At 41.2% G+C, this 57,671-nt stretch carries 57 protein-coding genes (2 of these 57 cut by a window edge); 24 read left to right on the top strand and 33 right to left on the bottom strand.

Features of this window, described 5'->3' with window-relative positions:
* A protein-coding gene (locus MJO53_RS02330; protein ID WP_252080323.1) for a phosphatase PAP2 family protein crosses the window boundary here: on the top strand, positions 1-188 show its 3' portion. Its footprint begins 385 nt before the window's first position; only the last 188 of its 573 coding nucleotides appear in the window; the start codon falls outside the window, past its left edge; its stop codon occupies positions 186-188.
* On the opposite strand, the gene MJO53_RS02325 is transcribed toward MJO53_RS02330, so the two are convergent.
* Positions 154-795: an O-methyltransferase gene (locus MJO53_RS02325; RefSeq protein WP_224837612.1), complete on the bottom strand. Its 642-nt coding sequence runs from the start codon at positions 793-795 to the stop codon at positions 154-156. The two genes, MJO53_RS02330 and MJO53_RS02325, sit on opposite strands and share 35 nt — an antisense overlap.
* Before the next feature lie 65 nt (positions 796-860).
* Between MJO53_RS02325 and MJO53_RS02320 the strand changes: the two genes are divergently transcribed.
* Genes MJO53_RS02320 through MJO53_RS02310 form a run of 3 tightly spaced genes read left to right on the top strand, consistent with a single transcriptional unit; the run spans position 861 to position 3,837 of the window.
* Positions 861-1,325, top strand: coding sequence for a GNAT family N-acetyltransferase (locus tag MJO53_RS02320; protein ID WP_252080322.1), 465 nt, complete (start codon positions 861-863; stop codon positions 1,323-1,325).
* 57 nt (positions 1,326-1,382) lie between these two features.
* The gene (gene kynU / locus MJO53_RS02315; protein ID WP_252080321.1) at positions 1,383-2,651 is read left to right on the top strand and encodes a kynureninase; all 1,269 of its coding nucleotides are present in this window, start codon (positions 1,383-1,385) and stop codon (positions 2,649-2,651) included.
* 34 nt (positions 2,652-2,685) lie between these two features.
* A complete protein-coding gene (locus MJO53_RS02310; protein WP_252080320.1) occupies positions 2,686-3,837 on the top strand; it encodes an MFS transporter in 1,152 nt (383 codons plus the stop codon).
* Positions 3,838-3,873: 36 nt separating this feature from the next.
* Here MJO53_RS02310 and MJO53_RS02305 read toward each other — a convergent pair whose 3' ends face one another.
* The 3 genes from MJO53_RS02305 to MJO53_RS02295 form a co-directional block, all read right to left on the bottom strand.
* Positions 3,874-4,290 carry a response regulator gene (locus MJO53_RS02305; protein ID WP_252080319.1) on the bottom strand — a complete coding sequence of 139 codons (417 nt, stop codon included), beginning with the start codon at positions 4,288-4,290 and terminating at the stop codon, positions 3,874-3,876.
* Positions 4,291-4,292: 2 nt separating this feature from the next.
* Positions 4,293-6,104: a sensor histidine kinase gene (locus MJO53_RS02300; RefSeq protein ID WP_252080318.1), complete on the bottom strand. Its 1,812-nt coding sequence runs from the start codon at positions 6,102-6,104 to the stop codon at positions 4,293-4,295.
* A 311-nt stretch (positions 6,105-6,415) separates the two neighbouring features.
* Complete coding sequence (locus MJO53_RS02295; RefSeq protein WP_252080317.1) at positions 6,416-7,105, bottom strand: hypothetical protein; 690 nt, start codon at positions 7,103-7,105, stop codon at positions 6,416-6,418.
* A 139-nt stretch (positions 7,106-7,244) separates the two neighbouring features.
* Here MJO53_RS02295 and MJO53_RS02290 point away from each other — a divergent pair, with 139 nt between their 5' ends.
* From MJO53_RS02290 to MJO53_RS02275, 4 genes are all read left to right on the top strand, one after another.
* Positions 7,245-7,817, top strand: a complete 573-nt coding sequence (locus MJO53_RS02290) for an RNA polymerase sigma factor (protein ID WP_420485537.1) — start codon at positions 7,245-7,247, stop codon at positions 7,815-7,817.
* Positions 7,818-8,009, top strand: a complete 192-nt coding sequence (locus MJO53_RS02285; RefSeq protein ID WP_224837620.1) for a hypothetical protein — start codon at positions 7,818-7,820, stop codon at positions 8,007-8,009.
* A 28-nt stretch (positions 8,010-8,037) separates the two neighbouring features.
* Positions 8,038-8,865 carry a mechanosensitive ion channel family protein gene (locus MJO53_RS02280; protein WP_252080315.1) on the top strand — a complete coding sequence of 276 codons (828 nt, stop codon included), beginning with the start codon at positions 8,038-8,040 and terminating at the stop codon, positions 8,863-8,865.
* Positions 8,866-8,942: 77 nt separating this feature from the next.
* Positions 8,943-9,491 (top strand): ClpP family protease, encoded by a 549-nt coding sequence (locus tag MJO53_RS02275; protein WP_252080314.1) that lies wholly within the window; start codon positions 8,943-8,945, stop codon positions 9,489-9,491.
* A gap of 134 nt (positions 9,492-9,625) precedes the next feature.
* On the opposite strand, the gene MJO53_RS02270 is transcribed toward MJO53_RS02275, so the two are convergent.
* Genes MJO53_RS02270 through MJO53_RS02260 form a run of 3 tightly spaced genes read right to left on the bottom strand, consistent with a single transcriptional unit; the run spans position 9,626 to position 12,599 of the window.
* On the bottom strand, positions 9,626-11,158 hold the full coding sequence (locus MJO53_RS02270; RefSeq protein WP_252080313.1) for a cryptochrome/photolyase family protein: 1,533 nt from the start codon (positions 11,156-11,158) through the stop codon (positions 9,626-9,628).
* Between the two features lie 3 nt (positions 11,159-11,161).
* Positions 11,162-12,460 (bottom strand): DASH family cryptochrome, encoded by a 1,299-nt coding sequence (locus tag MJO53_RS02265; RefSeq protein ID WP_224837624.1) that lies wholly within the window; start codon positions 12,458-12,460, stop codon positions 11,162-11,164.
* Entirely contained in the window at positions 12,450-12,599 is a 150-nt protein-coding gene (locus tag MJO53_RS02260) for a DUF2256 domain-containing protein (protein ID WP_224837625.1), read from the bottom strand. The genes MJO53_RS02265 and MJO53_RS02260 overlap by 11 nt, the downstream gene beginning before the upstream one ends.
* Before the next feature lie 141 nt (positions 12,600-12,740).
* On the opposite strand from MJO53_RS02260, the gene MJO53_RS02255 reads away from it, so the two are divergent.
* The gene (locus tag MJO53_RS02255; RefSeq protein WP_224837626.1) at positions 12,741-14,081 is read left to right on the top strand and encodes an FAD-dependent oxidoreductase; all 1,341 of its coding nucleotides are present in this window, start codon (positions 12,741-12,743) and stop codon (positions 14,079-14,081) included.
* Between the two features lie 238 nt (positions 14,082-14,319).
* On the opposite strand, the gene MJO53_RS02250 is transcribed toward MJO53_RS02255, so the two are convergent.
* Positions 14,320-15,099, bottom strand: a complete 780-nt coding sequence (locus MJO53_RS02250; protein ID WP_224837627.1) for a zinc ribbon domain-containing protein — start codon at positions 15,097-15,099, stop codon at positions 14,320-14,322.
* Between the two features lie 5 nt (positions 15,100-15,104).
* A complete protein-coding gene (locus MJO53_RS02245; protein WP_252080312.1) occupies positions 15,105-16,199 on the bottom strand; it encodes a Nif3-like dinuclear metal center hexameric protein in 1,095 nt (364 codons plus the stop codon).
* 48 nt (positions 16,200-16,247) lie between these two features.
* Here MJO53_RS02245 and lpxK point away from each other — a divergent pair, with 48 nt between their 5' ends.
* Positions 16,248-17,246, top strand: a complete 999-nt coding sequence (gene lpxK / locus MJO53_RS02240) for a tetraacyldisaccharide 4'-kinase (protein ID WP_252080311.1) — start codon at positions 16,248-16,250, stop codon at positions 17,244-17,246.
* On the opposite strand, the gene MJO53_RS02235 is transcribed toward lpxK, so the two are convergent.
* The 9 genes from MJO53_RS02235 to MJO53_RS02195 form a co-directional block, all read right to left on the bottom strand.
* Entirely contained in the window at positions 17,243-19,468 is a 2,226-nt protein-coding gene (locus MJO53_RS02235; protein ID WP_252080310.1) for an ATP-binding protein, read from the bottom strand. The two genes, lpxK and MJO53_RS02235, sit on opposite strands and share 4 nt — an antisense overlap.
* Positions 19,465-20,475, bottom strand: coding sequence for a type I glyceraldehyde-3-phosphate dehydrogenase (gene gap, locus MJO53_RS02230; protein WP_252080309.1), 1,011 nt, complete (start codon positions 20,473-20,475; stop codon positions 19,465-19,467). The genes MJO53_RS02235 and gap overlap by 4 nt, the downstream gene beginning before the upstream one ends.
* An 18-nt stretch (positions 20,476-20,493) precedes the next feature.
* Positions 20,494-21,369: a lipoyl synthase gene (gene lipA / locus MJO53_RS02225; protein WP_224837632.1), complete on the bottom strand. Its 876-nt coding sequence runs from the start codon at positions 21,367-21,369 to the stop codon at positions 20,494-20,496.
* A 62-nt stretch (positions 21,370-21,431) separates the two neighbouring features.
* Entirely contained in the window at positions 21,432-21,992 is a 561-nt protein-coding gene (locus MJO53_RS02220; RefSeq protein WP_224837633.1) for an RNA polymerase sigma factor, read from the bottom strand.
* A 35-nt stretch (positions 21,993-22,027) separates the two neighbouring features.
* Positions 22,028-22,237: a membrane or secreted protein gene (locus MJO53_RS02215; protein WP_224837634.1), complete on the bottom strand. Its 210-nt coding sequence runs from the start codon at positions 22,235-22,237 to the stop codon at positions 22,028-22,030.
* Between the two features lie 72 nt (positions 22,238-22,309).
* Positions 22,310-23,068 (bottom strand): anti-sigma factor, encoded by a 759-nt coding sequence (locus MJO53_RS02210; RefSeq protein ID WP_252080308.1) that lies wholly within the window; start codon positions 23,066-23,068, stop codon positions 22,310-22,312.
* Complete coding sequence (locus tag MJO53_RS02205) at positions 23,065-23,631, bottom strand: RNA polymerase sigma factor (protein WP_224837636.1); 567 nt, start codon at positions 23,629-23,631, stop codon at positions 23,065-23,067. The genes MJO53_RS02210 and MJO53_RS02205 overlap by 4 nt, the downstream gene beginning before the upstream one ends.
* A gap of 199 nt (positions 23,632-23,830) precedes the next feature.
* The gene (murB, locus tag MJO53_RS02200) at positions 23,831-24,847 is read right to left on the bottom strand and encodes a UDP-N-acetylmuramate dehydrogenase (protein ID WP_252080307.1); all 1,017 of its coding nucleotides are present in this window, start codon (positions 24,845-24,847) and stop codon (positions 23,831-23,833) included.
* Entirely contained in the window at positions 24,847-26,037 is a 1,191-nt protein-coding gene (locus tag MJO53_RS02195) for a pyridoxal phosphate-dependent aminotransferase (RefSeq protein WP_252080306.1), read from the bottom strand. The genes murB and MJO53_RS02195 overlap by 1 nt, the downstream gene beginning before the upstream one ends.
* Positions 26,038-26,184: 147 nt before the next feature.
* Here MJO53_RS02195 and MJO53_RS02190 point away from each other — a divergent pair, with 147 nt between their 5' ends.
* On the top strand, positions 26,185-27,528 hold the full coding sequence (locus tag MJO53_RS02190; protein ID WP_252080305.1) for an aspartyl protease family protein: 1,344 nt from the start codon (positions 26,185-26,187) through the stop codon (positions 27,526-27,528).
* 57 nt (positions 27,529-27,585) lie between these two features.
* Here the strand turns inward: MJO53_RS02190 and MJO53_RS02185 are convergent, their stop codons facing one another.
* Positions 27,586-27,972, bottom strand: a complete 387-nt coding sequence (locus MJO53_RS02185; protein ID WP_252080304.1) for a DUF1573 domain-containing protein — start codon at positions 27,970-27,972, stop codon at positions 27,586-27,588.
* A 198-nt stretch (positions 27,973-28,170) separates the two neighbouring features.
* Here MJO53_RS02185 and MJO53_RS02180 point away from each other — a divergent pair, with 198 nt between their 5' ends.
* The 5 genes from MJO53_RS02180 (at position 28,171) to MJO53_RS02160 (ending at position 35,506) form a co-directional block, all read left to right on the top strand.
* On the top strand, positions 28,171-30,795 hold the full coding sequence (locus MJO53_RS02180; protein WP_252080303.1) for a valine--tRNA ligase: 2,625 nt from the start codon (positions 28,171-28,173) through the stop codon (positions 30,793-30,795).
* Between the two features lie 98 nt (positions 30,796-30,893).
* Positions 30,894-32,282 carry a Gfo/Idh/MocA family protein gene (locus MJO53_RS02175; protein ID WP_252080302.1) on the top strand — a complete coding sequence of 463 codons (1,389 nt, stop codon included), beginning with the start codon at positions 30,894-30,896 and terminating at the stop codon, positions 32,280-32,282.
* Between the two features lie 14 nt (positions 32,283-32,296).
* Positions 32,297-33,349: a GHMP kinase gene (locus MJO53_RS02170; protein ID WP_252080301.1), complete on the top strand. Its 1,053-nt coding sequence runs from the start codon at positions 32,297-32,299 to the stop codon at positions 33,347-33,349.
* A gap of 5 nt (positions 33,350-33,354) precedes the next feature.
* On the top strand, positions 33,355-34,185 hold the full coding sequence (locus MJO53_RS02165; RefSeq protein ID WP_252080300.1) for a sugar phosphate nucleotidyltransferase: 831 nt from the start codon (positions 33,355-33,357) through the stop codon (positions 34,183-34,185).
* A 52-nt stretch (positions 34,186-34,237) separates the two neighbouring features.
* The gene (locus tag MJO53_RS02160) at positions 34,238-35,506 is read left to right on the top strand and encodes a sterol desaturase family protein (RefSeq protein WP_252080299.1); all 1,269 of its coding nucleotides are present in this window, start codon (positions 34,238-34,240) and stop codon (positions 35,504-35,506) included.
* Here MJO53_RS02160 and MJO53_RS02155 read toward each other — a convergent pair.
* The 6 genes from MJO53_RS02155 to rsfS all read right to left on the bottom strand — a co-directional run bounded on the left by MJO53_RS02155 (position 35,503) and on the right by rsfS (position 40,233).
* The gene (locus MJO53_RS02155) at positions 35,503-35,766 is read right to left on the bottom strand and encodes an acyl-CoA-binding protein (protein WP_224837646.1); all 264 of its coding nucleotides are present in this window, start codon (positions 35,764-35,766) and stop codon (positions 35,503-35,505) included. The genes MJO53_RS02160 and MJO53_RS02155 overlap by 4 nt on opposite strands.
* Positions 35,759-36,424 carry a phosphatidylserine decarboxylase family protein gene (locus tag MJO53_RS02150; protein WP_224837647.1) on the bottom strand — a complete coding sequence of 222 codons (666 nt, stop codon included), beginning with the start codon at positions 36,422-36,424 and terminating at the stop codon, positions 35,759-35,761. The genes MJO53_RS02155 and MJO53_RS02150 overlap by 8 nt, the downstream gene beginning before the upstream one ends.
* The gene (locus MJO53_RS02145; protein WP_252080298.1) at positions 36,414-37,217 is read right to left on the bottom strand and encodes a phosphatidate cytidylyltransferase; all 804 of its coding nucleotides are present in this window, start codon (positions 37,215-37,217) and stop codon (positions 36,414-36,416) included. Before MJO53_RS02145 ends, MJO53_RS02150 begins: the two co-directional genes overlap by 11 nt.
* A gap of 4 nt (positions 37,218-37,221) precedes the next feature.
* Positions 37,222-37,830 (bottom strand): LUD domain-containing protein, encoded by a 609-nt coding sequence (locus MJO53_RS02140; RefSeq protein ID WP_252080297.1) that lies wholly within the window; start codon positions 37,828-37,830, stop codon positions 37,222-37,224.
* Positions 37,831-37,898: 68 nt separating this feature from the next.
* Positions 37,899-39,848 (bottom strand): ATP-dependent zinc metalloprotease FtsH, encoded by a 1,950-nt coding sequence (ftsH, locus tag MJO53_RS02135; RefSeq protein ID WP_224837650.1) that lies wholly within the window; start codon positions 39,846-39,848, stop codon positions 37,899-37,901.
* Positions 39,849-39,855: 7 nt separating this feature from the next.
* Positions 39,856-40,233 (bottom strand): ribosome silencing factor, encoded by a 378-nt coding sequence (gene rsfS / locus MJO53_RS02130; RefSeq protein ID WP_224837651.1) that lies wholly within the window; start codon positions 40,231-40,233, stop codon positions 39,856-39,858.
* A gap of 82 nt (positions 40,234-40,315) precedes the next feature.
* Between rsfS and MJO53_RS02125 the strand changes: the two genes are divergently transcribed.
* Positions 40,316-41,059, top strand: coding sequence for a biotin--[acetyl-CoA-carboxylase] ligase (locus tag MJO53_RS02125; RefSeq protein WP_252080296.1), 744 nt, complete (start codon positions 40,316-40,318; stop codon positions 41,057-41,059).
* Here the strand turns inward: MJO53_RS02125 and MJO53_RS02120 are convergent.
* Positions 41,053-41,451 (bottom strand): SRPBCC family protein, encoded by a 399-nt coding sequence (locus tag MJO53_RS02120; protein ID WP_252080295.1) that lies wholly within the window; start codon positions 41,449-41,451, stop codon positions 41,053-41,055. The genes MJO53_RS02125 and MJO53_RS02120 overlap by 7 nt on opposite strands.
* Before the next feature lie 9 nt (positions 41,452-41,460).
* A complete protein-coding gene (gene pyrE / locus MJO53_RS02115) occupies positions 41,461-42,099 on the bottom strand; it encodes an orotate phosphoribosyltransferase (protein ID WP_224837654.1) in 639 nt (212 codons plus the stop codon).
* A 7-nt stretch (positions 42,100-42,106) separates the two neighbouring features.
* On the opposite strand from pyrE, the gene MJO53_RS02110 reads away from it, so the two are divergent.
* Positions 42,107-42,706: an NUDIX hydrolase gene (locus MJO53_RS02110; protein WP_224837655.1), complete on the top strand. Its 600-nt coding sequence runs from the start codon at positions 42,107-42,109 to the stop codon at positions 42,704-42,706.
* Here MJO53_RS02110 and MJO53_RS02105 read toward each other — a convergent pair.
* From MJO53_RS02105 to MJO53_RS02085, 5 genes are all read right to left on the bottom strand, one after another.
* The gene (locus MJO53_RS02105) at positions 42,699-44,471 is read right to left on the bottom strand and encodes a M14 family metallopeptidase (RefSeq protein WP_252080294.1); all 1,773 of its coding nucleotides are present in this window, start codon (positions 44,469-44,471) and stop codon (positions 42,699-42,701) included. The genes MJO53_RS02110 and MJO53_RS02105 overlap by 8 nt on opposite strands.
* A gap of 66 nt (positions 44,472-44,537) precedes the next feature.
* Positions 44,538-44,951, bottom strand: coding sequence for a response regulator transcription factor (locus MJO53_RS02100; protein WP_252080293.1), 414 nt, complete (start codon positions 44,949-44,951; stop codon positions 44,538-44,540).
* Positions 44,938-46,764 carry a PAS domain-containing protein gene (locus MJO53_RS02095; RefSeq protein ID WP_224837658.1) on the bottom strand — a complete coding sequence of 609 codons (1,827 nt, stop codon included), beginning with the start codon at positions 46,762-46,764 and terminating at the stop codon, positions 44,938-44,940. The genes MJO53_RS02100 and MJO53_RS02095 overlap by 14 nt, the downstream gene beginning before the upstream one ends.
* A gap of 191 nt (positions 46,765-46,955) precedes the next feature.
* Positions 46,956-47,414 (bottom strand): pantetheine-phosphate adenylyltransferase, encoded by a 459-nt coding sequence (coaD, locus tag MJO53_RS02090; protein WP_224837659.1) that lies wholly within the window; start codon positions 47,412-47,414, stop codon positions 46,956-46,958.
* A 32-nt stretch (positions 47,415-47,446) separates the two neighbouring features.
* Positions 47,447-48,421 (bottom strand): D-alanine--D-alanine ligase, encoded by a 975-nt coding sequence (locus MJO53_RS02085; protein WP_252080292.1) that lies wholly within the window; start codon positions 48,419-48,421, stop codon positions 47,447-47,449.
* Positions 48,422-48,500: 79 nt separating this feature from the next.
* On the opposite strand from MJO53_RS02085, the gene MJO53_RS02080 reads away from it, so the two are divergent.
* From MJO53_RS02080 to MJO53_RS02055, 6 genes are all read left to right on the top strand, one after another.
* Positions 48,501-49,088: a PASTA domain-containing protein gene (locus tag MJO53_RS02080; protein ID WP_224837661.1), complete on the top strand. Its 588-nt coding sequence runs from the start codon at positions 48,501-48,503 to the stop codon at positions 49,086-49,088.
* 2 nt (positions 49,089-49,090) lie between these two features.
* Positions 49,091-50,122: an RluA family pseudouridine synthase gene (locus MJO53_RS02075; protein ID WP_252080291.1), complete on the top strand. Its 1,032-nt coding sequence runs from the start codon at positions 49,091-49,093 to the stop codon at positions 50,120-50,122.
* Between the two features lie 88 nt (positions 50,123-50,210).
* Positions 50,211-50,972: a peroxide stress protein YaaA gene (yaaA, locus tag MJO53_RS02070; protein WP_252080290.1), complete on the top strand. Its 762-nt coding sequence runs from the start codon at positions 50,211-50,213 to the stop codon at positions 50,970-50,972.
* 168 nt (positions 50,973-51,140) lie between these two features.
* Positions 51,141-53,687, top strand: coding sequence for a phosphoenolpyruvate carboxylase (locus tag MJO53_RS02065; RefSeq protein WP_252080289.1), 2,547 nt, complete (start codon positions 51,141-51,143; stop codon positions 53,685-53,687).
* 117 nt (positions 53,688-53,804) lie between these two features.
* Complete coding sequence (locus MJO53_RS02060) at positions 53,805-55,505, top strand: RagB/SusD family nutrient uptake outer membrane protein (protein WP_252080287.1); 1,701 nt, start codon at positions 53,805-53,807, stop codon at positions 55,503-55,505.
* Positions 55,506-55,514: 9 nt separating this feature from the next.
* The gene (locus MJO53_RS02055; protein ID WP_252080286.1) at positions 55,515-56,213 is read left to right on the top strand and encodes a uracil-DNA glycosylase family protein; all 699 of its coding nucleotides are present in this window, start codon (positions 55,515-55,517) and stop codon (positions 56,211-56,213) included.
* Here the strand turns inward: MJO53_RS02055 and MJO53_RS02050 are convergent.
* On the bottom strand, positions 56,210-57,671 hold the 3' portion of the coding sequence (locus MJO53_RS02050) for a M20/M25/M40 family metallo-hydrolase (RefSeq protein WP_252080284.1). Its footprint extends 35 nt past the window's final position; the window shows 1,462 of its 1,497 coding nt (coding positions 36-1,497); its start codon lies beyond the right edge, outside the window — the gene reads right to left on this strand; the stop codon is at positions 56,210-56,212. The genes MJO53_RS02055 and MJO53_RS02050 overlap by 4 nt on opposite strands.

Raw genomic sequence — 57,671 nt, 5'->3', positions numbered from 1 at the left:
AAAAAATGAAATGGGCGATGTTCTTTTTTGTTTGGCCCATACTTTTTACGATGAGCCGTATTTATGTTGGGGTGCACTATCCTTTTGATATTTTGGTGGGTACCATAGTAGGCGTGTTGAGCGGAACACTCTTCTTTTGGATTTATCAACGATTTATCGCACCCGGCTCAAAGTCAGTCCATCCCTGATCGGCAATAAAACAGTTTCTACCCTTGGGTCTTCCTTGAGTTTTTGGTTGTATTGTAAAAGAGCCGCAGTGGCCTTGTCCGATTTTTCTAAGGGTTCTACCACTTTGCCCGACCATAGAACATTGTCTGATAGGATAATACTGCCCGGCTTTGTTTTCGGGAGTACAGCTTCAAAATAGCTATCATAGTTCACCTTTTGGGCATCAATAAAAACTAAATCAAAAGTTTGTTCCAAGTTGGGAACAATATCCAGGGCATCTCCCGTATGCTGCTTTATTTGGGGGCCATATCCACTTTTATCAAAGTACTTGCTCTGCATGCGATGGAGTTCCTCGTTTACCTCAATGGTATGCAGTTCTCCTTCTCTTTGAAGCCCTTCGGCCAAACACAATGCGGAATATCCGGTATATGTGCCTATCTCAAGAATGTATTTTGGATTGATGATTTTAGAAAGCATGCTCAACACTCTGCCTTGAAAATGTCCAGTGATCATTCTGGGCTGTATCACCTTTAGGTGTGTTTCGCGGGTAAGTTCTTGCAACAGGATAGGTTCGTCTTCGGTATTGTTGGCAATATAATTCTCCAAGACCGGTGATAGGAAATGCATGATAAATTTTTCGCAAAAATATGGAAAAGAACTACATTGGAACAGCTCTTTAAATAAAACAGACTATGCCGTTACATAAGGTAAATATTAGACCTGCTACAATGCACGACCTCCCGTTGTTGCTAAAATTTGAACAAGAAATAATCAATGCGGAACGCCCTTTTGATGTTACCATAAGGAAAGGTGCGGTAAGTTACTACGATATCGAGGCGATGATCCAAGATCCGCAAGCATGCATTGTGGTGGCCGAAATAGAGAAGAAGGTGGTGGCATCGGGGTATGCCATTCCAAAAAAGGCGAGGCACTATCTGGACCACGAATATTATGCCTACCTCGGTTTTATGTACACCGATCAACAGTATCGAGGTAAGGGGATCAATGCAATGATCGTGGACGAACTTAAAAAATGGTCGGAGAGTGCAGGTTTTAAGGAAATCAGGTTAACAGTATACAACGACAACCTTTCGGCCATAAAAGCGTATGAAAAAGTGGGTTTTAAAAAGCACATTATAGAAATGCGCTTGGCGTAAATTCCATTAGTGTACATTACCTCCACAAATCGTATTTTTGATGCAAACCATTACAGCATGACGTTCCAAAACACGCTCGATTTTGCCAAACAGCTTGATGCTTCCGATACATTGGCCCACTACAGAAATGAATTCCACTATCCTCAGGTAAACGGAAAGGATGTAATCTATTTTACAGGGAATTCCCTTGGGCTGCAACCCAAACGCACCCAAACGTTTGTGGACGAGGTAATGAAAGACTGGAAGGAGTTGGCCGTAGAAGGACATTTTTATGCCGATAAACCTTGGTGGGATTACCATGAACGACTGGCCAATGGCCTGGGCAACGTTGTGGGAGCAAGGCCTCAAGAGGTTTCTGTAATGAATACGTTGACGGTAAACCTTCATTTGTTGATGGTATCCTTTTATCGACCTACCACATCACGCTTTAAGATCATTTGTGAGGAAAAGGCTTTTCCATCCGATCAATATATGCTGCAAAGTCAAGTACGTTTTCATGGTTTGGACCCAAAAGAGGCCATTGTAGAGGTAAAAAAACGGGAAGGCGAACATGCTTGGCGTACCGAGGATATAATCCAAAAGATCAACGAGGTAGGGGATGAGTTGGCCTTGGTACTAATGGGAGGAGTAAATTATTACAATGGCCAAGTCTTGGATATGGAGGCCATTACCAAGGCGGGTAAGGATGTCGGTGCCTTTGTTGGATGGGATTTGGCACATGCCGTGGGCAATATTAAATTGAACCTACATGATTGGGAAGCCGATTTCGCGGCATGGTGCAGCTATAAATACATGAACAGTGGACCGGGCAACGCATCTGGAATTTTTGTACATGAAAAACACTTGGGCAAAAAGGATATTCCTCGTTTTGAAGGGTGGTGGGGAACCAAAAAAGAGACACGCTTTTTAATGCAGCCCGAATTCGACCCCATTCAGAGTGCCGACGCCTGGCAATTGAGCAACCCGCCCATACTTTCGGTGGCACCATATTTGGCTTCGTTGGAGATGTTTGAGGAAGTGGGTATGGATGCCCTAATAGAAAAACAGCGCACCATAGTGGCCTTTCTGGAGTTTGTGTTGCACGAAATAGATAAGGAAGTGGACAGCACATTCGAAATTATAACCCCAAAGGACAGAGGATGCCAACTTTCTGTTTTTTTACATGGAGAGGGTAGGGCCATTTTTGATTATTTGATGAAGAACGGTGTAATAACCGATTGGAGAGAACCAAACGTGATTCGTTTGGCTCCTGCACCTTTATATTGCTCGTTCGAAGATATGTACCGATTTGGACAGATCTTAAAAAAAGGCATACAGGACAAATAAACATCCTTGATAACTTTTTCAATTTGACCCCTATATGAAATCCCTATGGCTCATTCTTACAAACTCCAGGTACTTTGGAGCTGCATGGGTATTCACCAGTTTAAATGTCTGGTTTGGTACCTGGGCCATATATATTCCGACCGTAAAAGAAAAATTGGATATAAATAAGGCGGACCTTGGGATTGCCCTATTCTGTTTGTCCCTCGGGGTATTTACCATTTTTCCAATGGCCTCCAAAATAATTAATAAACTAGGTGTTGGCAAAGCTACTTGGTATGGGGTCATATTTGTTTCCATAATGGCCATGTTGCCCCTTATGGCACCCAATTATTATTTGTTGATGGCAGCCTTGTACTTATTTGGGGCCAGTAATGGATTTATCGATATTGCCGTGAACACCTTGGTGACCGAGATTGAAAAGGAAGATAAACAAAATATAATGTCGGCAGCCCACGGATTTTTTAGTTTGGGAGGTATTCTAGTGGGTCTGGGCAGTTTTTTGATCCCAGTGATCGGAAGCCCAGTTTGGCACATGGCCATTACCGTAGCGCTGGTGCTTATGGTTAATCTGGTGTTTAGAAAACACTATATTAAAATCGTAGCTGCCCCGGTGGAAAAAGAGCCTTTTAGTTTAACACTTTTTAAGCCCTTGTTGCTTCTGGGAATAATTGGTTTTGTGTGTTTTGGGGCTGAAGGTGCCATTGTGGATTGGAGCGCACTTTATCTTAAGGAAATGACCATGGCACCGGAAGTATTGTTTGGGGCCGGTTTTTTGGCATTTTCCACCACGATGACCCTTGGTCGATTTTTGGGCGATGGGATCAGTGAGAGAATAGGTCCCATAAAAATTGTTGGCCTAGGCGCCATGATTGCGGCCATAGGTTTTGTTCTGGTTTTAACACAGCACACCACGTGGTCCATTATCGGCTTTGCCTTAAACGGACTTGGGTTTTCGGTTATTGTGCCGGAACTGTTCCGAATCGGGGGGAATGTAAAAGGTGTAGATTCCTCTCAAGGAGTGGCCTTTATTGCAGGGGCAGGCTACATGGGGTTTTTGTTGGGTCCCGTAGTTCTTGGGTTTATTGCGGAAAGTGCATCGTTGAACTATAGTTTTTTATTGCTGCTCTGTCTCGCTTTATTGGTGTTGGTAATCACACTCTTTCTTCATCGAAGGCGAAAACCATAAATATCGGAATTGGCAAATAGAGTCTGTTGGAATTTTTTACACTTTGTCGATCAAACCCAAATCATCGAGAACATTGGTCAATTGATCTTTATTGATGGGTTTAACGATATAATTGCTCACCACAGCATATTTCTTTGCTTTTTCTTGATCGGATGGGTTAATGGAAGAACTCACCACATAGATCACTATTTTTTCTCTGTTTTGATGAGGGATCTCAACAAAATCATCTAAAAACCCCCAACCGTCTTTTATAGGCATGTTGAGGTCCAAAAAAATAATGGAGGGTAATTTTAAGCCCTTTTCCATTCGTTGTGTTAAAGCATCTATGGCCTCCTGCCCATTTTGGTAGATAAGTACTTCATTGGAAAATTTAATTCTCTGCAATAACACCTTCATTCCAAATTGGTGAATAGGGTCATCATCGACAATAAATGCTACGTCCAATAAATTCATGCTCATTGTTTTAGTAAGGTAACTTTAAAGATGGTTCCAATGGTCGGTTGGCTTTCCACCACAATTTTACCGCCCATGGATTCTATTTGATTTTTTGTTATAAACAGACCGATTCCCCTTGCATCTTCGTTGCCATGGAATGTTTTGTACATGCCAAAGAGTTTTTCCCCGTATTTGTCCAGATCTATTCCTAGGCCATTGTCCTCTATTTGTAGAACCGCTGTTTCGTTGTTATCTGTTGCCGTAATGGCCACTTTGGTGGTGTTTTTGCTTTGGTCTTTGTATTTAATGGCATTGGTGACCAAGTTGAGAACAATACTCTCCATGTAGGCTAAAACACCTTTTACTTGTATGCTGTCGGGAATATCGATGAATATATCCGCATTGTTTTCATCTATTACCGCTCGAATATCGTTCAATACTTTTTCAACCAGAGGTTTGAGGGGTATGGATTTTAATTTTTTATCAGTTTCCAGTTTTACCTGAACCACTTCATTTAGGTGGGAAATGGTCTCATTCAACCCTTGAGATGCTTGGGTCAATAGTTTTAAACTGTCTTTGCGAATATCATCGGCCAAGGATTCATCGGTGACAAAATCACTTATCATCGTTAGGTTTGCCGCATGCGACCTTAGGTTGTGGGAAACAATATGGGCAAAGTTCATAAGGCTGTTGTTCTGGTTCGTGGTCAGTTCAAGTAGCCCCTTCAATTTTTTTTCTGCCTTTATTCTGGTGGAGATATCAACGATTTGAGAAATAAAATGAGAGATTTCACCATCGATATTACGTTCTGCGGTAACTGTGAGAATTACATAAACCAGCTGTCTATTGTTATTAAAATATCTTTTCTCGATTTGGTACGAATTCCTTTTGCCCTTTACAAGTTCGTTGAGCAATTTAAGATCTATCTCTAGATCGTCTGGATGTGTTATATCTTGAAAATTGAGGTTTAGCAGGTTTTCCTTTGTATACCCAAGGCTCTCGCACAAACTGGAGTTGACGTCTATAAATTTGCCATTTTTGGCCACCAGAGCCATTCCAATGGACGAATTATCGAAAGTACCTTTTAAAGATGCCCTACTGTTTTCCAATAGGAGTTGAGCCCTTTTTCTGCCGTCTATATCCTGAAAAGTACCAACAATTCGCACACATTTATCGTTGAGCATTTCCGGTTCGCCAATGGCACGTACCCACACAACATTTCCTTTGGAGGTGACAATCTGTAGTTCAACATCCCATTTTTTACCTTGCTCTATTCCCTCCTTTACCAATTTGGATATGGTATCCCTGCTGTACCCCTCTTTGTAAAAGGAGATTCCTTTGGCCAAATCTGGAAGATAATCTTCGGGTACCTCATGGATTTCTTTGGTAATTTTGGACCAATACAAGGTGTTTTTTACCAGATCAACCTCCCATCCTCCAATTCTTGCCACTTGTTGCGACTTGATCAAAAGCTCCTCTTCAAGCCTTTTATGTGTTATGTTTTCTAGGATAACCAAGATTTTTGGGCCATCGTTTCCATCCTGATCGCTCAGCAAGCTAACTTTCCAATCGTACCAAATGGAGTCCCCGTTTTTTTGTACGATCCTTTTGGAATCGGAACGGGTTTTAATGCCTTCCAAACAATAGTTGATATCGATCTTTAGTTCTTCGGGCAATTGGGGCATGGCTTCGAAAAAATTCTTGCCCATGATGTCCGAATCCAAATTGAACGAGTTTAGCCACTGTGTGGAATAATCTATAATGGACTGTTCTTGGTTTATTATGGTAAAGGGAATAGAAGCGTCCTGAAATACGGATTCAACGGGGGTCATTGTAGTGTTTTAGCACTTAAATTTATCAAAACAAGCTTAATACTACAATGAATCACTTAAATTCATACACGTAAATTTTACCGAATGTGTGTAACATTCTTAATGTAAGGAGGTTATTTTAAACAAATATTTTATTTAACCGTTCAGTTGGCTGAGAAAAATTCACGTGCTGACCCGTTTTGCACCTAGGCTGAAATTTGGGGTTCGAGTAATGTTACCAATAAAAACTTTAAAAGAAAAGACAACGGTATATGGTAAACAGTTGCCATCTAAATAATTCGAGTTGCTGCCATGTGTTTATAAACTAAGCATTAGTCTTTTTTAACAGAAATGCCCGTAAAATATAAACTTGTGCCACCTTCTGGACGATTGTGCTGTTTGGCCAATCTAAGCCCCTCCATCTCCACATAATCCTCCCATGTGGAAACTAAGTTAGGTTCTTCCTGGTTGGATTTTCGATAGGCCCATTCACGTAAAATGTAATCGTCCTTAAAGTAAAAATCATATGCATCACCAGGGGTGTAACCACCTTCGTTCGCGTATACAATGGTAAGTTTTTGCATGGGCTCTTCGCTAATGGGAGCAACAGCATCTGTGGTGTGCTCGTAGGTGTAATTATTGGAATCCCACATTAAATTAAAAGGGGCCAATAACCAGTACCGATCGTTAATAAAACCACTATTGGTTTTTATGGCGATACTATCCATGGCATTACGGTTGTAGGTAAGCGTGTCCGGTCCAGAAATGGCGGATACGACATTGCTCTTGGGTTTCCAATCCCAACTGCGCTCAAAATGCATGGAATCCCTATCCACATTAAAGGTAAAGGTGATGCCTTTTACCATGTCCCATTGTTCAAAACCATGGGCCTCTGCAATGCGTTCGGGCACGGTTTTTTCAACTTCGGTCTCTTTTTCGGCGGCCTCGGTCTTTTTTGGTTCGGTTTTGCAGGCAGCGAACATTAAAAAGGCAAATAGAGCTAAGAGGGAATTGGTCTTCATATCTGGTTTTTAGCCAAATATACTAGGAAAATCTCTTATTTTTGACCATTGTCCGAACATCAACCAAAAAACTGTTTCCAGAGTGACTTTTTTAAAAAAGCTGTTTCTAATTCTTATAAATAACCACGATAAAGCTTTTTTGGATTCAAAAGACCCTTATTCTCGTTATTCCGATGAGAAATTAGTGAAACAGATCGTAGCGGACAACGATACCATGCTTTTTGGTAAGTTGTACGACCGCTATGCGCAAATGGTGTACAATAAATGTTACGGTTTTGCAAAATCTGAGGACGAGGCGGAGGATTTAACGCAAGATGTGTTCCTCCAGCTTTTTATCAAACTTCGAACGTTTAAAGGAAAATCGAAGTTTTCTACTTGGCTCTATTCCTTTACCTATAACTTTTGTGTGAACTATGTTAACCGTAATAAGCAACGAAAAATACAGGATAATTCCGTACAGGTCGAAAACTCCGAATATAAGCTGACCCAAGAAGTTTCCGATGAGAGTTTGTTCGAAATGAAAACGGACAAGCTCAAGAAAGCCATGGAACTCATTGCAGTGGAAGATAAGTCCATTTTGTTGCTGAAATACCAGGACGGGGCGAGCATAAAAGAACTTGTAGATTTAATGGAGATTGGGGAAAGTGCAGTAAAAATGCGGTTAAAACGGGCAAAGGAAAGATTGTTGGAAATATATAAAACTTTGGAATAGATGGCAAAGCACCATAAAAATCCATTCAAAGAACTGGAGGCAACTTTAAAGGAGACCCCTCCGGAAATGAAGAAAAAAGTAATGAACGATATAGCTGCGGCAAAATTGATTATGGACTTGGCCTCATTGTTTTCAATAAACTTGGGAAATGCTTTGCGCAAACTATTTAGAACCTTGGGAGATAATCGATAAATAAACAGACACAATAAAAATTATAAATATGGAAACAATAAACAATTGGAAGGCAATAGCATCGGAGTCTCTTTCTACGATAGGAAGGGAAATAGCGACTGCTTTTCCCAAAATATTTGGGGCGATCATAATTTTGATTATTGGATGGTTGACTATTAAAATTGTGACATTTCTATTAAAAAAGGTACTCAAGATTACCAAAATAGATGCACTCAACGAGAAAATAAACGACATGGAGATAACTGGTAAGAGCGATTTTAAGATTGATCTTTCCAAAATTGTACTGGGCTTTGCCAAATGGTTTCTGATCTTGGTCTTCCTAATATTGGCCGCCGATATTTTAAATTTTCAGATCATATCCCAGGAAATCGGCAACCTCCTCAATTATCTGCCCAGGTTTTTTAGTGCATTGGTACTTTTAATGGTAGGGTTCTATATAGGCAGTTTGGTAAAAAAAACGGTAAAAAAACTATTCGAATCCTTTGAGTTGGGAGGTTCCAACTTGGTAAGTAACCTGCTGTTTTACATTATCGTCATTTTTATGTCCATCACGGCGTTGAACCAAGCAGGGGTCGATACCACCATCATAACCAATAATATAACCATGATATTGGGGGCGTTTCTGTTGGCATTTGCATTGGGCGTAGGTCTGGGAACACGAGAAATTATTGCAGATATCATGAGGTCCTTCTATACAAGAAAGACCTATGCCGTTGGAGACAGAATTGTGATCGGGGACGACGAAGGGACCATCAAGGCCATCGAAAACAATAGCCTTATTTTAGAGACCCGAGCCGGAGAATTTGTGATTCCGATCAAGGATGTGGTATCACAAAAAGTACAGATAAAATCTTAATCCGTCCATTGTATAAAACAAGTGCGGTAACTTCCTTGGAATTTGATTATTTTTGAAGTCTTACAACACGTAAAAAAATGAGTTCAAAAAAAGGAAAAGTTCAGGAATTGATCCAAGAAAAGTTATTAAACGACCGCAAAGTGTTTTTGTGGGGACAAGTAGATGATGATTCTGCCAAACATGTAATCGATAGGCTACTGTATTTGGATATGTTGAACAATGATGAGATTCAATTGATTATCAATAGCCCCGGAGGCTACGTAACTTCCGGGTTTGCCATTTACGATACCATTAAACAGATCAAAAGCCCTGTATCTACCGTTTGTTCCGGATTGGCGGCCTCAATGGGCTCCATTCTATTATCCGTAGGCGAAAAGGGCAGAAGATTTATTCAGCCCCATGCCCGCGTAATGATCCATCAGCCTAGCGGTGGTGCAAGAGGGCAGGCATCGAATATCGAGATTCAGGCCAGAGAGATTATAAAGACCAAGGAGTTGGGTGCCAAAATATTGGCGGAAAACTGTGGGCAGTCTTTTGACAAGGTAATGAAGGATTTTGATCGTGATTATTGGATGGGTGCAGAAGAATCTGTGGCGTATGGCATCGTAGATGATATATTGAAATAAACCCAAGATTTCTATAAAGTGAAAAGTCCTTCGCAACGTATTGTGAAGGACTTTTTATATATAGGCGCCGAAGCGGAATATTTTAAATATATACGGCAACAAGAATGCCAATAGATCATAAAGACTTGTTAAAATCAGAATAGCTCCGGATTTGCAATAATTTTCCTGGCCCTATCCTGTAAATCCTTGAGTTCTTCCTTATTCTTCTTTTTCAATAAGCTCAACATCATGTTCATACGTTGATTGTCCTTAAAAAACGCTTTTTTATCTTCTAAAAAATTCCAGTAAAGCGAATTGAAGGGACAGGATTTTTCTCCCGACTTTTTAGTATGGCTATAACTACATTCCTTACAATAGTTGCCCATTTTATTAATATAATTGGCACTGCTTACATAAGGCTTGGTCGCCACAATGCCACCATCGGCATATTGGCTCATGCCCCGGGTATTGGTAATTTCCACCCACTCGATCGCATCTATATATACGCCAAGGTACCAAGCATCCACTTTATCGGGGTCAATTTGAGTGAGAAGGGCGTAGTTTCCAATGATCATGAGCCGTTGAATATGATGGGCATACGCATCGTCTAAACTTTGGGTAATGGCCTTGTGCAAACAGTTCATTTTGGTTTTGCCCGTCCAAAAGAAATCCGGGAGCGGGTTGCGGTTCTCCAATTTGTTCACTTTGGCATATCCCGGCATTTCCTTCCAATATACCCCCCGCATGTATTCCCGCCAACCTAGTATCTGACGGATAAAACCTTCCACTTGCGAGATATGGATGTCATCTTTATGCGCATGGTAATGGTCCAATACGGTATGGATTACTTCTTGGGGTGACAGCATTTTGCTGTTCATGCCAAAGGAAAGGCGCGAATGGAACAGGTATTTTTCCTGAGTATGCAATGCATCTTGATAATCACCAAAATATTTCAACAGATTGGAACAGAAAAACGTCAATAACTTTTTACATTCCTCGTGCGATGTTGGCCAGTGAAAATTTTTGGCGTCAATGTTTCCGAAGGTTTTTATATCCGCATTTTTAATTTCTTCCAACAGTTCGGTAACGTCGGTATCAAAAGATAGTTCTTTGGGAATTTTTGGCGATCCGTCCCATTTTTTACGGTTACTTTGGTCAAAGTTCCATTTACCGCCTTCGGGCTGATCATTGATCATCAAAATGTTATGTTTCCTTCGCATCATGCGGTAGAAACTCTCCATCAACAATTGTTTTTTTCCTTTAAAGTGATTTTCCAGATCATTTCTTTTGGTGTAAAAATGTTCGGTGTCAAAAACCTCCGAACTAATGGTAATGGATTTTACGATTTCCTTGAGCTGCTGGTCCAATCGGTATTCATCGGGCAATTGGTATTCGAACTTTTCAATTTGGTGTTCCGAAATGGCTTTTTTGATGAGCTCGGGCAAGTTTTGAGGATTTTTCTCATCACCTATCCTATAATAGATGACATGGTGCCCCTCCTCTTTTAAAGTGTTTGAAAAATTCCTCATGGAACGAAAAAAGCCGACCACTTTTTGAATATGGTGCTTTACATAATCGGTTTCTTGGCGCATTTCGGCCATTAGGTATGTATGGTCGTCGGTCACTTTATCGAACCAGCTGTGTGATAGGTTCAATTGGTCACCAAGGATTAGTCGAAGTGTTTTCATCGGTTAAAAAAGAGTGGGTTGTAGCCAAAGCGATCGGAATTTTTTATTGGGATCGTACATATCCGCCTGCCGTTTTGTGTTAAAAGTTCTGTTTCGCGGGTCGTTGCCCACACCACTGTTGTACATCCAGTTGCCCCAATTGCTGTGTACGTCGTAGTCTATGAGCATCGATTCAAAATAGGCGGCCCCTATTCGCCAATCTTGTTGTAGGTGTTTGGACCAAAAACTGGCCACGTTCTGTCTGCCACGGTTGCTCATCCATCCGGTTTGTTTTAGTTCGATCATATTGGCGTTTACAAAATCATCATTGGTTTCCCCGTTGATCCATGCCATTTTGACATCTTGTATTGTGTGCCAGTCATATTTTTTGTGAAGAATGCCTTCCAATTTAAAAATATCATTTCCGTGTTTTAACGAAATGTATTTGAAGTAATCACGCCAAATCAGCTCAAAAACCAACCAATACGTATCCTGATTCTTTTTTATTTCCTTTTCAAATCGTCTTATTTCCCAATAGATGGTTCGAGCGGAAATACTTCCATTGGCCAACCAGGGTGAGAGTTTGGAGCTGTAATCGGTGCCGGTAAGTCCGTTTCTCGTTTTTTTATAGTAGGCCAGTTTTTTGGTGTCCCAAAAGTAATGTTGTATGCGCATTCGGGCATTTTCCTCGCCACCTTTGTACGGAAAGGCGGACCTGTAATCTGTTTTAAAATCTAAGAACCCAAGACTTTCCAATGTTGGGACTTTAGTGTTGGGGTCTACTTGATTTTCTATGGGAAATACTTTGGGCAAAGTAAAACATTGTCTCACCGAGGAATATTTTTCGCATTTTTTTCGAAAAAGTGTGAATATTGAAGGGATTTGTGCAGGGGAGGCAAAGGGAATGTCATCGGGATGAAATAGGAATTGGTCGAAGGTCTTATGCAAAACAGTCCCTTTGGGTAATAGATTTTGAACATTTTGTACGGTTTGTTTCTCTTCAGAGGTCCATTCGTTCTGTACAAAAACGGCATCTATAATAAATTGCCTCACCAAATCAGGTATAACATCCTCTGGCTTTTCTTGGTAAACATAAAGAGTGATATTGAGTGCTTTTAAATTTTCATGAAGCTGTTGAACCGTTTCCAATAGAAATTTTGCCCTGAAGCGTTCCGTTTTCTTGAATCCAAATTTATCCGTTTCGAATTGCCTAGGGTCAAAACAATACAGGGCTATTAACCTATTGGCCTTGGCGGCCAGATGCAAAGCTTCGTTGTCGTGTACCCGTAAATTATTTCCAAACCAAATTAGGCTAGTTGTCATGTTTGTTCTTGTTTTTTCTGCAGTGTGCGCTGCAATAAATTACGTTTTCCCAATCTTTCGCCCATTTTTTTCGCCAAGCAAAAGGTCTTTGGCAAACCGGGCAATGTTTTAGAGGTAAATATGTTTTAAGATGTGCCAACCCAATCAATAATGTTTAATAAAAATACAAAATTATTAAACAAAAATAATTGAAAATGGAAGGGAAACCATTATTTGGAACTGTTCAAGGCCAAAATGCTTATTTTTACTATTTAATTAGAATTTGGCCCAGTGGGCATTTATGGTACAGACTCCAAAAAATATAGCCATCATCGGTTCCGGATTGGTGGGCTCTTTGTTAGCGATTTATCTCCGAAAAATTGGACACAAGGTCACAGTTTTTGATAGAAGGCCGGATATTAGGACAATCAAGTTTTCTGGCAGGTCCATTAATTTGGCCATGAGCAATAGGGGTTGGCGCTCCCTTAATGCAGTAGGTATTGGTGAAAAGATCAAGGATATAGCCATTCCGTTGGATAAAAGGGCCATGCACGTTAACGATAAGCCCGTATATTTTCAAAAATATGGGAAGGAAGGGGAGGCCATCTGGTCCATTTCTCGCGGTATTTTGAACAAACGGATGATCGATTTGGCCGAAGAAGCAGGAACGGTGTTCAGGTTCGACGAAAAAGTGTGGGACGTTAACCTGCCCGAAGCTAAAATTTATACGGGGGAAACCGAAAAAGGAAAGTGGACGGAATATCAGTTCGATATCATTTTTGGTTGCGATGGTGCGTTTTCCAGAGTGCGCCACAAAATGCAACGTAGGAGTAGGTTTGATTATTCACAAGATTTTATCGATGTAGGGTATAAGGAACTTACCATACCAGCCAACGAGGATGGAACCCATAAGCTGGATAAAAACTCTTTTCATATATGGCCGCGAGGTGAGTTTATGCTCATTGCCATGCCCAATATTGATGGTAGTTTTACCTGTACCCTGTTTTTACCGTTTGAAGGGAAGGTGTCTTTTGAAAGTTTAACCACTGTGGATGCGGCGAAGGCATTTTTTAAGGAGTATTTTCCCAACGTACGCAAGGAAATCGAGAATTTGACCAAAGATTTTTTTCAAAACCCAACCAGCGCCATGGTGACCATGAAATGTTATCCTTGGACCTATTGGAACAAAGTTGCTCTGGTCGGTGATTCGGCACACGCCATTGTGCCCTTTTATGGTCAGGGCATGAATGCCGGTTTTGAGGATATATTTATCCTTAACAAACTCATGAAGAAATATGGGGACGATTGGGACGCTATTTTTTCCGAGTACCAAAAGGAACGTAAGCCCAATGCAGATGCCATTGCTGAGTTGAGCTATCGAAATTTTGTGGAAATGAGCCGTAAAACGGCAGACCCTAAGTTTTTGCTACAGAAAAAAATTGAAAAGCATTTTGCGGCCCTACATCCGGAGAAATGGATTCCTGTTTACAGTCGGGTCACATTTTCGGACAGGCCCTACGCCGAAGCTCTTGCTATTGGGGATATGCAGGAAGCTATTATGAAACAAGTGATGCAAATACCGAATATTGAAGAAAAGTGGGATTCCAAGGAAGTTGAAGAAATGATTCTGGAGTTGTTATAGGCAAGTCAGGTCAATGGTCTTTTCCCCCGAAATCAAGAAGCCTATTATTTAGTCGGATATTAATTTCGCGAATACCTTGAACTCTTCCGAAAAACCAATTTGGTTTCTGAAAAGGGTAAAAGCAATACTCAGCTATCTACTGGGTCGGGATTTGCTCATCGCTTTTTTATTTTGATTAACTACATAAAAAAAAACCACCTTTTAAGGTGGCTTCTATATTTTAGTTCAAGTTTTAGGATTAAAGCTTTGCGAAAAGCTTTTCCATTCTTTCTTGTTCTTCTTCGGCCAGTAGCGGATCTACCAAAATCCTACCACTGTGCTCGTCTGTAATAATTTTTTTGCGCGAAGCTATCTCTACCTGAACCTGTGGAGGAATCGTGAAAAAGGAACCACCTGAAGCACCTCGCTCTACAGGAACCACGGCCAAACCGTTTTTTACATTGTGACGGATTCTTTTGTAGGCCTTCACCAAACGCTCTTCAATCTGCTCTTCGTACTCTTCAGATTTTTTCAAAAGCGCTTTTTCCTCTTTTTCGGTTTCTGCAAGAATAGCATCCAATTCGCCTTTTTTGTGTTTTAAATGGCTTTCGCGCTCGGACAATTTTTCTTTGGTCTGGGAAATTACTTCCTTTTTCTGTTCAATTTGCGCTTTGAACTCCTTAATGTTCTTTTCGGCCAATTGAATCTCCAATTCTTGGAACTCCACTTCCTTGCTCAGGGAATTAAATTCACGGCTGTTCCTCACGTTTTTTTGTTGCTCGCTATATTTTTTGATCAGCGACTTGGACTCTTCAATAAGATTCTTTTTGGCAGTAATCTCAAAGTTGATGGTCTCAACATCCGTTTTTAATTTGTCCATTCTGGTTTTAAGACCAAGAACTTCGTCTTCCAAGTCTTGTACTTCCAAAGGCAATTCGCCTCTAACGTTGCGGATTTCATCCACTCTGGAATCAATAAGCTGTAGATCGTATAGTGCTCTCAACTTTTCCTCCACAGTGTTTTCTTTCTTGTTCGCCATATATTTTATAAATACTTGATGGGATTCGTTATACTCTCCGATAAAGAGACTGCAAAATTAGGAATTTTTTTCGTAAGATAATCAACCAATAAATCTTTTGTAAACTGCTCAGTTTCAAAGTGCCCAATATCGGCGACCACCATTTGGTTTTCTGCACGGTAAAAATCGTGGTATTTTAGATCGGCAGTTACATAGATATCTGCACCGGATTTACTGGCAGCTTCTATGGCAAATGCACCACTACCGCCCAAAATAGCGACTTTGTTTACCTTTTTTCCCAAGAGTTCGGAATGGCGGACGACCGATGCGTTCATCCGCTCCTTGACCATTAGCAGAAACGCTTTTTCCGTTAGTTCTGTCTCCAATGTGCCGATCATGCCCATTCCAAGATCTTGATTGGTGTTTTCGAGGGTGATAATCTCATAGGCCACTTCCTCGTATGGATGGGATGAAAAGAGCGCTTTTAAAATAGCACTTTCTTTTTCAAAGGAATAGATAACATTGATTTGCGTCTCTTTTTCAAAATGGACTTCCCCAACTTTTCCTACAGATGGGTCGGCCCCGCTCTCTGCTTTAAAACTCCCGATACCTTCCAGGCTATAACTGCAATTGCTGTATTTGCCTATTTCGCCGGCCCCTGCCTCAAAAAGGGATGTTTTTATTTTTTCTGCGTCTGCCAAGGGAGCGTATGTGGTCAGTTTTTTAATACTCTTGGCTTTTGGAATCAGGATTTTTGGATTTTTAATGCCTAGGACCTCACAGATTTTGGCATTGACCCCCATTTTGTTATTGTCCAGTGCCGTATGCATGCTGTAAATGGCAATGTTGTTGGCAATGGCCTTGAGCACCACTCGTTCAACATAATTGCTTCCGGTAAGTTTTTTTAAACCTTTAAATATAATGGGATGAAAGCTTACGATCAAATTACAATTTTTGGCAATGGCTTCGTCCACCACATTCTCCAAAGTGTCCAAGGTGACCAAAATACCCTTGACCTTCATTTTGGGGTTGCCCACCAGTAAACCTACATTGTCAAAATCCTCTGCATGGGCCAAAGGGGCCAATTCCTCTAGCGTTTTTGCTATTTCGTTAACGGTCATTTTAAAATTGTTAAGTGTGCTAAAGATAAAATATTATATTTTCGTTCAATGCTTAAAGTACTCCGCATTTTAGCGTTTCCGGTTTCCTTGGTCTACGGTCTGGTGGTTTGTGTTCGAAACCTCTTGTTCGATATGGGTATTTTTTCTTCAAAATCCTATTCTACTCCGACTATTTGTGTTGGAAACTTAAGCGTAGGCGGCACGGGCAAAACTCCGATGACAGAATATTTGCTGCGTTTGTTGCAGGGGCGGGAAGCTGCCGTTTTAAGTCGTGGTTATAAGCGTAAGTCCGAGGGGTTTTATATGGCCGGTACAGGGGCAACGGTTTTGGAATTGGGTGACGAACCGTATCAAATCCATCAAAAATTTCCTGAAGTTGCCGTTGCGGTAGATGCTGATAGGCGCAATGGTATTGAGCAGTTGGAAAGCTCGGTACAGCCGGAAATCATTGTGCTGGACGATGCCTTCCAACACCGAAAGGTAAAGCCGACATTTTCTATTTTGCTCACTACTTATCAAAACTTATATGTGAACGATTGGTATTTGCCCACGGGCAGGCTTCGGGATAGCAAAAAAGAAGCAAAACGTGCGGATTTGATAATTGTAACCAAGTGCCCCGAGTTGCTAAAGGAGCATAAAAGAAAGATTATTACGGCCAAGTTGCGACCCATGGAACATCAAAAAGTGCTGTTTGCATCACTAAAATACCAAGATTTTGTAAGCGATGGCTGTGAAAACAAGCTTCCGCTAGCTAAATTGGGTGAAAAGAATATTGCTTTGGTAACGGGTATCGCATCACCAAGGCCGCTAGAAAAATACCTAGAGTCCCAAGGCGTTGGTTTCAAGCATTTTGAGTTTGGGGACCATCATCATTTTTCGGACAACGACATTGATCAATTTAAAGATTTTGAACTGATCTTGACCACGGAAAAGGATTTTGTTCGATTAGACGGTAGGGTAGAGCATCTTTATTATTTGGAAGTTGCCCATAGCTTTTCTGCTGGTGATGATGAGGTTTTAAAGAAATCGATCGAAGGATTGCTTTAAACGGAACCTTCTTCCATCTTTCTTCTAAAGATATTTTCCCCGATTTTTTGGTAAAACACTTCAGGTTTAAACGGTTTTGTGACCACATCGTCACAGCCTGCTTCGTAAAAACTATCAAGGCTGTCGTCCAAAGATATTGCCGTTAGTGCGATTATGGGGATGCGTTGGTCGAACTTGCGTATTTGTCGTGTTGCTTCCTCGCCGCTAATCCCCGGCATGTGAATATCCATCAAAATAGCGTCGTAAGTGTTGTTTTTGGCCAAATCTATAGCCTCGTTTCCATTGTTGGCAATATCGCAGGTAATCTCTTTTTTGGTAAGCATTTTTTTGGTGATTACCTGGTTGATCTTATTGTCCTCGACCACCAATACGTGTAAACCTTTGAACTGAAATTCCTCTGGGTTGAGCTCAAACGCGACCTCTTCGCCGACCTTGCTCTCGAAATCCACATCCATTTCAAAAAAGAAAGAACTTCCCTGGCCCAGTTCACTTTCCAACTGTATGGTGCTGCCAAAAAGGCCCAATAAGCTTTTAACAATGGTTAGTCCGAGACCGGTTCCCCCGTATTCCCTGTTAATTTGGATAGATCCTTGCTCGAAGCTATCAAAAATATTCTGTTGTTGGTCTTCCGAAATGCCGATTCCATTGTCCCTCACCTCAAAATAGAGCTTTGCTTGGTCTTCTTCTTTTTTAAGGAGTTTGGCAATTACTTCTACTTTGCCATTTTTGGTGAATTTGAGGGCGTTGCCCACAAGGTTCATAAAAATTTGGGAAAGTTTAATGGGGTCGCCCAATAGTTTTTTGGGAATGGTCGGGTCATAATCCAAAACAAGCTCGGTACGCTGTTCATGGGCATTTTGTTGGAGCGATTCCATAACGTCGCTCAGTACTTTGTCGAGTTTAAATTCTATGCTCAGCGGCTCAAGTTTGTCTGCGTCAATTTTATTGATCTGAAGGATATCGTTAATAAAATTGAGCAAGTATTCCCCAGAAAATTTTAAGGATTTTAAATGTTCTTTTTGATGTTCCGAAGGATTTTCTTCAAGTAAAAGATGGGTGAGCCCGGTTACCGCATATAAAGGAGTTCTTAGCTCATGGGTCACCGTGGACAAAAAGTTGGTTTTTGCTTCCATGGCCGAGACCGCTGCGTCCCTGGCCAGCTCCAATTCTTTGTTTTTGGTGTAAAGAAGGTCGTTGGTTTTTAATTTGATCTGATTGTTCCGGAAAAGCGAAACTGCCAAAAGCGAGATGATGGTTAAAAATGCGGAGGTTAAAATTGCCGTGATTTCGGAACGGTTTTTTGATTCGCTCAACTCTTCGTTCTTGGCCTGCAGCTTATTGAGTTCGTTCATTTGATGATCGAAACGGATTTTGTCCGCAGTGGAAGCATCCAATTTTGCTTTTTCCATATTAAATATGGAGTCCTTTATTTGGGCCAGACCTTTGGCATACATCAAAGACTCGTTATAGTTTCCGTTGGATTCGTAGATAAGGGACAATTGCTCGTATGCATTTTTTATTTCTTGTGCGTAACCATGTTTTTCGGCTAGTTCCAGTGCTGCCTTTGCATGGATTGTGGCTTCTTCCAGGTCGTTGAGGATAACACTGATTTTGGCCAGTTCAAGATTTGCTTTTGTTGCCAAGAACGTTCTTTCCTTATCATCGGAATTAACAATAAGTGCGTGTAGGTTGGTTATGGCATCGTCAAACTTTTCTATGTTGGAATAGATATAGGCCTCGAGCAATAGAATGTTGTTGGTAAGGTTTCTGTTGTTGCTCAGTTTCCTGGATTCTTCCAATTGTTTTAGCGCCTGGAAGTTGTTGCCCTCATCAAATCTAAGTGCACCATCCAAGAATAGATGGAAGGCTTGACCGTAGGAATAGGAGGTGTCCTTTAAAAAATCCCCTGCTCTTTCCAGATAGAATATAGCAGTGTCCACATCTCCTTGTTCTAAGAATAAACGGGCATATTGGTGGTAGGTGTCCACTAAGAGCTTTGTGTCCTCGTTACTTTCTGCAATATTCGCGGCTTGGTCCAATGTTTCCAGCGCCTTGTCTATTTTATTCTGGTGACGATAGGTCATGAATGTATCAAAAATAGACTTTACGTCGGATGTGGAATTACTTTCGTTTTGACCAAAAAAGAGCTGTGTGCATAATAAAATGCACAAGAGCAATAGCGGTTGTTTGGCTACTTTAATGTTACCTAGGTCAATATTCAAACGTAGTTTTTCTTAATGAGCAAAGCTATTAAATCGATAATTCTGGAGCAATACCCAGTTTCGTTATCGTACCATCCAATGATTTTTACCATTTTACCGATCACGGAGGTCATCAAAGAATCAAACGTACAAGAATAACAACTATTGTTTATATCGATAGAAACGATAGGGTCTTCGGTATAATTGAGGATGCCCTTAAGATCGGTTTCGGCCTTTTCCTTAAAGGTAGTGTTTATTTTTTCAATGCTGGTTTCGTTTTTTACATTGAAAGTGATGTCGGTCAAAGAACCATTGGGTACCGGAACCCGAATTCCACATCCCCCAATAACATCGGACAATTCCGGAAAAATACTTGTTAAGGCTTTGGCGGCCCCTGTGGTTGTTGGGATTATGGACTGGCCTGCGGCACGGGACCTTCTTAGGTCTCGATGTGGGCTATCGTGTAAACTTTGATCGGAGGTATAGGAGTGTACCGTTGTTATGTAGGCTTGTTCAATTCCGCACAATTCGTTGATTACCTTGATCATTGGAGCAGCATTATTGGTTGTGCAAGAGGCATTGGAGATAATGGTGTCATCCGCTTGGATGATTTCCTCGTTTACCCCCAAAACCACCATTTTAATGGTTTCATCTACGGGCGGGACCGATAGTATTACTTTTTTAGCTCCATTTTTTACATGGAACTCCAGATCTTCGCGTGCTTTGAACTTACCCGTGGATTCGACAACAACGTCGACCCCATAGGATTTCCAATCGATTTCTTTGGGGTGTTTGTGGTTTAGCAACGGTATTTTCCTTTCGTTCACCACAATATGATTTCCCTCTTGGCCTACGTTGGCGTTTATTGGGCCATGGATACTGTCGTACTTGAGCAAATGGGCGAGGGTTTTGGTATTGGCCAAATCGTTGATCGCCACTACTTGGATGTTCGGATGTTTTAGCAAGAGTCTGAAAAGTGTTCTGCCGATACGGCCAAAACCATTGATGCCAACCGTTATATTTTTCATGATTTAGAGTGCGCGATGCTATTGAATGTGTTTATGGGCTTTGTAGGATGACCGGACCAATGCTCCGCTCTCTACATGTCTAAAGCCCATTTTTAACCCTATTTCCTCATATTTTTTGAACTGTTCCGGTAAGATAAACTGCTTTACGGGAAGGTGTTTTTTTGAAGGTTGTAGATATTGGCCAATAGTAACTACGTCCACATCGACTTTTCTTAGGTCTTCCATGGTTGTGATGACTTCGTGTTCCTCTTCACCAAGACCTAACATTATTCCTGATTTGGTTCGGTTGGCCCCGTTCTTTTTTAAGTAATCAAGTACTTCGAGGCTACGTTCGTATTTAGCCTGTATTCTAACTTCGCGGGTTAATCGTTTTACAGTTTCCATGTTGTGCGATATTACCTCTGGGGCAACATCAAGGATTCTGTCCAAATGAGTAGCAATACCTTGAAAATCTGGAATTAAGGTTTCCATGGTTGTTTCTGGGTTCATTCGTCTAACGGCTTTTACCGTTTCTGCCCAGATTATGGAGCCCATATCCTTAAGGTCGTCCCTATCTACCGATGTTAGGACCGCATGTTTGATATTCATTATTTTAATGGAGCGTGCCACTTTTTCCGGCTCTGCCCAGTCCACGGATTCCGGTCTTCCGGTTTTAACGCCGCAAAAACCACAGGAGCGCGTGCAAATATTTCCTAAGATCATAAAAGTGGCAGTGCCCTCTCCCCAGCATTCTCCCATGTTCGGGCAGCTACCAGAGGTACAAATGGTGTGGAGGTCGTACTTGTCCACCAAGCCTCTGAGCTGGGTGTATTTTTTTCCAGTAGGGAGTTTAACTCTTAGCCATTTTGGCTTTCCCTTGGGCGGATGAACGTTTTCTGCAACACTAGTGCTCATACAACAATTTTAGATTTACAAAGATACGAAACTGGCAAGTAAACTTTAGTCCTTGATTGGGGTCACTTTTTTTTGATGATTTCCGCCAAAAGTTTTTTTGCCCGGAGCAACTTTACCTTCACATTGTTTACCGGTTCGTCCAATTCTTTGGCAATATCGGCATAGCTCAACTCCTGAAAATACCTCAAGTTGATTACTTTTTGGTAATGGGGCTTAAGTTTTTTGATATGCTGAAGAAGATGGGCCAGGTTTTGTTCTGTGATCAGTCGGTCTTCGGCGGTAGGGGTTTCGTCCAACACTTTTTTAACTTCGTCTCCCCGTGATTCCATTTCGTTCATTAGACTTCTTTTTCGTTTACGCAGAAGATCTACATGAAGATTTTTGGAAATGGTAATGAGCCAAGTTTTAAACTCATAGGACTCGTCGTAAGTGTCGATTCTGTCAAAAGCCCGCGAAAATGTTCGTATGGTAATGTCCTCGGCATCGTTCTCATTTTTGGTGCGGAGCATCTGAAAACCATAAACATCGTTCCAAAAAGTATCCAAAAGGGTACTAAAGGCAATTTGGTTGCCTTGTTTTGCCTTTTGTATGATTTCCTTGATGGATTCGTCAGGTTTTTCCAAAAAAAAATGAATTGCCTTATTGTTGGTGCGAGGCGTTAAGGGGTATCGGTGACCGTGTCTTTTTTACAATCTTGTTCTTCGGGAAGTTTTCCGCAAAACCCGCAGGCCTGTCCGTCTTTGTTCAAAAAAGGGTTCTGACTTGCGCAAGTACCGGCAAATTCACCGTTCTTTTTTGCCCAAATCTTGATCGCGATTCCTGCAAATCCTATGGCTAACAATCCAATGGTAACTAATGCTAACTTCATGTTCCAACTTTTTACAAAGGTACAAAATACCTTTTATAGGTCGGAAAGTTTAAGGTTTCTTTAAACCGGGGTTTAATATTTAATGTTTGCCACAATGTTGTCCACGGATGGGGCGCTATTGCCCCCTTTTGGCTCTATGGTGATATAACCTACGGCATTATCGGCATAGGGTAGGGCAAGGAGTTTGTCTTTTTCATCAAAATTTTTGATGACCCCCAGGTTTACGAGCTCACCATTCACCTCCGCCCACATTTGGAAACATTTGTCCTCGGGAAGTTCAGGAACATTGCTCACATTGATGTATGACAGCTTTTTTACCGGATTTATATAGGCAATGGCCTTAAGCTCTTTGCCTTCTTTTTGTCCTTTGACCTGATATTTTTTGGTCGCCGGATTGTTCAAGACAATAAATTGGTTTCGCATGTCCGCCAATTGGTCTTTCATGTTGTTTTCCAAATACTTGATCTGGTTGGTCACCATGGTATTTTCTTCTTGAAGGGTTTTGTTCTGGTTCCAGAAGAAAATGGATGACCCGGCAAAAATCATGATGGCAACACTCGCAGCAATAGCGTAACGGAAGAATCTTTTGCTTACCATGGATTCTTTCTTGGCGCTGGCAATTATAATTTCCTTAAGGCCTTCTGGGGTCTTTTTAGCATATAAATTAGCGAAGGTTTCCAAGTTCTTTTGCAACTCATCGTAGGTTTCCCTTACTTCGGGGTACATGGCAATATACCTTTCCGCCTTTTGGGTCTCATCCTTGGTGGTGTCGCCCAATAGGTATTTTTCTAAAATGTCGGATTCTAAAAATAGTTTTACTTTTTCCTTCATGACAATAGGTTTAGAATAAGGAGCAAGGACATAGTGGTTCCGTAAATTTTTCCAAGTTCGCGAAGTCCTATTTTTAATCTGGATTTAATCGTACCCAATGGAATGTCCAGTTCTTCACTTGCCTCCTGCTGCGTCATTCCTTCAAAAAATAGAGCTTCTAGAACAATTCTGTATTTGTCTTCAATTTTATCCAAGTTTTCTTGGATGTCGAGATGTTCGGGATTTATTCCTTTGACTCCTACATTATATACGTCGGAAACATCTATTTGGATTTCCTTATCGGATTTATTTGCAACGCTGCGAAGCTTGTCTATGGCCGTATTGCGCACTATGCGGAACAACCATGTGAACAATTTGGCTTTTGAGGCGTCGTAGGTATCTGCTTTTTTCCAGATTTTGATAAAACTTTCTTGCAGCACATCTTGTGCAAGTTCTTCATCTTTTACCACTTTATATGCCACACCAAAGAGCGTATCGCCGTAGTTTTCATACAATAGGGAAATGGCCTTGTCGTCTTTTTCCGCTAACAATGAAACAATATGTCTCTCTATCAGTGTGCTCATTTAAGATGTTTTGGTAATTTTTTCAAGGGGCAAAAGTCTAAAATAGGATTTATCTCGTATATAAAACAAAGCTAAAGTAGAAAATGCTTTTCGACTTTGGTGTATTACAATGAATTTATGGGCGCTATGCCCTTACAACATAGATAAATTTGGTTAGTTTGGTTTGGTATAACCCTCGTTATTGTTAGCAATGCGAGGGTTATTTTATGATGTTTACTTCTGGTTGCAACTTAATTTTATAAGTGTTTTTTACTTTCTCCTGAATTTTTTTTGATAGATCTAGAATTTCTTGCCCGGTGGCATTGCCATAATTTACCAGGACAAGGGCTTGTTTTTCGTGCACCCCTGCATCGCCGAAACGTTTTCCCTTAAATCCACATTGTTCGACCAGCCAGCCAGCAGGAATTTTATATTTATTCTCCTCCAGCTCATAATAAGGGGCATTGGGGTGGAGTTTTATAAACTTGTCAAATGCTTTTTTCGATATCACCGGGTTCTTAAAAAAACTCCCACTATTTCCAATTTTCTTTGGGTCGGGCAACTTACTTTCCCTGATGGCAATAACGGCGTCCGATACATCTTTAACGGTAGGATGCACAATTTCCCTATTTTTTAGCTCGTTTTCTATGGAGCCGTACCCCGTATGTAGGGCATGATTTTTTTTAGTGAGCCTTAGAGTCACGGAAGTAATAATGTATTTATCCTTGGCGTGGTTCTTAAAAATAGAGTCCCTATAACCAAATTCGCAGGCTTCATTGTTGAACCCTTCAAGCTCGCCGGTTTCTATATTCATGGCGGCACAGGAAACAAACACATCTTTTAGTTCAACACCATATGCACCTATGTTCTGTATGGGCGCCGTGCCTACATTGCCTGGTATTAAGGATAGGTTTTCCAGACCGCCATAACCCTGTTCCAAGCTCCACATTACAAGGCTATGCCAGTTTTCGCCGGCCATAACTTTTACCTCTACACTGTTTTCATCTTCCTCAACAACGGTTATGCCCTTGAGTTTAATGTGGATTACCAGACAATCGATATCCTTGGTGAGCAGCATATTGCTCCCACCGCTTATAATAAACTTTTTAGGGTATGCCTTTAACTCAAGTACCTTTTGTAATTGAACCAGTCCGGTAATCTCAACAAAAAATCTAGCGTTAACATCTATACCAAAGGTGTTATAGTTTTTTAAGGATATGTTTTCTTGGATTTCCACTAATCTTTATACTTCTTTAGGGCGCTTCGCAAGATTTGGACTGCTTTTACAAGTTGCTCTTTTTCTAGCACATAGGCAATTCTGATCTGATTTTTTCCCAATCCGGGCGAAGCATAAAATCCTGCTGCTGGGGCCACCATAACCGTACTCCCGTCGAGTTCATAATTTTCCAGGAGCCATTGAGCAAAATCATCGGCATCTGCTATGGGCAATTCTACCACGCAATAAAAAGCGCCTTGGGGGACAGCTACTTTTACGCCGTCTATTTTTTTTAGTTCTGAAATAAGGGTATCCCTTCTGGCAACATACTCGGTGATAACATTATCAAAATATTCCTGTGGTGTCTCCAGAGCCGCCTCGCTGGCAATTTGAGCAAAGGTAGGAGGGGATAAACGGGCCTGTGCAAACTTCATAGCTGTTTGTATAACCTCGATGTTTTTGGAAATCAGACAGCCGATTCGTGCGCCGCACATACTGTAACGTTTGGATACCGAGTCCACGACAATGGCGTTTTCTTCCAAGCCTTCCAGCTGTAAAATGGAATAATGTTCACGGCCATCATAAGCAAATTCCCTGTAAACTTCATCGGCGATCAAAAACAGATTGTGCTTTTTTACCAATTCTGCCAATTGCTCAATCTCTGCTTTGCTATATAGGTAGCCTGTTGGATTGCCCGGATTGCAAATAAGGATTGCTTTTGTTCTTGGCGTGATGAGCTCTTCAAACTTAGAGATGGGAGGAAGTGCAAAGTTATCATCGATAGAAGATACAATAGGTTTTACCTTTACCCCCGCGGCAGTGGCAAATCCGTTGTAATTGGCATAGAAAGGCTCTGGTATAATAATTTCGTCATCGTTGTCCATTATGGTCCCCATGGCAAAAGAGAGTGCTTCCGAGCCTCCTGTCGTCACAATAATTTCGTCGGCACTTACCCTAATATCCTGTTTGGCATAATAATCGGCGATCTTTTTTCGATAGGCTTCGGAACCTTGTGTCATGCTGTACTCCAAAACCTCAATGTTGTGGTTTCTTACCGCGTCCAGCGCAACTTTTGGAGTTTTTATGTCGGGTTGACCAATATTCAGGTGGATAACATGTACACCTCTTTTTTTTGCTGCTTCCGCAAAGGGAACCAATTTTCGAATTGGTGACGCAGGCATTTGTCTTCCTTTATTGGAGATACTTGGCATGGGTTAAATTTTTGACAAAAATGAGAAAACCTGTTATTGCAAACAACAACTTTTACATTTAATTCCTTGATTATCGAAATGTTAAAATCCGTAATACTTTACCCTCTTATTTGTATATTTAATACATATGGTAAGTTGATTGTAAGTATGTTGAGGAAAAAATCTATATTTTTTACACTTTTACTATTTGTGCCCCTATGGGTGGTTGCACAAGGATTTAGATTGCCCAAAGGTGAAAGATTTGAAAAAATCAGATTTGAGCTTATCAATAATCTGATCATAGTTCCGGTCGAGATTAATGGAACGGAACTTACATTTATTCTGGATTCCGGGGTAAGTAAGCCAATACTCTTTAACCTTTCCGAATCGGATTCCGTATCGATCAACAATGTTTCCGAAGTTACCATAAGGGGACTGGGCGATGGGGAGCCCATGAAAGCATTGAGCTCCAAAGGCAATATTTTCAAGTTCGGAAAAGCAAATAACTTTTCGCAAGACCTGTATGTGGTCATGGATAGAAATATCAATTTTTCCACATCTCTTGGAATTCCCGTACATGGAATTATGGGTTACGACCTATTCCGCGATTTTATCGTTGAGGTAAATTACGGAGCAAACAGATTAAAATTGCATAATCCCGAAACGTACACGTATAGAGAGAGCAAAAGGGCACAGACCATTCCTTTAGTGGTGGACAAACGAAAAGCCTATATTGAGGGTATGGTCCTTATGAAGGATACAGCCAATATTCCGGTAAAACTATTGGTCGATACTGGAAGTAGTGATGCACTTTGGTTGTTCCCTGAACCGGAAAAAGGACTGGAAATCCCCGAAAAAAGCTATGATGACCATTTAGGGCGAGGGTTAAGTGGTGATATTTTTGGCAAAAGAAGTAAAATCAATGGGGTTCGTATAGGGGATTTTGAACTAGAAGAAGCAAAAGTGGCATTCCCGGACAGGGAATCTTTTCAAGGTTTGGATACCTTGGGCAACCGAAACGGAAGCCTGGGGGGAGAGGTTCTTAAGCGTTTTAATATGATTTTTGATTATGGCCGTGGATTGGTAACCCTGAAAAAGAATGGAAATTTCAAGGAGCCGTTTCAATATAACTTGGCAGGTATAGACCTTAAACATAATGGTCTGCGCTACATTGCGGAAAGTATTGCCGGGGTAAACGGGGTAGTCAAGAACGAGAACGGCAGTACTTTTGGGAATGTGCAAATTTTGCTGGAAAACAAAACAAGACTGAGTTTGGTGCCGGAAATAGTGGTGTCCGGTATTCGGGCCGGTAGTCCTGCGGCTGAGGCCGGTTTAAGGGAAGGTGATGTTATTTTGGCGGTGAATGGCAGAAATGTACATAAATATAAGCTTCAGGAAATTCTTAAAATGATAAACGACAAGGAGGGCAAACGTATTAAACTGTTGATAGAAAGATATAATCAAGATCTATTGTTCTCCTTTGTCCTCAAAAAAGTATTTGACGAACAGTAAAAACAAAACCCCAAAAACCATAGGTCTTTGGGGTTTATTTATTGTTCTTTTCTTGATCTATTTGGCTCCTGGGGATTTTACCGTCCCTTTTATTTTTAGAACCTTTGTAGGTGTGTCCGCATTCGAGGTAACCGTTATGGCCTTTCTGATCGGACCAACCCTGTTGGTGTCATATTTCACCTCAATTTTGCCCGTTTTTCCTGGCATAATAGGCTCTTCCGGTTTTTTTGGAATTGTACAGCCACAGCTAGATCTAACATTGCTGATCACCAAAGGAACATTTCCAGTGTTGGTAAACTCAAATACACGGATACCATCACTGCCTCTTTCAATTTCCCCGTAATCAATAGTCTCGCTCTTAAATTCGATTTTAGCGGTTTCTTGAGCGTAAATCCCTAAGGATAAAAGCCCTACAAACAGCATGAGTACAGTTTTTTTCATCATTTTTGGTTTTTGGGTGAACTTCAAATGTAGATGTTTTGATACCTGCATCCAAAATTCTTTTGTTATAGAATAACGTTACTTATTTTTGTTTCGTATTTCTGGATTGGCTCTCATCCGAAGAATAGCGTAAAATTAACATTTGGCTTCCCCTTCAAAAAACCCAATCACAGTCCAATTAAACAAAAACTGTACCGAAAAATGGAGATTCCATCAAAATATGACCCAAAACGGGTCGAAGAACACTGGTATGCCTACTGGTCCGAGCACGATTATTTTAGTTCAAAACCGGACGAAAGGGAGCCTTACACCATAGTAATTCCTCCGCCGAACGTAACCGGAATCCTTCACATGGGCCATATGCTCAATAATACCATACAGGATGTATTGATCCGACGAGCAAGACTTTTGGGTAAAAATGCCTGTTGGGTGCCCGGTATGGACCATGCATCCATTGCCACCGAAGCAAAGGTGGTTGCCAAATTAAAGGCAGAAGGTATCGATAAATCCAAATTATCACGAGAGGAATTTCTAAAACATGCTTGGGATTGGACGAACGAGTATGGCGGTGTAATTCTTCAACAATTAAAAAAACTGGGTTGCTCCTGCGATTGGGATCGAACAAAATTTACCATGGATGACGATATGTCAGCCTCGGTAATCAAGGTTTTTGTTGATTTGTACAATAAGGGTTTGATTTACAGAGGGTACAGAATGGTAAATTGGGATCCTGAGGCCAAGACCACGCTCTCCGATGAAGAGGTGATATATGAGGAAAGACAAGGAAACCTGTACTATTTGTCCTATGCCATAGAAGGTTCCGACGAGAAAGTGACCATTGCCACAACGCGTCCGGAGACCATATTGGGAGATACCGCGATCTGTATTAATCCCAACGATGAAAGATACCGTCATTTAAAAGGGAAAAAGGCGATTGTGCCAATCTGCGATCGGGTAATTCCTATTATTGAAGACGAATATGTAGATGTAGAGTTTGGTACCGGGTGCCTAAAAGTTACCCCTGCTCACGACGAGAACGATAAAAACCTTGGAGATAAGCACGATCTAGAGGTAATCGATATTTTTAATGAGGATGCTACCCTTAATTCCTTTGGGCTGCACTACGAAGGCAAGGACAGGTTTGTGGTTCGAAAAGAAATCTCAAAAGAGCTAGAAGCCAAAGGTTATTTGGTAAAAACAGAGCAGCACATCAATAAAGTAGGCACGTCGGAAAGGACCAAGGCCGTAATTGAGCCTAGGCTGTCCGACCAATGGTTCCTTAAAATGGAAAACCTGGCCAAACCAGCTATAGAGGGTGTTTTGCAGTCCACAGATGTAAAGTTGTACCCATCCAAGTTCAATAACACCTATCGCCATTGGATGGAGAATATCCGTGATTGGAACATATCCCGTCAATTATGGTGGGGACAACAAATCCCGGCCTATTATTATGGTGACGGAAAAGAAGATTTTGTGGTGGCCGAATCCCCAGAAGAAGCATTGGAACTGGCAAAGGCCAAAAAGCCGGGAATCCAGCAATCCGATTTGCGCCAAGATGCCGATGTGTTGGATACGTGGTTCTCATCTTGGTTGTGGCCTATTAGTGTTTTTGGGGGTATATTGGAACCCGACAACGAAGAGGTTAATTATTACTACCCCACCAGCGATTTGGTGACCGGTCCCGATATTTTATTCTTTTGGGTCGCTAGAATGATCATGGCCGGTTACGAATACAGAGGAAAACGACCGTTTGAAAATGTATACCTTACTGGATTGGTTCGGGACAAACAGCGACGAAAAATGTCCAAATCACTTGGAAATTCGCCCGACGCCCTAAAATTGATCGAGAATTTTGGTGCCGATGGAGTCCGTGTTGGACTTTTGTTGAGTTCTGCGGCCGGTAACGATCTGCTGTTCGATAAGGCACTGTGCCAACAAGGGGCAAACTTTGCCAATAAAATTTGGAACGCATTCCGATTGGTAAAAGGATGGGAAGTAGCGGATATTCCACAGCCCGAAGCAGCGCAAAAAGGAATTCAATGGTACAAGGCCAAGTTTAATCAAACATTGGTCGAGATAGAGGACCATTTCTCCAAATATCGTATTTCCGATGCCTTGATGGCCATCTACAAATTGGTTTGGGACGATTTCTGCTCGTGGTTGTTGGAAATTGTAAAACCGGAATATCAAAAACCTATCGATCAAAAAACGTATGATGAGGTATTAAGTCTTTTCGAGGAAAACTTGAAATTACTTCATCCATTCATGCCATTTTTGACGGAGGAAGTATGGCAACACATAGCGGAGCGTTCGCCGGAAGAAGCTTTGATCGTGGCAAAATGGCCAGAGGCCAAACAAGTGGATGGTGTGTTGATAGCCGAGTTTGAATTTGCTTCCGAAGTAATATCAGGTGTCAGGACCATCAGAAAAGAAAAAAACATTCCCCAAAAGGATGCGTTGGAGCTATTTATGATAAATGCCGAAGGAATAGGAGGGGGAATGGATGCCATAGTTCTGAAACTCGGAAACCTTACCAAAATGGAGTCGGTGGATGCCAGTTTGGACGGTGCCTTGACGTTTAGGGTAAAAAGCAACGAATATTTTATTCCGATCAGCGGCGCCATAGATGTTGAGGCGGAGATTGCAAAGATTACCGAAGAGCTCAATTATACCAAAGGATTTTTAAAATCCGTAGAAAAAAAATTGGGCAACGAGCGTTTTGTGAACAATGCACCGGAGCAAGTCGTTGCCATGGAGCGCAAAAAAGCCGCAGATGCCGAAGCCAAAATAGAGACCTTGGAAAAAAGTTTGGCCAGTTTGCAATAGTTTTGGATAAACATCAAAAAGATTAATAAAAGGGAAGCTTGCTTCCCTTTTCTTTTTTTTTATACTTTGGAGCCCGATAACCAACTCCGAAAATGAATATGAAAAACCTCAATAGAAGAAGTTTTATCCAAAAAACTTCGTTGACTGCGGCCGCTGTGTCCTTGGCACCGGGATATCTAAGGGCAAATTACGAGCGACCGTTATCATCAACCTACATGGGTGGGTTTTCGGCACCTAAATTAGAAACCGTACGAGCTGCATTTATTGGAGTTGGAGCCAGGGGAGGAACCCATGCTAAATTTTTTGCTGCTTTGGCAGGGACGGAAGTTGTTGCCATATGTGATTTGTACGAAGATCTGGTAAATGAAAAAACCCGTTGGGTAAAAGAAGCGGCCGGTGCAAATAGGCACAAGAATATAGCTCAATATTGGGGAAGTGAGGATGAGTGGCGAACAATGCTCAAGGAAGTAAAACCCGATGTTGTGTTCATCGCGACCAACTGGGCAAACCATGCTCCTATGGCGATTGGTGCAATGGAGAATGGTGCTCACGCCTTTGTAGAAGTGCCCATGGCAACTACAATCCAAGATATGTGGGATATTGTGGATACCAGTGAGCGGACCCAAAAGCATTGTATGATGTTGGAGAACGTTAATTACAGCCGCGACGAGCTGATGTTCCTGAATATGTGCCGAAAAGGCTTGATTGGAGAAATATTACATGGTGAGGCTGCCTATATTCACGAACTGAGATGGCAAATGGAAGAACAGGAGCGAGGTACGGGATCTTGGAGAACCCATCACTATGCCAACCGAAATGGAAACCTGTACCCTACCCATGGGTTAGGACCTGTGTCCCAATACATGAACTTGGCCAGACAAGATGATACCTTTGGAAGTCTTGTCTCCTTCTCGACACCATCAAGAGGAAGGGAACTCTATGCGGAAAAGAAGTATCCAGAAGACCATAAATGGAACCAGCTTGACTTTAAAGGAGGTGATTTAAATACTTCCATAATTAAAACGACCCTTGGGAAAACTATTCTGGTCCAGTGGGACGAAACCAGCCCAAGGCCATATTCCCGATTGAACCTGGTGCAAGGCACCAAAGGTATATTGGCAGGATTCCCTACCCGTGTAGCTTTGGAAGGTGGTGTGGACGGAATTACAAAAGATCATCATTCATGGGTACAGGGTGAACAGCTCGAAAAATTGTATGAAAAATATGATCACCCACTATACAAAAGATTGAACGTGGCGGCCAAAGGAAGCGGGCACGGGGGAATGGACGGTATTATGGTGTACCGGATTGTGGAATGTCTGCAAAAAGGATTGCCCTTGGACCAAAACGTTTACGAAGGATGTTTGTGGAGTGCCGTTTCGCCATTGAGCGAGCGCTCTGTGGCCAGTGGTGGAGCACCGCAGCCATTCCCGGATTTTACAAGAGGCAATTGGAAGGATACCGCGCCATTGGAAATTATAAGTTAAATATACCATAATTAATGATTGAATTAAAAGTACCTGCCCGAATCTGTTTTTATGGGGATCATCAAGATTATTTGGGGCTTCCCGTTATTGCCGGATCAATAGATCGATATATCAATGTTAAAGCTGTTGCAAACCAGGATAAAAAGTATCGGTTAAAATTATTGGACCTGAACGAAGAGGTTATTATTTCGGTTGATGACGACCTGAAAGATATTCAACCTGGTGATTACTATCGGTCCGTGATGTCCATTTTAAAAAATCAAGGATTTTCCTTTGAACAAGGATACGATATGGAAATATCGGGGAATATTCCCGTAAATGCCGGATTGTCCAGTTCCTCGGCCATAGTGGTGGCCTGGGTTCGATTTTTGGTGGCAACACAAGGTAAATCCGGGGAGGTCAGTGATTATCAAATCGGAAGGTGGGCCTACGAAGCAGAAGTGCTGTTTTTTGATCAACCCGGTGGCTTGATGGACCAATACACCATTGCGCAAAAAGGGCTTATTTATATCGATACAAAAAGTGGGGAAAGCATACGTTTAAATGCCAATTTGGGCAAACTGTTGGTGGCCGAGTCTGGAGTGCCCAAAAAAACCTTGGAAGTTTTGAAAAACGCTCAAGTATACGCGGATAAGGCTGTTCAAGCGGTTCAAAAGGAATATCCTGAATTTGAGGTGGAAACATCGACCTTGGACGACTACGAAAAATATAAGGCGTTGGTTCCTGTTGAGCTTCAAGATTATTGGTATTCCACTTTGTACAACTATCACATCACTATACAGGCAAAAAGAGAACTATCAAATCCAAATCCAAATATTCAGGTTTTAGGAGATTTAATGAATCAACACCAAGCAATTCTTCAGGACCAGATAAAGAACACGCCGAAGAAAATGGTGGAAATGATGGATGCCGCCCGAAGGGCAGGTGCCGTGGGAACAAAAATTATAGGTTCCGGTGGAGGAGGATGTATGGTGGCCATGGTTACAGAAGATGTTGAGGGTAAGGTGAAACAGGCATTTTTAGAGCATGGTGCCAAAGATGTTTATGTAGTAGAATTAACAAGTTAATGGGAATGGAGAATACGAGTTTGGTTATAATGGTAGGTGGTGCATCCTCCCGAATGAAAAAAAGTTTGCAGACAGAAGGAGGGGAAGGAATCATGACCAATATTCCCCATAAGAGTTTAATTCCTGTCGGACAAAAAGGTAGGCCATTTTTGTATTATTTGGTTAAAAATGCCATTAATGCAGGATACCGGAAATTGTATTTGATTACGAGCAGTGATAACAAAGCTTTTCAGGAATTTAAAGATTTTGGGGACCTTCCCAAAAATCTGGAAGTATTTTTGGCGGTACAATCGGTTCCCGAAGGTAGGGAAAAGCCCTTGGGAACTGCCGATGCCCTTCAGCAATGTATGGATCAGTACCCAGAATTGAAGCAGACTGCCTTTACGGTTTGTAATGGGGATAATCTCTATTCGGTGGAAGCCCTAAAAGATTTAAGGAAAGATAGAAAGGCTCCCCATGCCTTGATCAGTTATGCAAGCTCTGGATTTGATTATACCGAAGAACGCATTGCCAAGTTTGCCGTAATGGATATTTCCTCCGATGGGTTTCTTCGGCGAATTGTTGAAAAGCCAAAAGTAGAAGATGTTCCCAAATATCGAGACACTTCCGGTGAGTTAAGGGTGAGCATGAACATTTTTAGTTTTTCCGGGGAAGAAATATATCCGTTCGTAAAAAATTGTCCCATTGATCCTGTACGTAATGAAAAAGAATTGCCAAGGGCTGTGGCCATATTGGTCAGTGAGCAAACACAAAGCGTCCTTTGTATTCCACGTTCCGAACATATTCCAGATCTTACCGATGCCAATGATATTCAATTATTTAAAAATTTAGATTAACTTAAGGGCAGTTAATCCCATTCTTGCATCGAGCAAAATTTAAATTTTTGAAATGGAATCGTATGCGACTGCCTTGTTATATGCAACACCTTTTTTTATAGGCCTTGTTCTTATCGAAATACTTTATGGCCGTTATGTAAAGGATCAGAAGCACAATCTCATGGATACCGTGAGTAGTTTGAGTTCCGGTCTTACCAATGTGGTAAAGGATTCACTTGGACTTGTGGTTATCCTTGTCAGTTATCCATTTTTATTGGATCATTTGGCCTTGATAGAGATCAAGGCAACATGGTTGGTTTGGGTCGTGGCTTTTATTGCCTTGGATTTTGCAGGGTACTGGAATCACCGATTAAGCCATAGGATAAATTTTTTTTGGAACCAGCATGTAATCCATCACAGTAGCGAAGAGTTTAATCTGGCATGTGCCCTTCGTCAACCTATATCGAACCTTTTGGGGTATTATGCACTTTTATTGATTCCAGCTGCACTTTTGGGTGTGCCCAACACCGTAATTGCCATATTGGCGCCTATTCACTTGTTTGCTCAATTTTGGTATCATACACAACATATTGGCAAAATGGGTATTTTGGAATACGTGATAGTTACCCCTTCCCAGCACCGGGTACACCATGCCATAAATCCAGAATATATCGATAAAAACCTCGGACAGATATTTTGTATTTGGGATAGAATATTCGGAACTTTTCAAGAGGAGTTGGATGAAGTTCCTCCGCAATATGGGGTGTTAAAACCGGCTAACACATGGAATCCTATTATTATAAATTTTCAACATTTATGGCGATTGATGCAGGATGCATGGCGCACCAAAAGTTATTGGGATAAAATTCGGATTTGGTTTATGCCAACGGGGTGGCGCCCAGAGGACGTAAAGGAAAAGTACCCCATTTCCATAATCCAAAATGTGTACAACTTTAGCAAATATCAACCAGAGGTAACATCAACTTTAAAAACATACGCCTTGTTTCAACTGATCGTGACCACCTTTTTAATGCTGTTCATGTTCTACAGTTATTCCGAAATTGGTTTTGATGGATTATTGCTGTTCGGTGCCTTTATTTTTGTTGGGATTTATGGATATACAACCTTAATGGACCGAAAAAAATATGCGATTTGGATCGAAGTAGTTCGTGGACTTGGAGGATTGGTCTTTATTTATATTACCAATGATTGGTTTGGGGTGAATAGTTACTTTTCAATCGGGAGTTACCTAATTGCACTCTATTTTTTGATAACTATTTTTGGGGCTGTCTATTTTACTTATTTTGAAAAATCGTTGGTGCGCCCAGATTTGGCGGCCTAGAGCGATTTTAACTCTTTTTCTACCAGTTCCACATATTTTTCCATGGCCTCCTTAACACTTATTCGCTTGGCTTGGAACAGTGCATTGGCTTTAAACGCGTTTATTAGTGGCGTTCTGCTACCGGGGTTTTCGAAATTCTTGTTGGCAATTTTAAAGTACGCATAGAGCTTCAACAAAAGATCCGCAGGCAAAGGATCAGTGTAGTCGTTTACAAAGTCAACAGCATCGTTGAATCTCTTTTGTAGCTCTTCATCAATCATTTTTTGGTCTTAAGGATGCAATACATGTACGTGCGCCAACCACTTTTTGGTTCAATTTAACGGTAATATCACAATCTAGAGGCAACAATAGGTCTACTCTAGAGCCAAATTTTATAAAACCTGCATCTTCGCCCTGTGTAACTTGTTCGCCTTCCTCGGCATAATTCACTATTCTTCTGGCCAATGCTCCTGCAATTTGCCTGTATCCTATTTCCCCAAACTTTGGTGTATGGAGCACTATGGTGGTCCGTTCGTTCTCGGTACTGGATTTGGGATGCCATGCCACCAAATATTTTCCGGGATGGTACTTGGAATAGGTAACGGTACCACTTGCGGGATATCTTGTGACGTGCACATTAACAGGCGACATAAAAATGGAAACCTGCTTTCTTTTTCCTTTAAAATATTCCGGTTCCTCAACTTCTTCGATTACCACTACCTTACCGTCCACGGGTGCCAATATTTCATCAAAAGTCGGGGTCACCAATCTTTTTGGGTTTCTAAAGAACTGTAAGATGGCAATCAATATGACCAGCGCGACAATCTGAACGGCATATCTGATCCATTCAATATCGATAAAATATTGTGCGGCCAAAACGCCGGCTACCACTAGAAAAAAAGTGGTGATAATAATTTTTTGCCCCTCTTTATGAAACATAGGTGAATATATTTAAGATCAAATACGCAAAAGGTGCAGCAAAGACCAAGCTGTCCAATCGGTCCCAAATTCCGCCATGTCCGGGTAAAATAGCTCCGCTATCCTTAACTCCGGCCATGCGTTTAAATTTAGATTCCAACAAATCCCCTAGACTTCCTGCTACCACAATTAAACATGCCATTGCCATCCATTCGATTAACGAAAGCCGTGTTTCGTACCACGATAAAAAATAGGCCGCGGCCAGTGCAAAAATAAGACCTCCTACAGAACCTTCAATGGTTTTTTTTGGTGAAACGGCAGGAAAAAGTTTAGTTTTTCCCACAGTTCTTCCTACCAGGTAGGCAAAAGTATCGTTTACCCATATCAAAATAAAGATGCCCATGATCAAGAATTGAGCAAATTCATCAATTTTATAGGGTATCATGGTCAAAAAAATACAACCTCCACCAATGTAAAGCAGACCGATCAAGAATTTCTGAACGGGAGTAAAGTTTCTGGGAGCTTTGGTAAAGAGAAATACCAATAGGGCCAGATCCACTGTTATGGTAAAAAACATGAGCAGGTTGATCGCTGCACTGTTCTGGGTCAGATAAATAAAAACCCACCAGAGTGCCAAATAAGCCACGAATACATAATAACCTTTAAGGCGTACGATCCGCTTGTATTCGTACAGGCACCCCAAACCAAAGGTCATAAACAAAAAATCGAATGCGTCCGAACTTAAAAAAACCGCGCCCAGTAGGAGTACAACATAAATTACCCCTGTAATGGAGCGTCTTAATACCTCTCTCATGTATTTAAAAATCTTCTAGGAGTAAAAGATATACATTTTTTGAGGCACTTCCGTAGGAAAGGAAATCGTCTTTGTTTTCCGCTGTAGGCTGAAAGTGCTTTAAAGTGGTGATGTTGTTCGGGATATTTTTTTGATAGCGTTCCTTGATAATTTTTAAGGCTTCGCTTATGGAATCCACTAGTTGGCTGGTAGTGGCAAATACCACTAAATTGGATGGAAGTTCATCCAATTTCTTTTCTTTTATCTGGTTGGAACACACCAAAATTGAGCCATTATGAGCCACTAGATGTTCGCAAGTGGTAAAGAAAATCTCGCTTTCGTTTCGATTGTGGGTAAAGTCTATTTTTTCCGTGGCAAAACGAGTTTCCAATCTTGGGTCCATAGTAAAAAACAGATGGTCTTGCCAATCGTTCTCGGAAACAATGTTCTCCAAGGCTTCCGATACCTCTGCAAAATCTTCGCAATAGATAAATTTACCACCGTTCTTTTTAAAATAGATGGTAAATTTTTCATCAACGGGAATTTTTAAATCCGGCATATGGTCACCACGGGTTTCCGTAGTCTCCTTGGAAACCTTTTTTCCTCCTCCGAATAGTTTTTTAAAAACTCCCATTTATGGCACTTGTGCTTGTCTATCTAATCAATAATTGTGTTTTGATTGGATGATTCCTAATATATTTTTTATTTAGCTGGCTCTAGTTCTTCTTCTTGCTTTTCGAATGGACGTTGGCCAAATATTTTTTCCAGATCATCCTTAAAAATAACTTCTTTGTCCAAAAGTCTTTCGGCCAATTCGGTCAACTTGTCCTTATTGTCCTCGAGCAATTTTATGGCACGTTGATATTGCTTCTCGATGATCTTGGAAATCTCCTGATCGATTTTTTGTGCTGTTTCCTCGCTATAAGGTTTGGTGAAGCCATATTCGTTCTGACCGGATGAATCGTAATAGGTGATGTTCCCCAATTCATCGTTTAATCCATATATGGTAACCATGGCCCTGGCCTGTTTGGTCACTTTTTCCAAATCGCTTAAAGCTCCGGTGGAAATCTTATTGAACATTACCTTTTCGGCGGCTCTACCTCCCATGGTGGCACACATTTCGTCCAACATTTGTTCTGGACGCACAATTAAACGTTCTTCCGGAAGGTACCAAGCGGCCCCCAACGATTGTCCTCGGGGTACTATCGTTACTTTAACCAAGGGTGCAGCGTGTTCCAACATCCAGCTTACGGTTGCGTGACCAGCTTCGTGGAACGCGATGGTTTTCTTTTCCTCTGGGGTAATGATTTTGTTTTTCTTCTCAAGACCGCCTACAATTCTATCCACTGCATCCAAAAAGTCTTGCTTGGTTACCGCCTTTTTCTCTTTACGGGCCGCAATAAGGGCAGCTTCGTTACAAACATTTGCAATGTCCGCTCCTGAGAAACCTGGTGTTTGTTTGGCCAAAAAGTCCAAATCCAAGGTTTCTGCCGTTTTAATGGGTCTAAGGTGAACTTCAAAGATTTCTTTTCGTTCGTTAAGATCTGGCAGGTCTACATAAATCTGACGATCAAATCGTCCTGCACGCATCAATGCTTTGTCCAGTACATCGGCACGGTTGGTCGCGGCAAGTACAATTACGTTGGTATTGGTGCCAAAACCATCCATTTCGGTCAACAACTGGTTCAAGGTGTTCTCGCGTTCATCGTTGGAACCTGTAAAATTGTTTTTGCCCCTTGCACGTCCAATGGCGTCGATTTCATCAATGAATATGATGGCTGGTGACTTATCCTTGGCCTGTTTAAAGAGGTCACGGACCCTGGATGCACCCACGCCCACGAACATCTCCACAAAATCGGAACCGGATAAAGAGAAGAAGGGGACCTTGGCTTCACCAGCAACAGCTTTTGCCAATAAGGTTTTACCTGTTCCGGGAGGTCCTACCAATAGTGCGCCTTTAGGTATTTTACCTCCCAAGGAGGTATATTTGTCAGGGTTTTTTAGGAATTCCACAATTTCCTGTACTTCCTCTTTGGCTCCTTCGAGACCAGCTACATCTTTAAAAGATGTGCGTGTATCCGTTTTTTCGTCGAATAATTTGGCCTTTGATTTTCCAATATTGAAAATTTGACCGCCAGCGCCACCGCCTGCACCACCGGACATTCTACGCATTAGGTAAATCCAGATGCCGATGATCAGTGCGAAAGGAAGCAATGTCAGGAATATTTCTCCAATAACATTGGATTCTGTATCGAACTCGACGATGGTATCGAGGTTGTTTTCTTTTTTTATCTCCGTTATTTCGTTTTGGAAAATCTGCAGATCGCCATAATCCAAAACATATTGGGGAACCAATCCGGCAGATGGTAAAAGTGGTTTTTCTGCCACTCCCTTGTGCACATCTTTGTTCAAAGCTTCCTCTGTAAGAAAAACTTTGGCCTGACGGGTGTTGGTTATGATGACTATTTTTGAAATGTCACCGTTCCGTAAAAATTCCTGTAATTCGGAGGTTGTGGTCTTTTCCGTGCTCGAAAAACTGTTGCCTCCAAAAAATTGGAAACCAATGATCAATGCGATTACCACACCATATATCCACCACGAACTAAAACGTGGTTTTTTTGGAGCATTATTTGGGTTGTTTTCTTTTGCCATTTTTTTCTTAAGAATTGTAACTGCTTTCTACCATTGTGACTTTGGCGTCTCCCCAGAGTCCTTCAATATCATAGAATTCTCTAATATGTTTTTGGAATACATGCACAACAACATTTACATAGTCCATTAGCACCCATTCGGCGTTTTCGGACCCTTCAATGTGCCATGGTTTATCATGTAAAGTCTTGCTGACCTTTTTCTGTATGGATGAGACAATCGCATTTACATGCGTGTTGGAAGTACCGTTACAGATTATGAAATAGTCGCAAACCGTGTTTTCGATTTCCCTTAGGTCCAGTAGATTTATATCAACTCCTTTAACATCTTCTATTCCCTCCAGAATCAAGGCAATCAACTCATCTGCGCTAGCTTTCGTTTTCTGCATTCAAAAAATTTAGATTTTACAAAGTTATGTTTTTTTTGTTTTCTTAGCCTTAGTTTTTAACAAATCATAAAGGCTTGCCATATTGGGAAAACAATTTCAAATACTCAAACTTGATGCCACGGACTCCACAAATTTGTTTTTACGGAATTTGCTGCGTTCGGAAGATCCGCCGGATTACACCGTAGTAGTGGTCGATAAACAATTGAAAGGCAGGGGGCAAATGGGGACTGTTTGGGTGTCCGAAGGGGGAAAAAACCTTACTTTCAGCGTGTTGCGAAGGTTTGACGCCTTTGGTGTAGAGCATCAATTTGTGTTGAATATAGCAATTTGCATGGCCGTGAGCGATGTGCTAAAAGCTTTGGGAGTGCCCAATGTGAAGGTGAAATGGCCGAACGACATTATGTCAGGTTCTGTAAAAATTTGTGGAATTTTAATTGAAAATGTACTCAAAGGTTCCATTATTGCCCAATCCATTATTGGTATTGGGTTAAATGTTAACCAAACTATTTTTGAAGGTCTGGAAAAGGCTTCTTCCCTAAAAGTGATCACGGGTAAAGATTATGATCTGGATGAGTTACTCCAAAAAATACTGGAGCGGATACAATATCACCTTAATGGGATCGAGGCAAAGACTGTGGGCCAATTGTTACCTGCATACGAAGAAATCCTTTTTAGAAAGGATAAACCATCCACTTTTAGCTCCCCAATTGGGGGTATGTTCGTTGGGTACGTGCGAGGGGTGTCACCATCGGGAAAGTTGGTGCTCGAACTTGAAGATGAAATTTTTAAGGAATTCGACCTAAAGGAAGTAACGCTGCTTTACTGACCTATTTTATCCATATTATTGGATAAAGTGCCAATAAAATTGGTTATGGGTGCTTTGATCATCATGGCCATCATGGCATTGAACTCTCCTTCAAAACTAAGTCCCACTTCGCTTTCGTTTTCTTCCAATGCGGTAATATCTGCGGTAAGGGTAAAGGGAAGTTTATCGCTTGCCGCTCCCAGAACAACTTTGTCGTGCGGGTTTTGTTCCTTTAATCGGAGTACAATCTCGGGCATACCTTTTAGGGCAAATTTAAAGGTGTTTTCGTCCAATACTTCAAACTTGTCAATATTGTCCGGCATTAAAGTTTCAAAGTTTTTGATGTCGGTCAAAAATTCGAATACTTCTTTGTTGCTTTTGGCTAGTTTCTTTTTTGGTGATTCAATGTGCATGGTAAAAAATTATTTCCATTCTTGTGGGTTGGACTTCCACTCCAATAAGGTTTGTAATTGGGTTTCTTTGATATAGTTGGTTTCTGATGCTTGCTCTACCAGGTTTTCGTAGTCCGATAGCGTATGCAGTTCCACGTTTTCTTTTTTAAAGTTCTCGGCGGACACGGGAAAGCCGTAGGTAAAGATGGCGATCATGCCCTTAATGTCTGCATTTTGCTCTTTTAAGGCCTTGACCGCATTGAGGCTGCTATTGCCAGTACTGATCAGGTCTTCTATCACCACAACGCTCTGTCCTGGCTCAAAGTGTCCTTCGATCTGGTTTTGTCTACCATGTTCCTTTGGTTTTGGCCTAACATATACAAACGGGAGTCCGAGGGCTTCGGCAACAAGAATGCCAATGCCAATGGCCCCAGTGGCAACTCCGGCGATTACGTCCGGTTTTCCGTAGAGCTTTTCTACCTGTTTTGCCATTTCTTCCCGAACAAAGTTTCTGATCATAGGGTAGGACAACATAATTCTATTGTCGCAATAAATGGGAGACTTCCAGCCCGAAGCCCAAGTGAATGGATTTTCAGGTTCCAACTTAATTGCATTAATTTGCAGCAACAGCTCAGCTGTTTTTTTTGCGATTTGCTTATCTAAAACCATTGCGCAAATGTATGAAGTTTTTGTTAATGAGGCTCCACTGATTTTAACAAACGAGCGCCCCGAGGATTCCAATGGTAATTTGTTTTCTTTGGATGGTGATTCGATCGTTGAGGCCATCAGACTTTTGTCCAAAAAGAAGATAAGGAAGGCCTATCTGTACCATCCGGATGAAACGGAGATCCTAAAGCTTTTTATGCATAAAATCCCTGTAGTGGTCGCTGGTGGTGGTTTTGTGATCAATAAGAAAGGTAAGGTCCTATTTATTTTTAGAAACGGAAAGTGGGATTTGCCCAAAGGAAAAGTGGATAAAGGAGAGTCCATAGAAAATGCCGCAATACGTGAAGTAGAGGAAGAGACCGGCGTGCAAAATCTAAAGATTGAACGGTTTTTACGTACAACTTTTCATGTTTTTAAAAGAAACGGAGAGTATCGTTTAAAGCAGACGCACTGGTTTATTATGTCCACCGATTATGCCGGCAAATTAGTGGCGGAAAAGTCCGAAGGAATCAAAAAAGTGAAATGGAAGGGCCCCCGAAAGACCAAAAAGGCTTTAAAAAATTCTTACCATAACATTAAGATTCTGTTTGAGGATTGGCCGTTTATTTAGGAAGCAATCTTGACGCATCGCTATTTTTTTCTATACGATAAATGGGATAGGCAAGGTAGGCTTCTTCAAAATATTCCGAACGTTCAAAAATCCAATTAAGTTGCGCATACCAGTTATTGGCAAAATTGAGGTCTCCTTCTTTTTTGGTCTCAAACTCCTGTAATAGAATAGAATCTTTTTGGAGCATTTCCAAGGCAACGTCTTCAAAAACATAAGGGGAAAATCCTTCTTTGCGTTGAAGAACCGTATCGAAAAAGTTCCAATTAAAAAAAGAATCCGCACCTTGTGGTTCCAAAGTTTCCAGTAAATAACGAATGCCCGGCTGTTGGGTTGGGACCAATATGTCTCCTTCCCTAAACTGAACTTGCTTTGTCTTGGCCTCTACTTTGGTGTTGGAGTGGAGGTAGTGCCCTTCGTATGGTGCTCTACGGGTATCGTAACCAGTGATTTTATAGGCTTCAACGGACAATGTGGTGTCCTTTTTTAATGGTGTGTATTGTATTTTATTGGCATCCAATCGCTCTATTACCTTTTTCCAACTTTTCTTTACAATGTATGCGGCAGGAACGATAACGGTATCCACGGGATAATAGTGGTCCATGTATACGGTCTCTTTGGTAAAGGGTTTTTCCCGATTGTATTTTAATCTTGGTAGGCCGGTGACTTCGCTAACAAGGGTTTCCGCCTCGTATCCCTTAAAATTTAGAATAGAGGTCTGGGTCGTATCCACTGCCCAATTAAAGTAATATTCGGAGAGTTCCAGATTGTTCTCCAAAGTTTCTTTGCGAACTGTTCTTATGTTCTCGTGCTCAGCCTCCACGATTTCTATAAGGCTGTGCATTAGATCATAGGTGCCTTCTACACGTTGTTTGTATGGTTTTAGCATATGGGTTTCTACCATGAGCCCCAATGTGCTCCAAAGTGTGGTGTAGCCGGTGGAATACCTTGGGTGGTCCATAAATTGACTGAACCCCATCTCTGGCGGTGTGTTAAAAACGTTCACGTAGGGGGTTATGTCCCATTCTTTATCCGATAACGAATCTTCTAGGTTTGGCATTAAGGTTTTGTGCAGGTACTGGCCCATTTTTCCACCAAGCTTGTTGTGCTGGGTAAAAAGGTGCGTTAGGGTATATTGGTAATCTGCACCGTTACTTACATGGTTGTCTATAAAAACGTCGGGTTTTACCATGTGGAAAATTTGCGCGAACGTTTTAGCGTTCTGAGTATCCATTTTTACAAAGTCCCTATTAAGATCGTAGTTCTGTGCATTACCTCGAAAGCCGTATTCTTCAGGTCCGTTTTGGTTGGCCCTTGTGGTTGAATTTCTATTGAGTGAGCCGCCGATATTGTATATGGGAATGGTTACCAAGACCGTTTTTTGGGGCAGGTTTAATTCTCCGGTGGCAAAATCTCTGTAAAGCATCATGGTGGCATCGATTCCATCGCTCTCTCCGGGATGGATTCCATTATTTATAAGTATGATGGTTTTTTCCTTCCGAATATTCTCGTAATTAAAATCTCCATCAGGATTATAGGTGACCATGTGCAAAGGATAACCACTGTCCGTTGTGCCTATGGTGTGCAAGTTGATTTCGGGAAATTCCTTCGCGAGTCGAATGTAATAATCGATAGTTTGTTGATAGGTTGCCGTTTCCTTCCCGTCCGACAGTTCAAAGTGGGTAGGGTAAGAAGATTTTTCGTCCTGTGTTTCCGATTCGCAGGAGATAAAAAGAACTAGGGCCAAAAAGAGTACTAAGTGCTTCAAAATATTTCGGGAACGTTAAGGCACCATTAAGTGCTGGTTTGTGCCAAAAATACAGAATATTATAGTTTATGAGGCTATCTCGATGAAGCCAAGTTCGTTGCTTTCAATTTTAAAGATCGGTTTGTTCTTAAAATTGAGGTTGAACGGGCACCTGTTTTTAAAGCCGTTCCATTTTTTATAGTCCAAGGGGTCTATGGAAGAAGTAATCATATTTACTGTAATATGTTCTTTTGGATCGGTATTTATCAAAGCTTCAAGGAACTCCCATCCATCCATTATGGGCATGTTGATATCCAAAAAGATTACATTGGGCGCGGCCAATCCTTTTTCCATCCGTTCTTTGTAAGCTTCTTGGGCCTCCAATCCATTTTGGAAAATCTGGATATCGTTACATTCCACCGCGGATTTCAACATTCTTTTTATACCAAATACGGTAATTGGATCGTCGTCCACTATAAAAATACAACTAACTTTCTTCATTAAAATACACATTAAATGTAGTGCCTTTATCTACCTCACTTTGCACTGTTATACTTCCGCCCATGGCTTCTATTTGATTTTTTACAAGGTATAGCCCAAAACCTTTGGCATCTTTTCTATTGTGAAAGGTTTTGTACATGCCGAAAACTTTGTCCCCGTATTTTTCCAGATTTATCCCGATCCCGTTATCCGATATGCTCAACAGCACGCCCTCTTTGGACTGGACCGCGTCTATTGTGATCAAGGATTCCCTGTTCTCACTTTTGTATTTGACGGCATTGGAAACAAGATTTAAAATAATGCTGTCCAGATAGGCCGGAACACAATTTACTTGAATGTTCTCCGCGACATTATTGATTACATGAGAGCCGTTCTTTTGCAATAAGGCGGATAGGTTTTGTAAAACATTGATGATATTACGCCTTAGGTTCAATGGTTTTTTGGTCTCAGAGGTTTTTGTGTTAATGTCCACGACCTCGTTTAGGTTGCCCAAAGTTTCCAATAAATTGTCCGAGGCCTGCGATAACATTTTTATAATGCCTTGCCGTTCCTCTGGATCGTTCTCAGCGTTTAAAAACTCCAAGAGCATGGAAAAATTAGCGGAGTGGGACCTTAAATTATGGGAAACAATATGTGCAAAACTGATAAGTTTCTGGTTTTGCAGGGAAGTAACCTTGATCAAATCCCGCAATTGCTCCTCCTTTCTTTTCATGGGGGTAATGTCCAAACTGACCCCTATAAGTCCACAGACCTTGCCTTCTAGGTCAAAATAAGGGATTTTTGAGGTTAAGTAATTGGTGGTTTTACCATGTAATATGCTTACTGTCTCTTTTCCGATGATAGGGGTGAGGTTCTTCATAACATTAAGGTCCTCTTCCCTCGAAATTTTGGCAGTTTCCTCATCGTATTGGTCAAAATCGGTGGTTCCGATAATTTCCTCTGCTGTTTTGCCCAGATAGTTACATTCGCTTTTGTTGACCAGTATTTTTCTGGTGTTCAAGTCTTTCACATAAACGTTCAGCGGAAGACTGTCCACCAAGGTAGTTAAAAGTTGTTGGTGCTCCTGGACCTTGGTTTCGGCCAACACTTTTTCGTGAATATCTTTAAGGGTTCCATATATCTTAATGGCTTCTCCATTCTTAAGAACTGGTTTGCCGGTCACCCGAACCCATCTTTCTTCGCCTTCAAAAGTTACCAATACTACTTTGGCATCAAATGGTTGATGATTGACTATGGAGTTATGGAAAAGCATAGAAATCTTGTTCTGGCTGTATCCTGTTTTGTAAAAATCGATGGCTTCTATCGTGGTGGGCTGAAAACAGTCGGGAACTTGGTGAATACGCTTGGTCTCTTTGCACCAAGTAAGTTCCTCCTTTATCACATCAAACTCCCACCAACCAGTGTGCGATACTTCCATTTTGGTGTCCAAAATGGTGTTCAGCCATTTGATCTCTTCTTCTTTTTTTACTTCTGATGTAATATCGTCGGTCTGGATTATGGCACCGATCACATTCTCCTTATCATCGAACCAGGGGGCAAAACTACTTTTTAGGTACCGGATGCCCGCTGGGTTTTCCAATTGGTGCTCTAATGTGAACGATTTTTGTTCTGCCAGTCGCAGCTCTAGATCCAGAATCTCTTTGTAAAGGGAAAAAACATTGGTATTGGAGGTGTTGTCCTGTGGGGGCAATCCAAAAATATCGAGCCAAGCACTGGATGCATCCAGCAAAATGCCTTTTTGATCAAGAAGCGCGGTTGCCGAGGGCAATTGCTTCAATAAGTAAAACTGGTCGATTCTTTTAACTGTTTTCAAACTCGGGGGAAGGTTTAAAACATTATGCTATTATTAATTGATGCCAATGTAAAATTATTGGCTTATCTAATTGATTTATTGTTGTGAAACTGTCCCAAAGTGTTGTGTTATCCTGAATGGACAATGTTTCATCTAAAAATAAATTGTAAGAAAAGACTTAAATAGGTTTGTTCCCCCTGAAATCGTGAAATTTATGGTTTTACCATGACCGTTTCGGGTACCAATCCTGAGTAATCCCCACCATTCCTGATAACATCCCGCACAATGGAAGAGCTTATGAAGGACTTTCCGGAGGAGGTCAATAGAAAAACAGTTTCTATTTCCGATAACTTGCGGTTGGTATGTGCAATTGCTTTTTCAAACTCAAAATCCGCCGGGTTCCGCAATCCCCGCAATATAAACGTGGCATCTATTTTCTTGCAAAAGTCGACCGTCATACCTTGGTAGGTGGTCACTTTGATTTTTGGTTCATCCTTGAACGCTTCCTCGATAAACCGAACTCGTTCCTCCAAGGAGAACATATATTTTTTGTCGGCATTTATACCTATGGCAATTACCAATTCGTCAAAAAGGGTGACTCCTCTTTTTATAATATCATAATGGCCTAATGTGAGTGGGTCAAAAGACCCAGGGAACAATGCGCGTTTCATGGTGTGGTATAAGGTTTTTAAAAATACGGTTTCTATCGCAAAGCTTCAACAATGGCGCTATCAAAAAGCGATTCAAGGGAGATGCCCGCAGTTTTCGCCTGTTGCGGCAATAAACTTTCCTCCGTTAGTCCGGGGGTTGTGTTTATCTCCAATAAATGGGGTACATCACCGATAAAGATAAATTCACTTCGGGTATACCCTTTTAGTCCCAAGGTCGTATAAATAAATTCGGCCAACTGTCTAACGTTCTTCTCTTGTTTTTCGGAAATACGGGCTGGAGTTATTTCTTGTGATTTGCCCATATATTTAGCTTCGAAATCGAAGAAATCGTTTTCAGAAATAATTTCTGTGGCCGGCAATACGGTAACCTTTTTATTATAGGTGATTACCCCGACGGAAACTTCTGTGCCATCCAAAAAGGATTCTATAATGATCTGGTGATCTTCCTTGAAGGCATTGGCAATGGCTTGGTTTAGATCCTCTTTTTTGTGGACCTTGGATACGCCATAGCTACTCCCGGCCCTATTGGCTTTAACAAAACAAGGTAGCCCAACTTTTTCTACAATGGCATTTTCGTCGATGGTCTGGCCTTTGTTCACAAAAAAGGAAGTGGCACTAGGGATTCCATAGGGTTTCAAAGCGCTCAAAAGATCTCGTTTGTTAAAGGTGAGTGCAGCCTCATAATGGTTGCAGGATGTCTGCGGAATGCCCAAAAGTTCAAAATAGGCCTGCATTAGTCCATCTTCGCCAGGAGTGCCGTGTATTGCGTTGAAAACACAATCAAAAAGAATTTTTTTGCCATCAATGGTTATACTGAAATCGGATTTATCCAATGTATGCCTTTCATCGGTGTTGTCCAGATAATACCAGTTTTCTTTGGTGATTATAATTCTGTAGGCATTGTACTTATTTGTATCCAGATATTTGTGGACCACGTTTCCGCTCTTTATGGAAATATGGTGTTCGCTGGAATAGCCGCCCATTATAATGGCAATGTTTTTTTTCATTTATCGGTAAATTATCACAAAGCCAAAATAAAGAAAAAAGGGTGGGCTTTCCTATATTTGTTCCGTTAAGGTGAAATACATGAAGAATTTTTTCAACTTTTTAAAGAGCAAGACTTTTTTTATCCAACTTGGATTGGCGGCAATAGCTATAGTTGTTTTGGTGTTCGTCGCATTGCAATGGCTCAAGGGAACTACCAATCACGGGGAATTTGTGGAGGTGCCGGATTTCTCCAAAATGTCGGTTATGGAAATGCGAAAAGCAGTGGAGGAAGCTGGTCTCAGATATCAGGTTTTGGATTCATCCAACTACAATCCCGAGTATCCAAGATTTTCAATTTTGGAACAAAACCCTCCTGCTGGCAACAAGGTAAAGGCCAACCGTAAAATTTATTTTACGGTAAATCCATCAGGATATAAAAAGGTAAGTGTACCTGATATCATTCAGGTTACCCAACGTAATGCTGCATCTATGCTAAAGGCCGTAGGGCTGGATGTGGAGCGTGTTACCTATATTGATGAGTTGGGCAAGGACATGGTGTACAACATGAAGTTTAAGGGGAAGTATATAAAGCCGGGCGACAGATTGCCCAAAACCTCCAAGGTGGAATTAATTTGTGGAAACGGGACCATTCCCGGCAGTGCAAGGGTAAAGGCGGACTCCAACTAACTATGGATATTTCGGAAAACCAGGACGAACTTTCTCAGGATGATCTTTATGAGCATTATGCCTTTGTGGCATCTAAGGGCCAAGACCCTTTGCGAGTGGATAAATTTTTGATGAATTTTATTGAGAACGCCACTCGTAACAAGATTCAACAAGCGGCCAAAAAAGGCCATATTTGGGTAAACGACTCCATTGTAAAACAAAATTACAAGGTAAAAGCAGGGGATGAGGTGAAGGTTATGTTCGAGCATCCGCCCTATGAGTTTTTGTTGACCCCGGAAGATATACCATTGGACATTGTTTATGAGGACGACATACTTTTGGTGGTGAACAAACCGGCAGGCATGGTGGTGCACCCGGGGCATGGAAATTACTCGGGTACCTTGATCAATGCCTTGGTGTACCATTTTCAAAATTTGCCCAATAATAGTTCGGATAGACCTGGTCTGGTCCACCGGATCGATAAAGATACCTCCGGATTATTGGTAATTGCGAAAACGGAAGCAGCAATGACCCACTTGGCGCAACAATTTTTCGAAAAAAGTAGTGAACGGGAATATATGGCCTTGGTCTGGGGCAATGTAACCGAAGACGAAGGTACCATTGAAGGGCATATTGCACGAAACCCCAAAAACCGCCTACAGATGATGGTTTTTCCGGAGGGAGATGAAGGAAAGGAAGCTGTGACACATTACAAGGTATTGGAGCGCTTTGGATACGTTACACTGGTGTCCTGCAGGCTGGAAACCGGTAGAACCCACCAAATTCGGGTCCACATGAAATATATAGGCCATACCTTGTTCAATGATGAGCGCTATGGAGGCGACAGAATTTTAAAAGGGACCACCTTTACCAAATACAAGCAATTTGTGGAGAATGCTTTTAAGGTATTGCCAAGGCAAGCTTTGCATGCCAAAACATTGGGCTTTGAGCATCCGGTAACAGGCAAGTTTATGCGTTTTGATTCCGATCTGCCCGAAGATATGGTCCAGTGTATCGAAAAATGGCGCGGTTATGCTAAGCATCACGAATCATAGGTTTCTTCGATCCTAAGATTGAAAACACCATTGGCCCATCTGTCCAAATAAGTAAAATCCTAGTTATTTTTACAAAAAATGGAACCATATGAAAATTGTGATATCACCGGCAAAGTCACTTGATTACGAAACCACTTTGCCCACATCAAAATATAGTCAGCCCCAATTTTTGGAACAAGCCGAAAAGCTAAATGCGGTATTAAAGAAAAAGAAGCCCAAAGCCCTATCGGAACTTATGTCCATTTCCGATAAACTTGCGGATTTGAACTGGGAGCGCAATCAAAATTTTGAATTGCCCTTTACCGTTGACAATGCAAGGCCGGCAGTGTATGCTTTTAACGGAGATGTGTACCAAGGTCTGGATGCCTATACCATTCCCGAAGATAAATTGGACCGTTTGCAAAGTACGCTGCGGATATTATCCGGCCTGTACGGTGTTTTAAAACCATTGGACCTAATGCAGCCATACCGATTGGAAATGGGGACGCAGTTAAAGGTAGGCCGTAGAAAAAATCTGTACGAGTTTTGGAAAGATCAAATTACCAATGCCTTGAACAACGAACTTGAGGAAGATGAACTATTTGTAAACCTTGCAAGCAACGAATACTTTAGTGCAGTAGATGCCAAAAGACTTAAAGTGCCGGTAATAGCGCCGGTTTTTAAGGATTGGAAGAACGATAAACTCAAAATCATCAGTTTCTTTGCCAAAAAAGCACGTGGATCTATGGTACGGTACATTATTGATTCCGGTGCCCAAACATTGGATGACATCAAGAATTTTGATTATGATGGCTATTTGTACAGCGAGGAACACACCGTAATGAAAGACCAGCCAGTTTTTATTCGATAAAACTTTGGTAAGATCAAAGTAATTTTTAAGTTGTCACAACCAATCACGTTGTTACAATAAGGTACGACGTGCTTCAAATTGTGATACGTTTAAATTTAACCCAAAGGTTACGTATAATTCGCGAACTTTGGGTGTTCGTCCATGATAACATCAACTTAAAATAAATACATGCAGCAGACTAAACGGTTAGAGGAATTTAAAAAAACGGTAACCAATAAGTTCAACATTTACAACAGTCTTTTTTTGAGCTTGCCCTACAACAATATAGAAAATGTAGGGGTTCTTATCCCATTATTGCTAGATCAGTGCGAGAAAGGCTTAAAAGAAGGTAAAGATCCCCAAGAGATTTTAGAGGTGTTTTTTACCAATTTTGTGGATATCAAAGACGAACGGGAGCGGTTGGACTTTATGTTCAAGATCGTGCAGTATGTGGAACGCCAAGTGGTACTTTACGATAGTGTGGAGGATTCGGCCTTCTCCAAACTTCAAAAATACAGTAGCTCTTTGACCATTAAGGATTATTTTGAATTGGTGAACCGCACCAAAAACTGGGACAAGGTCTCCAAAAAACTCTCCACCTTTAGTGCGCGAATCGTTCTGACCGCGCATCCAACGCAGTTCTATACCCCCGCCATATTGGATATTATTGCAGAATTGCGCACTTTGATCGATGAGGACAGGATTCATGATATTGACGTAACCTTGCAGCAATTGGGGCTTACCTCACTGATCAATGCAAAAAAACCAACGCCTTTGGACGAGGCAAAAAACATTATCTACATACTTCGTAATACGTATTATGATGCCGTTGGCGAATTGTACCAATATGTAAAAAGTAATATTCGGGACGATAAGTTTAATAATTACAACCTGATGAAACTCGGATTTTGGCCTGGTGGCGATCGTGATGGGAACCCCTACGTAACGGCCGATATCACCAAACAGGTGGCGGATGAATTAAGGCTTACTTTAATGAAATGCTATTATAACGAATTGAAGGGCCTTCGCAAAAAACTTACATTCAAGGATATGCAGGTAGACATCAATGCGTTGAGCGATAAGCTGTACAAAGCCATGTTCAACCCAGATGTGCTTGTTTCTTACGAGGAAATCATCGCCTGTTTAAATGGTGTCCGCGAAAAACTGATTGACAATTATCACGAATTGTATTTGGACGAGTTGGATCAGTTTATGGATAAGGTACATATTTTTAAGACACATTTTGCCACCTTGGATATCCGTCAAGATCACAGTAAGCATTTGTTGGCCGTGGAAACTGTGCTAAAAAAGCATGGAGTTATCAAGGAAAACGTACACGAGTTGAGTGAAGGGGAACTGGTAAGGCTCTTGCTCAAAGAAAATTTTAATCTCGACCCAAAGGACTTTGAAGATGAGATTGTAAAGGACACCATTACGAATATCCAAAACCTAAAAGCGATACAAGAAAAAAACGGTGAAGAAGGCTGCAACCGATACATCATCAGTAATTCGGAAGATATTTTTTCGGTCTTGTTCGTGTTCGGTTTGTTTAGGTGGAGTGGATGGGACGAGAAAAAGATCACATTTGACATTGTTCCACTGTTCGAGACCATGAAAGGTATGGACGCTTCAGAAAAAGTGATGCAAACCTTGTTCGATATTCCACAATATAGGCAACATCTGGAAAGAAGAAGGGACGTACACACCATAATGCTCGGATTTTCGGATGGTACCAAAGATGGGGGGTACCTAAAAGCCAACTGGTCTATTTTAAAGACCAAGGAAACCTTGAGCAAAGTCTGTAAAAAGAACGGTATCGCCGCTATTTTCTTTGATGGTAGGGGAGGACCGCCAGCACGTGGTGGTGGTAAAACACACAGATTCTACGCCGCACAGACCAAGGATGTGGCCAATCATGAGATTCAGCTTACCATTCAAGGGCAGACCATTACCAGTACCTATGGGACCAAAGAGCAGTTTATCCACAACTCCGAGCAGTTGCTCACCGCTGGATTGAGCAATAACTTATTTGGCAAGGAACTCACTATCTCCGCGGCACAACGTAAATTGATAGAGGAGCTCTCGGAACTCAGTTTCGACAAATACGATGCTTTAAAACAGCACGAGAAATTTATGCCCTACCTGGAGCACAGAAGTACATTAAAATATTATACCAAGGCCAATATTGGCAGTAGACCAGGAAAGCGCGGAAACAAAAAACAGCTAACGCTTTCGGATTTACGCGCCATATCTTTTGTGGGGTCGTGGAGCCAGTTAAAACAAAATGTTCCCGGTTATTTTGGATTGGGTACGGCCATTAACAAGTTAAAAGAAGAAGGGCGACTGAACGAAGTGAAAAAGTTGTACAAAGATGTCCCATTTTTTAGAGCTTTGATGCACAACAGTATGATGTCCTTGGCCAAGTCCAATTTTAACCTGACGAGTTACATGAAGGAAGATCCAGAGTTCGGAGCTTTCTGGAACATTTTGAACGACGAGTTCCAGTTGTCCAAAAAAATGCTGTTGCAGATTTCGGGGGATAAGATTTTGATGGAGGATGAAGCCGTATCGCGGGAATCCGTTAAAATAAGGGAGCAAATTGTATTGCCCTTGTTGGTGATACAGCAAAATGCCCTGTACCATATCACACAAAATTCTGAATACAAAGAATTGTACGAGAAAATCGTTACTCGTTCCTTATATGGAAATATCAATGCCAGCAGAAATTCGGCTTAGGGGAAATTTTTTGTGTATTTTTATGAATAAACAATATAATCCTAGCTTCAAGTTTATCAAATGACAAAACTACCTCATTTGAGAAGATTATTTCATAATCTGTCAATTGTATTTACAATGTTTTTATTTTCCTGTTCCAATGACCAGGATAAAGGAATGGAATTAGAACAATTGGGCACTTTGGAAGTAATGGCGGTTTACGAAAGCGGAACCGCTATGCCAGATGTTACTGTTACCACTGTACCTAAAACTAAAGAGAAAATAACCGATGCAATGGGAAAGGTTGTATACAACAATATACCCATTGGAAAATATGAGGTTATTCTCACCCCTTCGTTTTCTGATGTCAGCGTCTCAGTTGATGTAAATGTGCAAGAAAATCAAGTAGTGGTCATCGAAGCTGTTATGGCGCCTGACCCTATTTCAGAAATTCCAATTGACTTTGATGTTTTTTTGAAGAATATATATGACCAGTTGAAAACAGAATTTTTGTTCGATGCCAATGGTTATTCCCATTATTGGGGTGATATTGGAACAGGTGTGACCAGGATAAACCCTAATTCGATGGGTAGATTTGGCGATTTGGATAATTACTATTTTCATTCGAGTAACTATGTAATCAACGAAGTATGGTCAGAGCATTATAGAGTTATTAATCTTACGAATATAGGTTTGGAAGAGCTAACTGACTTAGATTCAGCATTGAATGGGGAAGTGAATACAGTTCACTTAGAATCCGAGTTTCGTTTCCTGCGAGCACTATTGTACTTCAATTTGGTTAAACTTTACGGAAATCCTGTTTTGGTCACTACAGCTGGTGTAGACCCTGATAACCCGCCAACATTTGAACAAGGTAGGGAAGTTGTATTTGAACAAATTGTAGAGGATTTAACATTTGCGCAGCAGAATTTGTCCTCTGGATTGGGCAAAGAAAAAGCATCAAAGGAAGCTGCCACTGCTCTACTTGGAAAAGTTTACCTTACGATGGCAGGTTTTCCTATGAATCAAACTGATAAATATAGTCTTGCGTTATTGGAATTGGAGAAAGTTGTAGGGAGTTATACTTTGGAAGAAAACTATTCGGATGTTTTTTCAATCCAAAATGAAAGTTCGAATACAGAGGTTATTTTCGGTATTGGTTTTGATAACTCGGGCAATTATAGTGTCTCTTGGGGGCCTATGGGTATTTCATTAAGCGATCGTTTATTGTTGGTTCCTAATTTTATAAATTCCTATTTTGAGAAAGAAATGGAACCCTCCGAACCGGTTAGTTTTCCGATTGAAAATAGCGATTCGAGATTTCATCAAAATATAGCCACATTTTCGTTTGATGATGGGAATTTAATAGATGAAACTTTAATGGAAAATTGGCGACCATATAAATTTATAAAGGAAGTCGAGGAAATCAGTGTATTGAATTCAGAGTCATTTGATTACCCCTATTTAAGAGCAGCTGACGTGTATCTAATGATAGCAGAGGCCGAAAATAAGCTGAATGGCCCTACAGCTAAAGCATATAATGCTTTGAATTTGGTGAGAAGAAGAGCTTTTGGCGATTTGGAGCATGATGCTCAAAGTGGGTTGACTCAAGAAGAGTTTTCTAGCCTAATTTTAAAGGAAAGACGTTTGGAGTTTTGTTTGGAAGGACAATTTAAGGATGACCTTATTCGAATGAATGCTCTTGAGTCCGAGATATTGGAATACAATCAAAATTACCCAGAGTTGGCAAGGGACTTTCAAAATCACGAATACATCTGGCCCATACCTCAGGGAGAAATGAGCCTGAACCCGGATGTGGTTCAAAATGAAGGTTATTAAAATTGGATTTTGACTACACTACCTTTTAAACATACACATCCTTATAAACCGTTTTTGTTATCGCAGGCCACTAAATTGATCGTAGGTACCCTGCCTCCCCCAAGGTTTACCACAGGTGACCTAAAACCACAAGATGTGGATTTTTGCTATGGCAGTTGTAACGGACAGTTATGGCCCATTTTGGATAAAATATTCCAACTGGGATTAACTTATGAAACTACAGATGAGGCGGTACAACAGCGAAAACAGTTCTTGATCAAGAACAAAATAGGGGTTTGCGATATTGTGGAAAGTGCCGATAGGGAAAAAATAGATGCATCCGACATCGGAATGCAAAATGTTGTGTTACGTGATTTAGTCGGATATTTACAAAAGTACCCGAATATCGATACCCTTTTGTTTACAGGCGGGAATAGTAAAAATGGTCCCGAATATTTCTTTCGCAGGCAACTAAAGGAGTATAACTTAAAACTCGATGTGGTCTCCGACGACGTGCCCCGAATTCATCATTTGGAGTTGCCAATCACTCCGAGTACAACGTCAGTGCGAGGGCAGTCGAGAACCATTAAAACCGTTTCGCTGACTGCACCTTCGGGAGCTGCCAACCGAGCTGTGGGAAGTTTACAGGCCTACAAGCAAATGAAACAAAAAAATCCAGCATTCAATACACTGGATTTTAGGGTACTACAATATCGGGAGTTCTTTTAATCGATTTTATTGGATAGAATACTATAAAATGTCTTTATTCCATAAGCCAACTGGCCAATCTTTATATTTTCGTTGGGACTATGTTGGTTGTTGTCGGGGTTTACCACGGGAACAATAAAGGCAGGAATCTTTAATTCGTTCACAAAGGGGGATATGGGGACCGTACCGCCCATGGTGCGTATTTGAATGACTTCCTTGTCAAAACTGTTGTTTAAGGTATTTACTATAAAAATACCATATGGGTCATTTAGATCCGTACGGAACGCATCCGTAACACCCCTCTCTTTTACGGTAACAATTTTATCGAATTGCAAACGCTCTTCTTTGGAAGGCTCGTGATCTAAAACTTTATAGCCTTGCTGGGCTATATGATCTTTCACCAATTGTTTTAGCCGATTTCCATCGCTTTCTACCACTAATCTTAAATCCAGTTCCGCTGTTGCACTTTCGGGAACAATGGTGCGTGCTTTTTCTCCAACCCATCCAGAACTTAATCCGCGAATGTTCAAAGAGGGATATTGCAGGGCTTCTTGGTAAAAACTTCCTACTTTTTCCGAAGTTTTAAATTGGAGGTTTTCGGCAATGGCCGCATCGTTATCGGGTACACTTTTTAATATGGAATCGGTGGTTTTGTCAATAGTTATACCGTCATAATAGCCGGAGATCGTTACCCTTCCTTCGGCATCTTTCATGGTTGCCAATAATTGTGCTAACTGAAAACCTGGGTTTGGAGCATAGTTGCCATAATGTCCGCTATGTTGCGGTTTAATGGGGCCGTATGTGGTTAGGGTCAAAGTGGTAATACCACGGCAACCATAAACTACAGTAGGGTTTTCGGACGCGTGTACAGGTCCATCCACGATCATTAAAAAATCCGACTCAAGGAGTTCACGGTATTGTTTCACAGCTGCCGGCAAAGGTTTACTGCCTTTTTCTTCTTCACTGTCCAAAATCACCTTTATATTAAAAGGTATGTCCTTACCATCCTTTTTAAGTAGGTCCATGGCGTTCAAAAGCATCACGATCGGCGATTTATCATCCGAAGTAGATCTTCCGAACAAACGCCAATCATAATTGATGTCGTCTCCAAGTTCATCAAAAGACATGGTTTCAAAACCATCATCCTTCGGGGCCTTTAATACCACATTGTACGGGTTGGGTTGGTTCCATTTGGACGGGTCCACGGATTGACCATCAAAATGCATATAAATAAGAACCGTTGGCTTGTCCCCGCTCATGGGCGTGGCGGCAAAAAACAAAGGAAGACCATCGGTTTCCAATACTGCCGAGTTAAACCCTCTATCGCCAAACTTGCGCTTTAACCACATTATGTTACGGTCTATGTCGGCTGCGTCCAGAGCATCGTTGGGGATAGCTATAAATTCTCGTATTTCGTTAATGGCATCGGCGACCTGGGATTTAATGGCCACTTCATCTTGGGCAAAAACAGAATAAGTA

Source organism: Flagellimonas marinaquae, from assembly GCF_023716465.1.
In the GTDB taxonomy this organism is placed as follows: domain Bacteria; phylum Bacteroidota; class Bacteroidia; order Flavobacteriales; family Flavobacteriaceae; genus Flagellimonas; species Flagellimonas alginolytica.
The sequence above is the reverse complement of the archived record's forward strand: the minus strand, read 5'-3'. Positions and strand labels throughout refer to the sequence as shown.

Bases quoted from the DNA above. Each gene is read 5' to 3' on its own strand.
- MJO53_RS02100 (WP_252080293.1), bottom strand. From the start codon at position 44,951: ATGAAGAAAGTTAGTTGTATTTTTATAGTGGACGACGATCCAATTACC.
- MJO53_RS02175 (WP_252080302.1), top strand. From the start codon at position 30,894: ATGAAAAACCTCAATAGAAGAAGTTTTATCCAAAAAACTTCGTTGACT.
- MJO53_RS02325 (WP_224837612.1), bottom strand. From the start codon at position 795: ATGCATTTCCTATCACCGGTCTTGGAGAATTATATTGCCAACAATACC.
- MJO53_RS02250 (WP_224837627.1), bottom strand. From the start codon at position 15,099: ATGGCGAACAAGAAAGAAAACACTGTGGAGGAAAAGTTGAGAGCACTA.
- MJO53_RS02310 (WP_252080320.1), top strand. From the start codon at position 2,686: ATGAAATCCCTATGGCTCATTCTTACAAACTCCAGGTACTTTGGAGCT.
- MJO53_RS02155 (WP_224837646.1), bottom strand. From the start codon at position 35,766: ATGATTGATGAAGAGCTACAAAAGAGATTCAACGATGCTGTTGACTTT.
- MJO53_RS02255 (WP_224837626.1), top strand. From the start codon at position 12,741: ATGGTACAGACTCCAAAAAATATAGCCATCATCGGTTCCGGATTGGTG.
- kynU (WP_252080321.1), top strand. From the start codon at position 1,383: ATGACGTTCCAAAACACGCTCGATTTTGCCAAACAGCTTGATGCTTCC.
- yaaA (WP_252080290.1), top strand. From the start codon at position 50,211: ATGAAAATTGTGATATCACCGGCAAAGTCACTTGATTACGAAACCACT.
- MJO53_RS02215 (WP_224837634.1), bottom strand. From the start codon at position 22,237: ATGAAGTTAGCATTAGTTACCATTGGATTGTTAGCCATAGGATTTGCA.
- MJO53_RS02140 (WP_252080297.1), bottom strand. From the start codon at position 37,830: ATGGGAGTTTTTAAAAAACTATTCGGAGGAGGAAAAAAGGTTTCCAAG.
- MJO53_RS02295 (WP_252080317.1), bottom strand. From the start codon at position 7,105: ATGAAGACCAATTCCCTCTTAGCTCTATTTGCCTTTTTAATGTTCGCT.
- MJO53_RS02180 (WP_252080303.1), top strand. From the start codon at position 28,171: ATGGAGATTCCATCAAAATATGACCCAAAACGGGTCGAAGAACACTGG.
- MJO53_RS02195 (WP_252080306.1), bottom strand. From the start codon at position 26,037: ATGCCAAGTATCTCCAATAAAGGAAGACAAATGCCTGCGTCACCAATT.
- MJO53_RS02275 (WP_252080314.1), top strand. From the start codon at position 8,943: ATGAGTTCAAAAAAAGGAAAAGTTCAGGAATTGATCCAAGAAAAGTTA.
- MJO53_RS02305 (WP_252080319.1), bottom strand. From the start codon at position 4,290: ATGAATTTATTGGACGTAGCATTTATTGTCGATGATGACCCTATTCAC.
- coaD (WP_224837659.1), bottom strand. From the start codon at position 47,414: ATGAAACGCGCATTGTTCCCTGGGTCTTTTGACCCACTCACATTAGGC.
- gap (WP_252080309.1), bottom strand. From the start codon at position 20,475: ATGAAAAATATAACGGTTGGCATCAATGGTTTTGGCCGTATCGGCAGA.
- MJO53_RS02270 (WP_252080313.1), bottom strand. From the start codon at position 11,158: ATGAAAACACTTCGACTAATCCTTGGTGACCAATTGAACCTATCACAC.
- MJO53_RS02075 (WP_252080291.1), top strand. From the start codon at position 49,091: ATGGATATTTCGGAAAACCAGGACGAACTTTCTCAGGATGATCTTTAT.
- pyrE (WP_224837654.1), bottom strand. From the start codon at position 42,099: ATGGTTTTAGATAAGCAAATCGCAAAAAAAACAGCTGAGCTGTTGCTG.
- MJO53_RS02265 (WP_224837624.1), bottom strand. From the start codon at position 12,460: ATGACAACTAGCCTAATTTGGTTTGGAAATAATTTACGGGTACACGAC.
- MJO53_RS02065 (WP_252080289.1), top strand. From the start codon at position 51,141: ATGCAGCAGACTAAACGGTTAGAGGAATTTAAAAAAACGGTAACCAAT.
- MJO53_RS02150 (WP_224837647.1), bottom strand. From the start codon at position 36,424: ATGTTTCATAAAGAGGGGCAAAAAATTATTATCACCACTTTTTTTCTA.
- MJO53_RS02210 (WP_252080308.1), bottom strand. From the start codon at position 23,068: ATGAAGGAAAAAGTAAAACTATTTTTAGAATCCGACATTTTAGAAAAA.
- MJO53_RS02110 (WP_224837655.1), top strand. From the start codon at position 42,107: ATGTATGAAGTTTTTGTTAATGAGGCTCCACTGATTTTAACAAACGAG.
- MJO53_RS02145 (WP_252080298.1), bottom strand. From the start codon at position 37,217: ATGAGAGAGGTATTAAGACGCTCCATTACAGGGGTAATTTATGTTGTA.
- MJO53_RS02185 (WP_252080304.1), bottom strand. From the start codon at position 27,972: ATGATGAAAAAAACTGTACTCATGCTGTTTGTAGGGCTTTTATCCTTA.
- MJO53_RS02165 (WP_252080300.1), top strand. From the start codon at position 33,355: ATGGAGAATACGAGTTTGGTTATAATGGTAGGTGGTGCATCCTCCCGA.
- rsfS (WP_224837651.1), bottom strand. From the start codon at position 40,233: ATGCAGAAAACGAAAGCTAGCGCAGATGAGTTGATTGCCTTGATTCTG.
- ftsH (WP_224837650.1), bottom strand. From the start codon at position 39,848: ATGGCAAAAGAAAACAACCCAAATAATGCTCCAAAAAAACCACGTTTT.
- MJO53_RS02190 (WP_252080305.1), top strand. From the start codon at position 26,185: ATGTTGAGGAAAAAATCTATATTTTTTACACTTTTACTATTTGTGCCC.
- MJO53_RS02060 (WP_252080287.1), top strand. From the start codon at position 53,805: ATGTTTTTATTTTCCTGTTCCAATGACCAGGATAAAGGAATGGAATTA.
- MJO53_RS02120 (WP_252080295.1), bottom strand. From the start codon at position 41,451: ATGCACATTGAATCACCAAAAAAGAAACTAGCCAAAAGCAACAAAGAA.
- MJO53_RS02085 (WP_252080292.1), bottom strand. From the start codon at position 48,421: ATGAAAAAAAACATTGCCATTATAATGGGCGGCTATTCCAGCGAACAC.
- lpxK (WP_252080311.1), top strand. From the start codon at position 16,248: ATGCTTAAAGTACTCCGCATTTTAGCGTTTCCGGTTTCCTTGGTCTAC.
- MJO53_RS02300 (WP_252080318.1), bottom strand. From the start codon at position 6,104: ATGACCCCCGTTGAATCCGTATTTCAGGACGCTTCTATTCCCTTTACC.
- MJO53_RS02245 (WP_252080312.1), bottom strand. From the start codon at position 16,199: ATGACCGTTAACGAAATAGCAAAAACGCTAGAGGAATTGGCCCCTTTG.
- MJO53_RS02205 (WP_224837636.1), bottom strand. From the start codon at position 23,631: ATGAGCACACTGATAGAGAGACATATTGTTTCATTGTTAGCGGAAAAA.
- MJO53_RS02285 (WP_224837620.1), top strand. From the start codon at position 7,818: ATGGCAAAGCACCATAAAAATCCATTCAAAGAACTGGAGGCAACTTTA.
- MJO53_RS02080 (WP_224837661.1), top strand. From the start codon at position 48,501: ATGAAGAATTTTTTCAACTTTTTAAAGAGCAAGACTTTTTTTATCCAA.
- MJO53_RS02170 (WP_252080301.1), top strand. From the start codon at position 32,297: ATGATTGAATTAAAAGTACCTGCCCGAATCTGTTTTTATGGGGATCAT.
- MJO53_RS02320 (WP_252080322.1), top strand. From the start codon at position 861: ATGCCGTTACATAAGGTAAATATTAGACCTGCTACAATGCACGACCTC.
- MJO53_RS02160 (WP_252080299.1), top strand. From the start codon at position 34,238: ATGGAATCGTATGCGACTGCCTTGTTATATGCAACACCTTTTTTTATA.
- lipA (WP_224837632.1), bottom strand. From the start codon at position 21,369: ATGAGCACTAGTGTTGCAGAAAACGTTCATCCGCCCAAGGGAAAGCCA.
- MJO53_RS02280 (WP_252080315.1), top strand. From the start codon at position 8,038: ATGGAAACAATAAACAATTGGAAGGCAATAGCATCGGAGTCTCTTTCT.